Raw genomic sequence first — 48380 nt, forward strand, 5'->3', positions numbered from 1 at the left:
TTTTGCGGTACAGGCCGATAGATTGGCTCCGGTGCCTCGTAGGTAACTGTTATTTTTTCAGCAGGAACTTTCAAGATCCTGAGCAAATCCTGTTTTGAACACTCAGAAACAGTAATTATGTGGGCAGCTCTGGCTACAATCCCAGGCATTTCCTGCAAAAATACTTTTAGATAGCCTTTGCCAACCGTTTCCGGATAAATGTATGGTATCAGGTCATGGATGGTTACCACCATGGGACAACTATTGCCTTTGGGCAATCCAATTCCATTCTGCGGCACATGATATAAATCTATTTTTTCATCGGTAATACGTGCCGGAATATGCACTTCTTCCCAGAATTTATCCTTGTTTTTTTCAATGGAGTTAAAAATGGAATCACTGGCTATGTCCAGGTCCCGATATTCGTCCCCGGGCCAGAAAAAACGCCAGTTGAATTCCTGCCGATTTATTAAATATAGAGAGCGCAAGAGCTGGTAAGTATAAGTACCAATTCCCGTTCCCCGGTACCAGATGGCCGCACGGGCATCGATTCCGATCTTCACGGCTGTCACCTACCTCCTGGTTTTAGACAAATTTAGAGAGGATAACGGGCTGCCCTGGCAGCCCGTTAACTGCTATGATGTTTATGTTTTTTCATGCCATAGTGGGGTGGACAATGATGCATGGTCATCATCTGCATCATCATATACATATACATCATCTGCATCATACACATCATTGGGCACATCGAATGACCGTGCATCATCGGATGCATCATTGCATGGGACATCATGGGATGGTACATCATTGGATGATGCATCATAGGCATCATCGGCATCATCGGCATGCATTTATATTCGTCAGCCATACCCTGGCGACACATAGGCCTTCCTCCTCTCAACATGCTGGTGTTGTAATATATGACAACAGCGGTGTTAAGGTGAAATTCTGGCGAATAAATTTATAGTAACCAGCAGGGGGAGGCGATGTTATGTCCATCCGCTTTGGTACAGATGGTTGGCGCGGTGAAATCGGAATAGATTTTATCCTTGCCAATGTGCACCAGGCCATTATTGCTGTCGGAAACTTTTTTTTTCAAAAATACCGGCAAGGTGTGCTCTTGCTAATCGGTTATGATACCCGCTTCCAGGCCCAGCGTTTTGCACACTATTGTGCAGAACAGCTCTCCTGGCTTGGCCATCGGGTTTTATTAGCAAATAAGCCCATAACTACTCCTGTCCTTTCCCATGCTATCCGCCATCTACAGGCGGCAGGAGGGATTATGCTTACCGCCAGCCATAATCCACCCCAGTGGCTGGGAATAAAAATCAAGAATGAGTATGGCTCCTCAGCTCCAGCTAGCGACACAGCCTGGATTGAAACATTGATCGGAAAGGAAACCAAACCTTTCGCCAAAGGTTGCTGGCAAATAAAGGATTTTGATGAAGTATATCTGCAGGCTATACACAACAGGGTCGGAGCAGTTTTTATGAATCAGCCCGGACAAAAAGTGATTGTGGACTGTCTTTATGGTTCCGGCCAGGGCTATTTTCCCCGTTTGCTGGCAAATTATGGCTGGCAGGTAAAAGAAATTCATGCTGAAATTAATCCTGCTTTCGGTGGCTTGAATCCTGAACCCATTGCCGCCAACTTACGTGACTTACAAAAAGCTGTGCTACAGCAACAAACTGTGGGCCTTGCTCTTGATGGAGATGGCGATCGTCTCGGTGTTGTCATCGAAAGCGGAGAAATAATAACCGCTCAGGATATTTTTCTGCTGCTTCTCTATCATCTGGTAGAAAATAAACAAAAGTGCGGCAAAGTGATTAAAACTTTTTCTACTACTGCCAAAGTAGACCTGCTGGCCCGGCTATATAACCTGGAATTAATAGTAACACCTATTGGTTTTAAACACATTGCACCTCTATTGATTCAAGAGGAAAAAGTGGTGATTGGTGGCGAAGAAAGCGGCGGCTTTGGTTTTCCCGATTTCTTACCTGAACGGGATGGAATTTTTTCCGGTCTCAACCTGCTGGAATTGCAACTAATCAGCAGGGAAAGCTTACCTAATCTGCTAAACCAGTTAAAGCAAAAGCTTGGCCCCTGGCACTACCAGCGGCTTGATCTGGTTTGCAGTCCCGAACAACTGGAATGCTGGCATCATAAACTCAATACTATCCCCGCTAAAATCGGGGAAAAAATTAAGCGCCAGGAAAAAATGGATGGCATTAAGGTCCATTTTTCCAGCGGCGCCTGGCTGCTTTTTCGCTTCTCAGGTACTGAACCAGTTTTACGCCTCTATTGTGAAGGGGAAAACCCTGCCGAAGTCGATTATCTGCTTTCAGCAGCTCAGGATTGGCTTAACGATTAAGAAAAACTATCTGGTTAGTCTTAGGATTCCAATACATCAACCAGTAGCCCCAGCCATTTTTACCAGCTTCCCCCAGAGCAGGTTCAAAGGTACGATAAGGTGAAAATGCCCCCGTTTGGCTTAACGGGGGCTGTTCTCTTTTGCCCCAGATACCATGAGCCAGGTATTTGACTTCCCCCCGTTCATCCCAGATTACCCCAATTATTTGCCGGGGATGAGCCGCAGGATCAGGCAAAGGTAGCCAGACCGGCGGACTGGGCATTTTCCGGCTATAGGCAATGATTTTTCCTGGTCGTTTTGGTTTACTGCTCCTGTCCTCCTGACTGATAATAATTTGCTTAATCCTGGCTGGCCGGTCAAGATTAAGGTTGCCGATAATAAAATAACCACTCCAGCCCCACTCCTGCATGCGCTCTAGCCTGATTATCTTATCCTCATCTGTGATCACCCAGGCCCAGTAGCTATTTTTGTTGTTTCCCTGCTGGGCAGGATGACTCCATAACTGTATTTGATACCAGGACTGGTTTTCCATTTCCGACCACAAGGCCATACCCCATTGTTGATTTTCCTCGTGATAGAGCAAAAACTGTTGCATGTTTATCTATCCCCTCGGCACCCAGAGAACTGACCCGGCCAAGAGCTGACAACCAGGGTTGCGCTGTTTCAGAATTTCCTCCCCTACTCCGTAATGGCGGGCAATGGTTTCCCAGCTGTCTCCTTCTTTCACAAAATACATAGTCACTTTTGCTCTCCCTTTTGCCATTGCAATGGGTTTAGGTGCCTGCTTATTAGGAGTATAAATCTTGTTGACACTTATCTCTTTGTTTTCTTTAACTTCTTCTTTAACTTCCCAGATAGGAATCGTCCCTGTTCCTATTTGCTCACTGCATACCGGTTTTACTTCAACCCAATCCTTTAGCCAGGGAGCCATTTCGGTTAATTCCTCAACCCCTGTCTCTATGGATTCCTCGGCTGCAATCTGTTCTTCCGGCCATTTTAATTCCAGTGCCAGTTCAACCGACCACTCGATTCCTTCAGCTGCCAACCAGGCTTCATGGCTTTTTAACTCCATTTCCACATCCGGCTCTTTTTCATTTTCAGGCAAATCAAACTGAACTTGCCATGAGCCTGCTGTTTGTATACTGACAGTAAAAGGTTTTACCTCTGTCTCCTTGTCAAACATGAGGCCATCAGTATCATCGATTTCATCATTTTTTTCCCGTGGGCATTCCCCTTCTATTACAACCTCGACAATCCCGGCTACTGTCCATTTGTCTTCATCCCGGAAAATCTCTTTTATCTCCGGTTTTACCGCCATGGCCGTAATCCGTTCTAATGGAGTAGCATCATCCGATAATTGATAAATCCCCTGACAAACTACCTTCTCCATATCAACCCTCCTCAAATTTGTGCAGCTTTTTTCATTTCCTTCAGGAAGTTAAGCCGCTCTTTTTCCTGTTTCAAAACCGTTTTTATTCTTTTAATAAATTCTCTTTCCGTCCTGGGCAGTTGCTCAATATAGTAAGAAAACCCTAGCTGCCAGAAATCCTGCGGATATTGCCAGAAAGCCACCAGAATTTTTTGTTCTGCTTCTGTAAGGCCATTTAGTTCAGCATAATAGTTGAGAATTTTTTCAGCCGATCTGATTTTCCAGTGATTTTTCTTCATTACTCTGATAACCAAACTCCCAAAATCATGTAAGTGAAGATCATACAGGCAATAGTCAAAATCTATAATATGAGCTTTTCCCTGGTACAAGAGCAAATTATGATGAGCAAAATCATGATGGCAAAAAGTTCCTTTTGTTTTTTCCTTCTGACAATAAAGATAGTAGTCCGTTTCTTCCAGGCGGGAAATGGCCTCTTCCCCCTGAGCGATATAATATGCCAGATAATGCTTATACAACCGGTCAAACTCACTAAGTCTGTCTTTTTTTTGTAACTGTTGCTGAAAGTTCCTTAAATCATGTAATCGATTTTTAAAATAAGCTGGCCAGCGTCCCAAGTGAATCCGGCCAGGATAAGGATTATGAGGGTAAAAACCCTGTCCTGCCAAACGCAATGCAACCAAGAGATCGACAGCGGCCTTAATATGTTCCCATTTTTCATAACTTGCTTTTTTACCATTTAACCAGGGAACTGCAAACCAAATCCCACGCTGGTGGTCAGGTACCCAGCCCTTTCCCTCGATGGTCTGCTGAATAGGGGGGAAATATTCAAATCCTTTTTTCCTCAAGTGTTCACTGACCTGCCAGATAAAGCTAAACTCTTCTGGTGGATATTCAACCCATTTTATGCCCCAGATACCATGACGCTCGGTATGACAGCGCCAGATTCGCCGTATTTTTTCTACTCTGGTAACTTTGAAGCCATAGGCTTGAATTACATACTCAGGAATCACTGGCAATCCCCCCATTTAACAGCCACCACCTCTGATGCACCGCCGGGATTTTGACCGGCTGGGCTGGTAATACTGGGATATAATAAGAATTGCCAAAGAAATTGAATTTCTTAGTACCATCCTTTAAAATCAAACTGATTTGAAAAGTTGAAAAGGGCTGAAGAGATGCCGTACCTGCTGCATAATTAGAGGCCAGTGGTTTAACCCTTTCAGTATTAATTTTTAGTTCCTGAACAGACCAGGTAGAGGGCCATTCCGCCTGCCAGCCGTCCTGGTAAAAAATTAGCTGGAGTTTCTCTGATTTTCTTCCCCAGAAGATTACAGACCAGTACATAATGACCACCTCAAAAATAACGCCTGTATTCCGAATTTCTAACCAGTTTTACCATTTCTTTTACTTCCTGGTCTTTATCTTTGGGGCATATTAAAATCACATCATTTGTTGCAATCACGATCAGGTCTTTGATACCGATAGTGGCCAGCAGCTGGTTTTCTGTAACTAGAATACAGTTACTGGTATCAAGACCCAGGTGTTGCCCCATTACCACATTTCCTTCATCACTAACGGGTAAAACACGGCCTAGAACACTCCAGCTCCCCAGGTCATCCCAGCCAAAATCAGCGGTTAAAACCAGCAAGTTATCAGTTTTTTCCATCACCCCGTAATCAATTGATACTTTAGGCAGAGGTCGATAAACTTTTTTAATAATCTCTGTCTGCTGAGGAGTACCCCAATATGGAATTACCTGATTGAGAGCTTGATGTACCTGAGGCAGGTAGCGTTCCAGGGACCGCCACATAACCTCTGCTCGAAAAATAAATATTCCAGCATTCCAGAAAAAATTTCCCTGTTCCAGATATTTAATGGCAGTATCTAAGTCCGGTTTTTCCCGAAAACTCTTTACCTGCCAGACCCCCTCTCTCTGTTCCAGCCCCAGTTCTATATAGCCATAAGCAGTTTTCGGTTCACTGGGTTTTATGCCGATAGTGATTATCCAGTCGCCTTTTCTAGCCCACTCTATACCTTCCTGGACAGTTTGAAGAAACTTTTCCTCATCCGCTACAAAGTGATCAGATGGCAGCACCACCATTACTGCCTCAGGATTCACCCGGTAAATATAACTTACCGCCAGGCCTATACAGGATGCTGTATCCCGCCGAACTGGTTCCACCAGCAAATTGCTGAACAGGCACTGGGGCAATTGATTGATTACTGTTTGTACATAGTGTTTGTTGGTAACTACCAGAATCTGATTGCGATTAAGAATTCGGTTGACGCGATTAAAGGTAGTTTGCAATAGACTGTTATTGCCGAACAGGGGCAAAAATTGTTTAGGAAATCGCGAACGGCTTTTGGGCCAAAACCTTGTACCCGTCCCGCCAGCCATTATCACAGCATAAGTATCCATTTCTCTCCTCCTCCTTAGCCGAGGTATTCCATTATATGCCTTCCTCGGGCCAGGAGTGACAAAAGCCCAGGTACTCAGGATAGAACTAAACCGATTTCCCTTTCCCTGATAATTTGCTGTAAAAACTCCCGCTTGAGCCGGTCCAGTTCAGCTTCTTCCTGTAACTTAAGCATAAAATTGCTTTCATCCAGCACTACTTCGGTCTGATATTTCCGGAAAAGCCGGTACTTACGCATGGGAAAAGCCAGATATGATACCAGTACTTTCCATTCCTCTCCTTGTAAGGGACGATAGGCATCATAAATATCCAGTAACAATTTTCCAACATACAGATCCCATTTATATTTGGGTAAATAACGGCTTAACAATCGTGCTAAATCAAAAACCTGCAATTCTCTTTTGATGGGCTCCTCTTTGACAATAAACATGCCTGTTTCCTTGACGCGTAAAAGGGCACTTTCCCCATAAGCACCATGGGCGAAAACTCCCTCTTTTTGCGCATTATCCCTCAGACTTTCCAGATTAATCTGTTCCCACAATTGAGAACAAACTTGCAAGTCCCCGAGAAATTCCCCGCTATTACGGACTGCTCCCCAGTCCTGAAGTCTTTTCCCCCGTTGAACTAGCTGGTCTTTAAATTCTCCCCAGAAAATGCCTTCATCTTCAGTACAAGTTAAGCCACGCGCTGCCTGGTGAAACTGGGCCAGGGTTTTTACTGCCAGATCCAGCTGAGGTAGCTTGTCAAAATCACACTCTCTGCCATCACGCCAATCGGTTAGATACCAGTAGTCTTTTCCCCACTGGACATAGGGCTCTCCATATTTAGTCAAAATAAAACGATTTATTCGCCTAAAGCCCTGTTTAGCCAGATGTTCAGTGGCCCTGCGCACAAACTTAATTCCCGCCAGTTCCCCGCTATATTTTTTTAAATGTTTTGGTCCTTTTTCGGTCATTATCTTATACCCTGTTTCGGATTTTTTAATTTTCTTAAGCTGACGCAAATTGTATTCATGTAAGACTTCATGAACAATCAGTTCTTCATCCTTTTCCTCCCAGTACATCCGATCACCCCCAAAGTCCATTAACCAATTTTTCAATAAATATTTCTCTTTTTTCCTCAAAATGAGCCAGCGATTCATAGCGAGCAAAACCCAGAGCTATTTTCCTTGGAATAATCAATGCTGCCTGCAACAATGAAATCTCTTCATCTCGTATATTTCTGCATTCTATGTAGTCAGACCAGATCTCCAGCAGCACTTCATCCTGCCACTGCCACATCCAGCCATTCAATTCCAGCCAGCGGGCAATCTCCAGTGGCGGGATACAGCAACATATCCCGGCATAGTTGTTAAATATAGCTCCTCTGTCGCCAATACTCCAGGAAATTTGACGATAATCATCTATTCCAGGACAATTTTGGGCCAGCAGTTTTTGCCAGTAATTTTTAATTTCCTGCCTGTTAGCAATTTCTGCAGCCCTGGCTACCTTTTCAGCCAGAGCTGTAACTCCTTTAGCTTTCTCCCACCAGGGCTGAGGTATTTTTAACTTTTCCTGACAAGTCCCCTCGGCAGCATGCATAACTTTTTCATGCCACTCAGCCAGAGTCTTCGTCATTTTTCTGCGCTGCTCTGCTTTTTGCCAGTCAGCCGGAACAATTTCTTGCCAGTCGGTTAAAAAAAATATATCCCCACTCTCACTTTTTCCCCAAAAACTGCCAAAACGATCCTGCCAGGGCTTAATGAGCCAGTTCGGCCTTAAGGTACCGGTGGACTCCAATATTTTGAGCAAGTCATACTGGTTAACCAGTAAATATTTTTTACCCTTATCTGTCAGCAACTTATAACCTGCTTCTCTCTTTTCCCAATCGACTATTTCCAGATCATAATCGCTCCCGATTGCTGACAATTCCTTTTCCAGCACTGGCTGTCCCTCCCTTTACCCTCATACCTGTCCCTTTTCTCATGTTTATGCCAGAGGCAAAAAAAATAGCCCTGATTCCGCAGAATCAAGGCTTTTCCAGTTGAAATTTGTTATGCAAGGCCAGTACCGCCAGTTTGACATCACTGGCTCTAATAATGCAGGAAATTTTTATCTCAGAAGTGGCAATCATTTCTATATTAATGCCTTCCTCAGCCAGTGCTTCAAACATTTTGGCTGCCACCCCGGGATTGGAAACCATTCCTGCTCCGACTATGGATACTTTTGCTACATCTTCATCGTAAGTGTAGCCTTTAGCGCCTAGCAAGGAACAGGCCTGCTCCACTGCAGCCAGGGCCCGGGACAAGTCATCATGGGCACAGGTAAAGGAAATGTCATTGGTGTCATTCCTGGTCGCACTCTGGATGATCATATCTACATTGACATTTTGTTCTGCCAGTAACTGAAATAGAGTTCTGGCAACCCCCGGCCGGTCTGGCACATCAAAAATAGCTATTTTGGCTACATTTAAATCATGGGCTATACCGCTTACAACCCTTTCCTTTTCCATGGTACTCTCCCTCCTGACTATTGTCCCGGGCTCATGATTAAAGCTGGAACGGACATGAATTGGCACATCATAGTTTTTAGCAAACTCCACTGCCCGAGGCTGCAATACTACCGCCCCCAAACTGGCCAGTTCCAGCATTTCATCGTAGGAAATATCCGCCAGCTTTTTGGCCTGGGGTACAACTCTGGGGTCAGCAGTATAAACCCCGTCAACATCAGTAAAAATTTCGCAGACATCTGCTTTTAAAGCAGCCGCTAGAGCCACCGCGGTCGTATCTGAACCACCCCGGCCAAGAGTGGTTATCTCGCCATCCTCATTTAACCCTTGAAAACCAGCAACCACTACAATTTTGTTATTAGCCAGTTCTTCCCGAATTCTCTGGGTCAAAACCTTTTTAATTCTGGCTTTATTAAAAACATTATCAGTTCTAATCCCTGCCTGGGGACCAGTTAAAGAGATAGCTGCTACCCCCTCCGCCTGTATTGCCATGGCCAGCAGGGCAATGCTGATTTGTTCCCCGGTGCTCAGCAGCATATCCTGTTCCCTGGGATCTGGGTCCAGGGTAATTTGTTTCATCAGGTTCAATAATTCATCGGTTGTATCTCCCATCGCCGATACAACTACAACCACCTGATTACCTTCCCGGAAACATTCCACGGCCCGGCGGCCTACTCTTTTAATTCTTTCTGCATTCGCTACAGAACTTCCGCCAAATTTCTGGACGACCAACGCCACCCCGAACACCTCTCCTATCTAAATTTCTAAGTTTCAATCCATACCCCTCTGTTTGCAGGACTTAACAAATAAGCATCTGAACTAATCCCCTTCTTTTTTAATGCTTCCTTCACCGCTTCTGCCACTTGCTGCTTGAGTTCCGGCGCAACCAGGGCCAGAATTGTGGGCCCTGCCCCACTCAAGGCTGTACCATAAGCTCCAGCTTCCTGAGCAGCGGCCAGGGCTTCATTCAGCCCCGGGATTAATGGCATGCGGTAGGGCTGATGCAACCGGTCGGTCATAGCCACCGCCAGTTTATCCCAGGCTTTTTGAGCAAAAGCGCCCACCAGCAATGCCACCCGATTGACATTAAATACCGCATCCGCAAATGAAACCGTCCGCGGTAATACCTGTCTGCTCACTTTAGTCGCCAGCAAATATCTGGGGACAACTGCTATCGCTGCCAGTTCCTCAGCAGGCACTTCCCATCTCTGCCATTCCACTCTATTTTCAGTTTTAACGGCGACTACGCAACCACCCAGTAACGCCGGTGCCACATTATCCGGATGCCCCTCCAGTGTCGTTGCAATTTCCAGCAAATCCTGCCTGGTAAAAGGTTCACCTAACAGCAAATTCCCCGCTACCAGACCAGCCACCAGCGCTGCTGCACTGCTTCCCAGTCCTGCCCCACCAGGTATCTTGTTCAAGAAAAAGACGTTCAAGCCTGGCATTTTCTGCTCGCATCTTACGAAGATTTCCTGACAGGCTTGCAAAAACAGATTATTTTCCGGTTTCTTTAATTCTTCCGCGCCCCAGCCTTCAATTTCCAGTCTAAATTCATTTTTCGCATTTAATTCAACCCTGATTTCATTGTATAAATTCAAAGCCAGGCCAATGCAATCAAAACCCGGTCCCAGATTAGCAGTCGTAGCCGGCACGCGGATTGTGAACACTAAACTTCCTCTCCTTCCACTCTGATAACATTGGCAATCTCTTCTACTGTAGTCATGGCACCTATAGTCCGCAAAGCCTGTCGCACATTCCCCTCTTTGGTATAATGGGTTACCAGTACCAGCTCAGCCTTATCACCGATGGTTTCTTTTTGAATGACTGTACGCAAGCTTACTTCTTCCTGGCCAAATACACTGGCGATAGCCGCTAGTACCCCTGGTTTATCCAGGACACGCAGCCGAATGTAATATTTCCCTTCCATCTCCTGGATCGGAATAATTTCCTTTTGTTCATAACAGGTGCAGGAGATCCTGCCGCGGTTGCCCAGATTGATATTGCGGGCTGCATCCATAATATCCGCAACTACCGCACTGGCCGTAGGCAACTCTCCCGCTCCCCGGCCATAGAACATGGTATCGCCTACTGCATCACCACGAACGAAAATAGCGTTAAAGGCATCATTAACCGCAGCTAAAGGATGGTACTGGGGAACCAGGGCCGGATGTACCCTTACTTCTACCCGACCTTCATGCTCTTTGGCTACACCCAGCAATTTTATCACATACCCCATTTCCCGCGCGTAGGTAATATCCTTGGCAGAAATCCGGGTAATACCCTCGACATATACCTGGTCAAAGGTAATTCTGGTATGGAAGGCTATAGAAGCAAGTATCGCCAATTTACGGGCTGCATCAAATCCCCCTACATCAGCAGTGGGATCAGCCTCAGCATATCCCATCGCCTGGGCTTCTCGTAATACTTCTTCATAATCTGAACCTTCCTGGGTCATCTTGGTCAACATATAGTTGGTAGTACCATTGATAATTCCCATAACTTGACTGATATTATTGGCAGCCAGGCACTGTTTTAGTGGTCTAATAATGGGTATACCACCACCAACACTGGCTTCAAACAACAAATCAACCCTGGCAGCATCGGCTTCAGCAAAAAGTTCCTGACCATGCTGAGCAATTAAATCCTTATTGGCAGTTATTACACTTTTGCCGTTTCGCAATGCCTGTAATACCAGCTCTCTGGCTAGCTCAGTACCACCCATGACTTCAACAATAATATCAATCCCAGGATCATTTACCAGCTGCCAGGGATCAGCTGTAAATAAATCCTGAGGCGCCGATATTTGTCTGGGTTTCTTGAGATCACGCACGGCAATACCGGCAATTTCCAGGCCAATTCCTACCCGCTGTATCAGTTTTTCCTGGTTGGTTGTTAAAATCCGGTAGACTCCACGACCGACAGTGCCAAAGCCAATTATTCCGATTTTTACTGCTCTTTTTCGCAAAATAACCCCTCCCCTTAGTTCTGTCCTACCACTTCTACACTGCGGACACCTGCAATGTTTTCAATAGTGCGCACCAGGCCATCTACATCCTGCATCATTTCCGCCGTCTCAAGACTAATGGTTACATTGGCCATTCCCTGTAGTGGTAGATTCTGGTTTATGGTCAAAATGTTCCCTCTTACGCTGGCAATAGTGTTTAACACATTCGACAAAATACCGGCTTTGTGTTCCAGCAATAATGCCAGAGTGACAATTTTACCGCGACTGGCTTCATAGAATGGAAAAATCCCATCCTTATACTTGTAAAATGCACTTCGGCTCAGGCCAACCTTTTCTACAGCTTCATGAACAGTACTGGCCTCACCCCGGGCCAGAATCGCTTTCGCCTGGGCAGTTTTTCTAATCGCTTCCGGCAAAATGTCCTCATGAACTAGATAAAACTTTTTCTCTCTACCCACTCTCCTCGTCCTCCCTTTCTGTCTTTCTCTCACGGAATGATGAACCTATATGAAAGACATTATATACAAAGATATAAATTATGCCAACTAATTGAGTGATGGTTATAAAGAAATATCTTTACTCTATACTGTTTTTCAGCTTATTTCTCCGTTTTTTATACAGGAAAACTTTTTTTACGACTGGCATAGATTATTAATACCGCGGCAATGGGGGCGTTCGGTAAGATACCGGATGACTTTTTTATTTAGGGACAAGGAGGGAGTCGCATGTGTGGAATCTCTGGCTGGATTGACTGGGAGGCCGATTTAACCCAATCAGCAAATATATTGCAGCGTATGGGTAATACCCTGACTGCCCGTGGTCCGGATGAAGAAGGCTATTATTTCTCTTATTCTGCAGCACTGGTACACAAACGCCTGGTGGTAATCGACCCGACAGGTGGCAAACAGCCCATGCAACGCCTGGAAAAAGGTCAACACTTTGTGCTGGTCTATAATGGCGAATTGTATAATACTGAAGAAATTCGCTCAGAGTTGCTTGCTGCTGGTTATCGCTTTTTCTCCTATTCCGATACCGAGGTTCTTTTGCTGGCTTTTATTCACTGGGGTGCTGCCTGCCTTGACAAACTCAATGGTATTTTTGCCTTTGCAGTCTGGAATGAAACCACGCGAACTCTTTTTCTGGCCCGGGATCATCTGGGGGTAAAACCTTTATTCTACTACCCCCTCGCATCTGGATTGCTATTCGCTTCGGAACCCAAAAGTATCCTTGCTCACCCGGCAGTAAAACCAGTGCTTACAGCAGAAGGACTGGCGGAGATTTTTCTGATCGGCCCTGCCCGTACCCCGGGTTATGGTGTTTTCAAAGGTATGTATGAATTAAAACCAGGACATTATCTGGTTTATAGCCCTCAAGGTCTTGAAGTTCAACCTTACTGGCAGCTAACCAGCTTCCCCCATCAGGACAATCTGCTGGAAACTTCAGCACGGGTCCGTTCTTTATTTATCGATGCAGTACAAAGACAGTTGATTTCTGATGTACCAAGATGTACGCTTTTATCCGGGGGCCTGGATTCTACCGCTATCACAGCCATTGCCGCCCGTACTCTCACCCAGAAAGGGGAGGAATTGCAGACTTTTTCAATTGATTATTGTGGTAATGACCAGTATTTTCAACCTTCTAGCTTTGTTCCCGATGATGATAACCGCTGGATTAAAATTGCCAGTGAACACTATAATACCAGCCACCACCGGGTTTTACTGCACTCAGAAGATCTCTATAATGCTCTTATACCAGCATTAACAGCACGAGACTACCCCGGCATGGCAGATATTGATTCATCATTACTGCTGTTTTCCCAGGAGATTAAAAAGCGAGCCACTGTTGGTCTCTCAGGCGAATGCGCTGATGAAGTTTTCGGTGGCTACCCCTGGTTTCATCGCCCCGATGCTATCCAGGCTAATACATTTCCCTGGTCATTGAACCTGGATTTAAGAACAAAACTGCTAAAACCTGGCCTGCTCCCCAAATTAAAACCCTACCAGTATGTAAATGAGCGCTATCAAGCGGCCCTGGCTGAAGTTCCGCGTCTGGCAGGTGAAAGCCCTGAGGCTGCACGTTTGCGCGAGATAGCTTACTTGAGCCTGACCCGCTTTATGCCCACTTTACTGGACCGCAAAGACCGAATGACAATGGCTGCCAGTTTGGAAGTGCGGGTGCCCTTTTGTGATCATCGTCTGGTGCAGTATGCCTGGAATATACCCTGGGAGCTCAAAAATTATGGCGGTCAGGCCAAGGGTATTCTCCGTCTTGCTTTAAAAGATTTATTGCCTGAATCAATTTTAAACAGAAAGAAAAGTCCCTACCCCAAAACCCATAATCCCGGATACTATCAACTGGTCAGAACAGATCTCTCTCAGATCCTGGCCAGGAAAACAAGTCCACTCAGAGAAATTGTTGATCTGGATTATCTCTCCTTTTTACTGGAACAGGATCCGGGGCGTTTTAGTTACCCCTGGTTCGGTCAGTTAATGAATTTGCCTCAGCTGTTTGCCTATTTGATTCAAATTAACTACTGGCTGGAACATTACCGGATTCAGCTGGAAGTATGAAAAAACAGGGTCGGCCCAGCAAGCCGACCCTGTTTTTATACAATAATACAAATCAGGCCACCACTACCATCATTGACCACCCTCTGCAAAGTTTCCTGGAGTTTGACTCGGGCACTTTCCGGCATCCTTTGCACCTTATTTTGTATTCCCTCCCTGACTAGATCATGCAATGTCTTGCCAAAGATTTCTGATTGCCAGATTTTTCTGGGGTCAGTTTCATATTCTTTCATCATGGATTGTACCAGATCCTCACATTGTTTTTCGGTTCCTATAATGGGGGTTATTTCAGTGGCAATATCCGCTCTGATAATATGCAAGGAAGGAGCGCTGGCTTTCAGCTTGACGCCAAATCGATTGCCCTGCCTGATCAATTCCGGTTCCTGCAGATTCATTTCATCCAGACGCGGTGTAACCACACCATAACCAGTAGATCTTACTTCTGCTAAAGCTTCCGCTACTTTATCATATTCCCGTTTTGCCACTGCTAGATCCTGCATTAAACGTAAAATATCATGCTCTCCCTCAATTTCAAATCCAGTTACTTCCTTTAACACTTGCAGGAACAAGTCCTCCCGGGCTTCCATGTCCACTGTAGCAGCACCAGTTCCCATATCCATTTCCCTCAGCGCTACTCCAGCCACAAATTCATGTTCCCCCAGTGCCTCCACTGCCCGATCCACGTCTCGCAGGCGCTTTATATAACGCACTGCATCCCGAACAGCGCTTTCAAACTTTTCCCTTAACCAGTGATTGGGGGGTAATTCCTCAATCCAGCGGGGTAAATTAATATTTACTTCATTAACCGGGAACTCAAACAGTAACTCCTGCAGGATATTGATAATCTGCTCCTGATTCAGCTCTGCACAATCTACCGGTAAAACCGGAACATCAAATTTACTGGCAAGTTCCCGGGCCAAATCCTGGGCCTCGGCCCCATGGGGCCTGGTGCTATTTAATAGCACGACAAATGGTTTTCCCAGTTCTTTCAGTTCAGCAATAACCCTTTCCTCTGCCTCCTCGTAGGCATAGCGCGGCAAATCAGTGATAGTGCCATCAGTCGTTACCACTATCCCGATGGTGGAATGGTCAGTAATCACTTTGCGAGTACCGATTTCAGCTGCTTCCTGAAAGGGAATCGCTTCTTCCGACCAGGGAGTATGCACCATTCTGGGCCCTTCGTCCTCCTCATAGCCCAGGGCTCCTGGTACCGTGTAGCCCACACAGTCTACAACCCGCATTTTTACCTTAACACTGCCGCCAATGTTGATTTCGATTGCTTCATCAGGAATAAATTTGGGTTCAGTGGTCATAATTGTCCGTCCAGCCCCCGATTGAGGCAACTCATCCCGGGCCCTTTCCTTGTCATAGACATTTTTGATATTGGGGATGACCATAAGTTCCATGAATCTTTTAATAAAAGTGGATTTACCCGTACGGACAGGACCCACCACCCCCAGGTAAATATCGCCATTGGTTCTTTCGGCGATATCGTGAAAGATGTCTATCCTCTCCATAACCACGCCTCCCTCCTCCTGTTACAATTTTCCTGCCAGTTTAGACAGGCAGGTTTTAACACTAAAAATATATTTGATGTGGACAAAAAAAATGACGACATACAATGATTTAGTCGTCATTTTCCCAGAATCGCCTTGTGTTGCTTTTTTTGCTGGTACATTAATTCATCAGCTGTTCGCAGCATGTCCTCAGGAGTAAAATCATTTTGATATTCTACCAGTCCATAGCTCAGTCCAACTTTATAGTCCACTGCTTGCTTAAAAGCATATTGCAAGCGCTCCATAATCTGCTCTCCTTCTTTTCTGCTTACTTCTGCCAGCAGCAGGGCAAATTCATCACCTCCATAGCGAAAAGCAAAATCCACATCAATGCGAAGCTGTTCCTGGCAAACAGAACCAAAAGTCTTAAGGACCTGGTCACCAGCCAGATGACCAAAGGTGTCATTGTATTGCTTGAAACAATCAAGATCGATCCAGGCCAGTACGAAAGGACGCCCATAGCGGCGAGCCCGCTGCACGAATTCTCGCAACTTCAAATGTAAGTATCTTACATTATAGACACCAGTTAAATCATCTATAATGGCTTTATGATACAATTCGCGATTTAACCTTAACAACTCTTCTTTTTTGTTTTTTTCCCGCCACCAGGCCCACTGGGCCAGTGCTGCCCAGATTGATAACGCCGGCACCAACCAGACAACCCAACCTATTAATTCCATCACAACCAACCTCTCCTATTGTTTGAGCATATTTTCTCTATCTTAATAGATGGTATCATATAACAGTATCAGCTGGCAAGGGATTTTTCGCTACAATTTTCGACAAAAAGCAAAAAAAGTAAACGCCTGCATTATAAAATATGCAGGCGTCTTTACCTCAGTTACGGTTCCACCCTGGTGCGGAATTTGAGAGCACCATTATTGTATTCCATGATTACCGCACTCTTAACCGGGTTATGTTGTGCATCTAAGGTAATGGTTCCGGTTACACCTTTAAAGTCTTTGGTAGCAGCCAGGGCATCCTTGATTTTGACAGGGTCAGGAGTCCCAGCAGTTTTGATAGCTTCAAACAACACTTTGGCAGCATCATAGGCCAGAGCAGCCAGAGCATCCGGTTCCTGACCATACTTGTCCTTGTATTTCTTGACAAACTCCTGTACCACCGGAGAAGTATCCATAGTGGTATAGTGGTTGGTAAAGAAGACATTGGTCAGTGCGCTTTTGCCAGCGATTTCTAACAGCTTGGGGGAATCAAAACCATCTCCGCCAACGATAGGTTGGGTAAGCCCTAGTTCCCGGGCCTGACGGATAATCTTACCTACTTCCTCATAATAAGCAGGGACATAGATTACATCAGGATTCTTAGCCTTGATTTTGGTCAGGGTAGCTTTAAAATCGGTATCCTTGGCGACAAAAGCCTCTTCGGAAACAATTTCACCACCCAGTTTGGTAAATCCACTCTTAAATGCTTCTGCCAGCCCCTTGGAATAGTCACTGGATTGGTCGACATAGATAGCTGCTTTTTTCGCCTTCAGGTCATTGAAAGAGAAGCGGGCTGCTACATCACCCTGGAATGGGTCAATAAAGCAGGTCCTGAAAATCCAGTCTCTGGTTTTGTTGGTTGCTGGATCCACAGTAACCTTGGGGTTAGTTGCCGTAGGGGTAACCAGCGGGATCTGGTTCTGAGTTGCTACTGGTTCTGCTGCCAGCACATTGGAACTGGCAACCGGGCCCATTACCGCCACTACCTTGTCCTGGGTCACCAGTTTGGTCATGGCATTAGTGGCTTCAGCAGCATCGCTCTTGTTATCTGCTGTAATCAGTTCAATCTTTTTGCCATTCACGCCCCCTGCCTGGTTAAATTCTTCCAGTGCCAGCTTAATCCCGTTTACACTGGAATTCCCGAAAGTGGCAATGCCTCCGGTCAGCTCAAAGTTAGCTCCTACCTTAATTACATCTCCGCCCGCAGCACTGTTATCCTGGCTTTTGGCGGTCGGCTGGTTGCTACTGCCGCTGCCACAACCTGCTAAAAGCCCTACCCCCAGCAGAGCCGCCAGAGCAGCAGCCATTGTTTTGCGTACCTTCATTCCTGATCTCTCCTTCCGTACTGCTGTTGTAGATTATGATTTGCAATTCGCTATTATTCTACAACACTATTTGTCTCTCTGTCAAGAACAAAAAAAGAGGCATTTAAGCCTCTTAAGCTCTACTTTTACCAGTGCTGGTTTAAAACCACCTCTTCCATCTCATGGGTTTTACCCCTTTGCATCAGTCTGGCTACTCCTTCCCGGGGGTCTGCTCCAGCAAACAGCACCTGATAGGCCTGTTCCGTGATAGGCATAGAAACCCCAAGGTTCTGAGCCAGACTTCTAGCTACTTTACAGGTGCGCACCCCTTCAACTACCATTTTGATTTCAGCCAGAGCTTCCTCCAGTTTCTTGCCCTGCCCAATCAATATTCCGGCTCTTCTATTGCGGCTATGTAAACTGGTACAGGTGACAATCAAATCACCAACCCCTGCCAGACCAGCAAAGGTTAAAGGTTGAGCACCTAAAGAACTGCCCAGACGAGCTATCTCCGCCAGACCCCTTGTCATCAGTGCAGCCTTGGTGTTGTCCCCAAAACCCAGTCCATCCGAAATACCTGTACAGAGGGCAATGATGTTTTTCAAGGCCCCCCCCAGCTCCACGCCGACAACATCGGGATTGGTATAAACGCGAAAAGCAGGAGACATGAACAAATCCTGCGCAGCTTCAGCTGTTTCCCGTTTGGCTGCCGCTGCCACCACTGCTGTGGGTATTTCCCGCCCTACCTCTTCGGCATGACTGGGCCCTGATAAAACCACAATTTTATCCCGAAACACATCCGGCAATTCAGAAGCAATTACCTGACTTAAACGCAAGAAAGAGCCTTCTTCTAGACCTTTGGCGGTATTGACTATTAATCTATGTTGTTGTGGTTTTAAAAAACCGGCGACCCTTTTAATAGTTTCCCTGACCGCATGACTGGGCACGCCCAGGACAACCGCTTCCGCATCAGCCAGGGCCAGTTCTAAGTCCGCCGTCAACCGCAATTGAGGTGGCAAACTAACACCGGGCAGATAGCTGCGATTCTCCCGATATTCCAGCATCTCCTCTATTTGCTGCTGACGACGGGCCCACATAGTTACCTCTTTCCCATTCCGGCTTAATAGAACCGCCAGGGCTGTAGCCCAGCTGCCGGCCCCAATAACCGCTACCCTCATGGTGCTAATCCCTCCTCTTTCCACTGCGACCAATCCGGTTTTCTGTCCCTGTACGCAAACGCTGGATATTGCTCCTATGCCGCCAGATAACAATACTGGCGCCAATTATACCAAAGATGCGAACTGCCCAGGATGGCTCAAACATCAAGAGCAGGAACGGGGTACAGGCTGCTGCTATTAATGAGGCCAGTGAAACATAGCCACTTATGTAAAGAATAGCACCCCAGATCCCTAAAGCCAGCAAGGTAATAGACGGATTAAGGGCAAAAAGTACCCCACCACCTGTGGCTACAGCTTTACCTCCTTTGAACTGTAAAAACACCGGATAGGTATGGCCCAGAACTGCTGCAATCCCCAGTGCTACTCCCCAGGCCGGTCCTCCCCAGAGTTTGCCCAGCCAGGCAGCTACTGCCCCCTTGGCAAAATCACCTGCAAAAGCTATAAGCCCGGCTTTCCAGCCCAGTGTTCGCCAGGTATTGGTAGCTCCGACATTCCCACTGCCATAGTTGCGGATATCGATTCCGGCCACAGCTCTGGCCACCACATAGCCAAAAGCAACAGACCCTAGAACATATGAAGCGATAACCAGGATAATTCCTAACCACCAGTTCATTCTTTTTCCTCCTGCCGGTTACGGGGAATAATCCGTATGGGAGTACCCTCAAAGCCGAAAGTCTGACGTAACTGATTCTCAATATATCTCTGATAGGAGAAATGCAATAATTCACTGTCATTTACAAATAACACAAATGTAGGCGGTTTAACAGCTACCTGGGTAGCATAAAGGATTTTCAACCTTCTACCCCGGTCTGAAGGCGGTGGATTCAGATAAGTGGCTTCTCTGATCAGGTTATTCAAAATACTGGTAGCAATTCGCATATTTTGTTGATCTGCTACAAATTTTACCAGTTCCAAAATCTTGGCCACTCTTTTCTTGGTTCTGGCAGAAACATAGATGACCGGAGCATATTGCATAAAACCAAGACCTTCTCTCAATTTCTCCGTATAACGCAAAGCCGTTTTATCATCTTTTTCCACCAGGTCCCATTTGTTTACCACCAGGATGCAACCTTTGCCACTTTCATGGGCATAACCGGCAATTTTCTTGTCCTGCTCTGTCAATCCCTCTACCGCATCTATTACCATCAGGACTATATCACTTCGATCCACTGCCCGCAAGGATCGAATTACAGAATAGCGTTCCACTACATCTGCGATTTTGCCTTTGCGTCTCATACCGGCAGTATCGATGATAATGTATTTTTGGCCATCCCGTTCCAGGGCAGTATCAATAGCATCGCGTGTAGTCCCAGGCACATCGGAAACTATAACCCGTTCTGTCCCCAGCAAAGCATTAACCAGAGAAGATTTGCCCACATTGGGTCGGCCTATGACAGCTATTTTTATTACATCATCATCTTCTTCCTCCCCTTCTGTCGGTGAAAAGTGTTTCACCACTTCATCCAGTAAATCCCCAATATTATAGCCGTGGGCTGCCGAGATCAGAATAGGTTCCCCTAAACCAAGGGCATAAAACTCATTGTACTGTTCAGTGTGATCAAAATTGTCCACCTTGTTCACTACCAGTACCACTGGTTTATTGGCCCGGCGCAGCATATTGGCTACTTCTTCGTCATTGATGGTCAGACCTTCCTTTCCATCAACTACAAATAAAATAACGTCTGCCTCCTCCATGGCCAGCTGGGCCTGGTGTTTCATCTGATTGGCAATTTCATTTTCGATCCCGGAAAATTCAATACCACCAGTATCAATTACAGTAAAAGCATGGTCTAACCAAACCGCATCCCCATAAATCCTGTCTCGCGTAACTCCAGGTATATCTTCAACAATAGCCAACCGGCCACCCACCAGCCGGTTGAACAATGTGGATTTGCCTACATTTGGCCTCCCCACTATGGCTACAATTGGTTTACTCACCTGTCAACCACCTCTTTATCATAACTACTAAATCTTCCCCGTTACTACTGATAACTTCAACCTTCACTCCAGCTTTATCTGCAATTTCATCTACAGTCATTCCATCCAGGGTAACCATCTCTCCACGTCGAAAGATAATATCAGGCAGAAAAACCACATCCACATTTTGCGATTCAGATAAAGCTGCTAATATATCTTCCCCGGTTAACAATCCGGTAACCGTCACTGTTGGGCCAAAAAAACGGTTCGGGACAGCCAGAACCTCAAATTTTGCCCCGGTAATTGCCTCCGCCTCTGCGGCAACCTGCTGCAGTACCCTTGCAAAAGAAACCCCCGTGATCCACAAAGCTTTCCTGCTCTTACCCTGTTTTTTGGGCAGTTCCTCTTTTGAGTCCTCCCAGTTATCAAGAAATGTCCTGACCAGGCCAACCCCGTTTTCCAACTGGGGAAAATCCTCATAACGTTCATTCTCAGGAATGGATCGCCCTGCCATTAAATAAAACTCATCGGCTGCATAAACTAGATAGCAATCAAACTCCTGCCGGTTCTTTTCCTGCCAGCGCTCTACCTGGTCAATTAAGTTTGCGGCCTCTTGAGAGGTAAAGGTTCTTAATTTTGCTAATCCATTGCGATGGGCTGTCAGCCCGACAGGAACAACCGCAATAGACTGAACCTGGGGATATAAACTTACCAGATCAGCAACAGTCTTGTCCAGCTCTTCCCTGTCATTGTAATCAGGTACACAAACAATCTGGGTATGAAGCTCGATTCCGGCAGCTGCTAATCGCTGCAATTGTTGTAATATCTGCCCCGCTTTCCTGTTACCCATCAATTCCTGTCGCAATTCCGGGTTAGTCGTGTGTACTGAAACATAAAGCGGACTTAAATGTAGTTTTTCAATGCGTTGTAAATCTTCTTCTCTTAAATTGGTTAAGGTAATAAAATTCCCATGCAATACCGAAAGACGGTAATCATCATCTTTAACATATAAACTTTCCCGCATCCCTGGCGGCATTTGCTCCACAAAACAAAATTTACAACGATTGGCGCAACGTTTAATCCCATCGAAAACTGCGCTTTCCAGCTCTATACCCAGGTCTTCATCCCATTGTTTTTGTACAGAAAGAGTAAAAATTGCCCCACTTCGTTCAATAGTTAAGCTCAACTTTTCCTCGGCCAGAGCGAATTGCATATCGATTAAATCCCTGACCGCCTCACCATTAACTGCTAAGATCCGATCGCCTGGTTTAAGCCCTATCCGTTCTCCAAAACTTTCAGTCTGGACACTGGCAATAACAGCTGCTTGTGTCATATTCCACCTCAACACTATAAATCACTCTATTCATTATTAACCATCGCAGCCAGGAAGTCAAGGGAAATGCCAGTTATGCCCCAGGCCAGCCAGAAACTTCTTACTACGCGGCAAGCTAAAACCCGGTCAACAGTAATATTTGCTCCGTTTTTTAGAACCCATTTTTTTGTTTCTGTAATCGGTACCAGCTTTTTTACCTGCTCAACCTTGTTGACAATTTGCCAGTAAAAAGTTTGTATCCCTCTTATAACTATTGGTCTACCCAATCTTTCCCAGTGCAATCTCCGGGAAGTATAACCACCTACTACCATTAACCAGTTGACATATGGTAAGGCATCCACCAGTAAATATTCCTCCCTGGTTATGCCTGCTGCCTGAGCAGCCAGATGGATTAAGTCATTCAATTGGTGGCCAAGATTGCGTTTGCCCAAAACATATATTTCCCTTTGTTTATCATCAATCCCAAAGAAAAAAAGGCGCCCGTGGTCATGTTCCCAGGTCCCATCAAATAAAGGCAGTTCCAGCAACTCCTTTTCTCCGGGGACCCTGGTGTTGTCCAGCAGCCCCAGATGCAGGGCAGCTGCTACAACTGATGAATGGGCGCCACCATAACAGTTATAGATTATCTTCACTCTCTTTTTTCCCCACCCTTATTCTCTTTCTTTTTTAACCCCAGGGCACTGGCCAGTTCCCGGGAAGCGAAGTTCCGCAATCTATCCCAGGTAGCTGCCCCAGAGCCGGTCGCTAACAGCAGAAAACCGATACCAGCTGCAATCACCAGTACAATCGCCAGAAAAGCCCCCGTCCAGGAGCCGCGGTTTTCATCACTCAAGCTTAGAGATTTATCAGGGGCAGCTGCACCCGGAGGCGCTGCTCCTGGACCGGTAGTAGTACTTACCCCAACGACCCGGGGTACAGCATCAGCAAACAATTTTACGCCTTCCTGAGCCTGAATTCGGCTATTAGTATGAGATCCAACTTCGATCAAGATTGCCCGTGGCGATAGGTCCTGGTTGTAGTTTCCTTTGGCAATAAAAATGCCTTCTACTAGACCGGGACGGTGTTTATCGAGATATGCTTTAATATTTTTGGCAAAGGTCAGGTTTTCCCCTTTGCGAGGATTTCTGCGTCCCACGACTAGCTTGATCTGCGTAACGTTTTTGCCGTTTATTTTAGCCTGATAAACATCGGGCGGAACAGCATCCCGATGCACATCCACCAGTGCGACAGGGTTTAGCTTTAACAATTCTGTAGCAGTTCTGCGCGAGCGATGATAGGCATTAGCATCATGGGGATCATGTTTGCGCAGACTTTGAACTACATTAAGGCCAATTTGTTTCATTGCAGCTGCATAGGCTTTCCCGACTTTGTAAATCCCGCCATTGCCATATATACTGGACCGACCATCGGTTGGTACATACGATTCATCACTATGACTGTGATAAATAGCTATCAACGGTTTTTTACCACCACCCGCTTGAGCTGGCAAGCTCATCGGTTCATCCCAGGCTGGATTATAAGCCAGCTTTTCCTGCCCAATGTATTTTAATTTAACAACATCACCCTCGATCTTCTCTACTCTGTAATGCTTATTGTCATCCGCAATGTATTCATCTCCGACAAAAACTGGCAGGGCAGTCATATGAATGGTTTTCCCCTGCTCATCTTTAAAGATGTAATATCCTGATTCCCGCTCTGTCTCATCACTGCCACTCAATAAATTTAATGGTTGAAAGACTGGAACTTTGCTGTTCATAGCTAGCCATTGTCCTAAAGTCCCATTGTCCCGGGCATAAATCAAACCTAAAGTCAGAAGAAGGGATACCAAACCACCAATTGCCAACAGCCTATTATTTTTGTTGCTCATCTTTTTCTCCCCCTTTCTTCTGGTCAGCCCCCAGCATACTGGCCATTTCCGGGGTCTTAAGTCCTGCTATCAACTCAGGATCTCGGTTTTCCCGGGCCGGTCCTCCTTGCAGCCGTTCCCTGGTTTCACCTATCAATTCTGCCAGCAAAGCGGCCAGTACGCCGGCCAGTATATACGTATCAAAAGCACCTGCCCCACCAAAACTGACAAATCCGCTTCTACCCTTAGCATAATACCAGACCAGCTGGAAAACATCTGCCAGCATTAACCCCAGTATGGCAGAGATAAAAGCTGAACGCCGGGAGCGTCCTACAACATAGGCTAATACACCCGCTACCAGGGGATAAAAGTAAATAGGATCCATAAACATTGTCTCCGGCTCTGTACCCCCTAAAAATACCGTAGAGAAACTGATTGCAATGGCAACTGCCACAGCTGCTATTAAGGCTCTAAAGATTTCCTTGCCTGTACCAGCTTTTCCCAGTACATAAATTGACAACCCCAGTGGTACCAGCGCTCCACCTACATTCACATCTACTCCTACTAGTCCTCTTGCTACCGGAATTGTAATAAAACTACCAATGATCATTAAGCCGATGACCACCAGTGCCTGTCGGTCAGTGAGCCGCATTCTGTCCAGAATCCGGTGCGCCAGACCAAAATAAATTAACAAAGAAACAATTACTAGAACCAGGGTACCAATCGGCAATCTAGCCACAATATCATCTCCTTTCCTTACTCGTACCATAACATAATTTGCCCTTATTCAGCCTCAGTTATACAGCAATAAAAAAAGTGGGTACTATTACCCACCTAAAAACTTTTTATATCCACCAGCCAGACTCCTGGCTTCCTTATAGCCCTGCATCACCAGAAACATCACTGCATATATCGACTGAACCCCGCCATTACAATACACCACCAGTGGCCGCTCTCTATCCGGAAACAATTCCTGAAACCGATCTGGTAAATCCTTTAACAAGCATTGTTTAGAGCCCGGTAAACCGTTTTGGGCATGTTCTTCTGGTTGTCGTAAATCCAGAAAGTAGGCTTGTTTCAGCCATTCCTGGTTTTTTATTTTATCCGCCAGTACATCAGCTTTGATTAAATAAAAATCCTTAGGCATGGAACGAAGAAATTGCTTTGCATCCATACACATCACCAGCTCTTAACTTCTGCCATTCAGCAGTTTTTCCTGTAATCACTTTGGCGGCAGCTTTTAAATGGGCTGGGCTGGAAACGCCAGTTAGCAAACAGATTATTTTAAGCTGCCGCTGCCATTCCTTGATTTCATTTGCTAAACCTTCAAGACCATTATCCAGATATGTTTTCAAAAAATGCCCGGCTACTCCAACCGCTTCTGCTCCAAGAGCCAGGGCTTTGGCCCAGTCCAGGGGGGTTAGGATACCTCCACTGGCCCAAAGGTGACCCTGGTTCCCACAAACCGCCAAACACTCCAGCAGCGCCCATGCTGTAGGCAGCCCCCAGCTCAGCTGTAACCGAACAGGCAATTGGGCCCGTCTGGCTTCAATAGCAAGGAAGTCCGTTCCTCCGCTGCCGCCAACATCAAAATACTCCACTCCAACTTCCTTCAGTCTTAAAACCGTTTCCCGACTCAGCCCACAGCCTGTCTCTTTGACGATCACAGGCACCCATGATTTTTTTACCAGCTGCTCGATATTGTTTAGCCATTGGGTAAACTTCCTGTCCCCTTCTGGCATCATCAATTCCTGAGTAGCATTCAGATGGACTTGCACACCCTGGGCTCCAATCATCTCAATAGCCTTAAGGGCTAAATCCCAGGATACACCAGCCCCCACATTGGCAAAAACCAGTCCCTCTGGGTTTTCGGTTCTGATTACCTGATAGGTTTTGACCAGTTCCTCATTATATAGAGCGGCATGCTGACTGCCCACTGCCAGGCCGATACCTGTTTCAGCAGCAACCAGTGCTAAATCTCTATTTATTTTTTCACTAGCCGGATGACCGCCAGTAATAGCAGTTATAAACAATGGAGCCTTGCAAATTTTATCAAGAAAACACCAGGTAGTATCAATTTCATCCCAGTCATTAACCGGTAGAGCCTGATGAATCAGATGAACATCTTCAAAACCGGTATAATGCGGGTTATATTCTTCCTTAAACAACTGGATATGTTCCAGTTTGCGCTGTGAACGCTGGTTGTTCAAATCCCGGACCTCCATTGATTATATTTTCCAGAATGGTACGATCGGCAGGAGCAAGTTCCAAATCAAGCGCAGCTTTAGGACTAAACCAACCAATAGCCTGTCCTTCCATGCCTTGTGGCTCTCCTGCCTGCAACTGGCAATGATAGACCAGTAGTAAAACAACCCTATCTTCATAACGGTGCCAGACTACCGTAGCCAGACCTAATATGTGAATATCAATATTCAGCTCTTCTTTAATCTCTCTTTTTAACCCTTCCTCCGGCGCCTCATCAATTTCCAGTTTACCGCCGGGAAATTCCCACATTCCAGCCAGGTGGCTGCCTGGCCGTCTCTGGGCCAGCAGAAGTTCGCCTTCCCGCCAGATGGCCGCTGCCGTTACCACTATTCTCTCCAACCCCCGTACCTCCTTATAAGTTCATGGCAAGATAAAGACCAGCAAATCCACAAATCAGTCCAAAGCTAAAAGAAAGGAAAATATATGAAAAGGCAATCGAATATTTACCTTGTTTTAATAAAGAAATAAATTCATAATTAAGAGTGGAATAAGTAGTAAAACTGCCTAAAAAACCAGTACCAAAAGCAAGCACCACAGTTAATGGCAAATAATTTTTATAACCCAGAACAAGCCCCAGGGCAAAAGAACCTGAGAGGTTAATAACCATCGTGCCCAGGGGCAAGTCTCCCTGCCACCAGCGATTAACCCACTTGCCCAGCCAGTAACGGGAAAGCGCCCCTAAGGCCCCGCCAATTGCTACTAACAGCCACATTTTCATTCCTTTACTCCTTCTCCCTTAAGGTCTGGCCCGTAGTAGTTTCTGCTATAAACCAGCCCAGAAACCCAGCAGCTGCTGCCAGAAAAGCAGTCATCAAAAGATAAGAAAATGCTGTTAAGTAATTGTGCTTTAAAAGTAAAGCAACATTTTCCAGCATAAAAGTGGAAAAAGTAGTGAAAGCACCAAAAAAACCAGTTGCAATCCCAAGACGCCAGTGAGCAGCTAACCCCCAGCTAGTTAAAGATTTTTGCAAGAAGAACGCCAGGCCAAAGGAACCCAGCAGATTTACAATTAAAGTCGCTGTGGGTATACCGATGATAGAAAAGCCCTGTGCCAGCTGGTTAACACTATAGCGAGCAACAGCACCTAGTAGCCCTCCCAAAGCTATCGCCAGTAGGTCTTTCACAATTGCCACCTCCTAGCGAATAACGCTAACTGGACAGGGTGCCTGATAAAGCAAGCGATGACTGACACTCCCCAGGACCATGCCTTTTATATTGCTCAATCCCCGGCCACCAACTACGATATGATCAAATCCCTCAGTTCGAGCATATTTGCTCAGCATTTCTGCCGCATCCCCTTCCAGGACACAGGTGGAAATTTTAATCCCCTTTTGGTTAGCCATGTTTTCTGCCTGGGCCAGGGTTTTGCTGGCTTTCTCTTTTAAAAAAGCATTATATTGTTCAGGGGAAAGGCCAGCAAACAAAGCCAGATCCCGACTAAATCCTACAACACAAACGGCAGTTAGTTTTATTTCTGGCTTTAGCACTGCTAATTCCAGGGCAAATTCCAGAGCCTTAAAACTATGGCTCGAACCATCCAAACCTACTAATATTTTCGATAACATCTCTATCTCCTCCCTGAAGTTATTGTATTATTATCTTTTCCCAAAGTCAAAAGGTCCGGCTTACTGGCCGGACCTTTGATTGCAACTGCCGCAGGCTCCACTGCAGCTACCAATCTGGATTAATACTTTGGCACAACGGGGACACTTCATTTCATTACCCTTTAGTTTAAAACCACACTGTGGACAGGTGTTAGAGATAATATTACATTCATGAGCCATAAATTACGCCTCCTCTCTCTGCGGGAGAAACTTTCCTAACAGAATGGCTAAAACCAGCATACTGCCGAAGAGCAGGTACCCTCCGGCCAGGCCCATTAGATTAAACAGCTGCGCCGTAAGACCTCCAATCAAAAAGGCAATAACTAGAACAGCCGGCCAGATAATCAAGCCTTCCTGTTTGCCCCTTTCCTTAAAAATAACCAGTGCAGAAGCAATACAGGGAACAAAAATTGTAATCGTAATTAAACCAGCTAACTTCTGTAGTGCGGTTAATTCCATGGAAGCAAAACCGGCAGCACCAAAATCTCGACGAACAAAGCCCATGATAAATGCTGTTGCCGCTTCCTTAGGCAAACTTAACCAGCCAACCGTTAAGGGACGCAACCAATCTTGCAACATTTCCAGTGCCCCGGTAATTTGCATAATGCTAATAATAAAGGCGCCAATTGCAAACAAAGGGGTAGCTTCTTTCAGAAAGTGACTGGACTTGGTTGCTGTCTTCTTTAATACATTACTCAGCCGCGGTAAGCGCATGGGAGGTAAGTCGATTAACAGATCAGTAGATCTACCCGGTAATAGCTTATTCAATAAAGTACCTACCAGAGCCAGAAGGGAAAAGATAGCCAGCACATATAATATTACAAATTTTGCACCTAATCCTGAAAGCAGTGCTACGATAACCCCCATCTGGGCAGAACAGGGAATAGCCATAGCAAGGAGGAAAGTCGCAATTCGTCTCTCCCGATCAGAACCAAGCACTCTGGTGACGATAGTGGCCATGGTGACACAGCCAAACCCCAGAATCATCGGGATAACCGCCCGTCCATTCAGACCAATGCTGGTCATAACCCGGTCGAGCAAAGTGGCGATCCGCGGTAGATAGCCACTGTCTTCAAAGATGGATAAGACCAGATAAAAGCCCACCACCAGTGGCAAAAGCAACCCAAAAATATAAGTGACTGTCATGGTCAAAATACCAAATTCACCGATTAAGATGGTACCCAGAGCTGAGTGTTCAGGGATAATACTACCAATTACCTGTCTAATCCAGGGTTCATAGAAACCCTGCATAATGGTTTCCTCTGTAACCCCTACAACATCCTGCGCAATAATTACACCGATAATTTCATACATTCCCCAGAGGGCCAATAGCAAAATGGGAATCCCTGTCAGCGGGCGGATACTCCAGCGTCCCAATCTGGTTGACCAGCTAATACCCTGGCTTGTTTCCCGCTGTACTTTTTCCACCAGCCGGTTAACCCGTTCTCTTCTTCTCCGGTATATTTCCTCCTGCAAATCTCCCGGTGACAGGCCATTTCTCTCCGCTACAATTGGGTCTCCTTCCAGAATTAAAAGAGCTTCTCCCTGGTGCCCCACTTTGGCTGTCATCCATTCCAGTTTATCCTGCAGCCAGGGGTCTATATATCCAGGTCTAGCCTGATTTAGTCCTTCCTGCAATTCTTTGAAGCCTTTTTTCTCAACAGCTACTGTAGGAAATACCGGGACGCCCAGCTCCCTGGATAATAGATCGATATCAATTTCCATACCATTTTTTCGGGCTTCATCAACCATATTCAAAGCCACAATCACAGGTACACCGGTATCTATGATTTGCTGGGTTAAAAACAGGTCTCTTTCCAGGTGAACAGCATCTACAACATTAATCACCAGATCTGCATCTAAAATAATGTCCCGCGCTATCCTTTCTTCATCATTAAAGGAGGAAATACCATAAACACCAGGAGTATCAATTACCACATCTTGACCATACCGACCATGGCTAATTTCCAGGGTTGTCCCCGGGTAATTAGAAACATCCACATACATTCCAGTAAAAGCATTGAAAAAAACCGATTTACCTACATTAGGATTTCCCGCCAGAACTATTTTCCTGGCTCCAGGCGGGATATCCAGTGCCAGGTTACAATGATGGCAATGCATAGAAATTCCCTCTTTCCTTAAAGAATCTCAACCAGAATTTTTTGCGCCAGTTGCCTGCCTACAGCTATCTCCTGTTTTTTGCGGCCGAGAATAATCGGTCCAGCCGGAATAATTTCTTCAACTGACACTATTTCCCCTTCACTAATCCCAAAGCGTAATGCCTGGGCCCGAACTACCGGATTATTAATACTATGTATTCTTACCTTCTGTCCTTTTTTCACCATATCCAGTGGTGCCAAATGGGCCACCTCCATTCACCTCGTTGAGAATGATATTCATTTACTCTATAATTATGATAGTTCATTTGTACTAAATTGTCAAGAGGTCACTAAAAAAGCATTGCCTTTTATATAAGGCAATGCTTGCATCAATCAAATTATGCCTCAGGAACAACTCCCTGAGCCTCTTTTAAGGATAAACTGATACGCTTCTCATCAGATTTTACGTCAATAACCTTTACTAAGACTTCCTGACCTGGCTGTACCACTTCGTCAGCTTTGGCCACCCTCCTATCCGCCAGCTGAGAAAGGTGAATCAAACCATCTACTCCCGGTTCTAACTCTACAAAGGCCCCAAAAGGAACTAACCGCACCACTTTCCCTTTTACAATGGAGCCAACGGTGTATTTTTTCTCTACTGTTTCCCAGGGACTGGGTAAAACCTGACGCCGACTTAAAGATATCTTTTCATTGGCCTGATCTATATCCAGTATTTTTACCTCAATTTCTTCCCCTTCTCTGATCACTTCAGCAGGGTGATCTACATGATGCCAGGCTAATTCAGAAATATGCAGTAAACCATCTATTCCTCCCAGATCTACGAAAGCTCCAAAAGAAGTAATACGGCGTACCTTTCCTTTCACGATTTGTCCAGGAGCAAGAGTAGCCAGTGCATTCGTCTTCTTCTGCAGCTGTTCTTCCTCAATCACTGCTTTCCGGCTGACCACTACTCTGGCTTTCTGCCGGTTAAATTCAATTATTTTGACAGCAACTTCCTGACCAACATATTTTTCTAGATTTTCCACATAACGAACATCAACATGAGAGGCCGGCAAAAATGCTCTTACTCCCAGATCTACCAGTAACCCGCCTTTAATTACTTCAGCCACCCGACCGGTTACTTTTTGTCCGGTTTTGTAGGCTTCTTCCAGGGTATTCATAGCCTTCATGGCATCAGCTTTTTGTTTAGAACAGACGATCCGCCCTTCCATATCTTCAACCTTTAGTACTACTACCTCAATTTCATCCCCAGGTTTTACATATTCTCTGGCGGATTCCACCGGACAACAGGTCAGTTCCCTTAAGGGAACGACAGCTTCTGATTTGGCTCCTATATCCACCAGGACTTCATCGTCACTTACAGACACCACAGTGCCTTTTAACTTTTGCCCCCGGCTAACCCTTTGGAATTCCAGAGCCTCATTGAGCAGCTGCTCCATATCCTGGGGATTTTGTTCTGTCTGTTCGTTCTGACGTATATCGGTCATTTTCTTGACAACCTCCTCTATGATCCAGTCAGGTGTAGAAGCACCTGCAGTTATACCGACCTTATCTACACCTTTAAACCAGTCGGTTTGAATCTCAGCAGCAGTTTCAATCGCATAGGTGGTGGCGCCTGATTCCCGGCAGATGGCTGCTAGTTTTTGAGTATTGGCACTATGAGCACCACCTACAACCAGCATAACTTCCACCTGGCTTGCTAATTCCCGTGCCGCCTGTTGTCTTTCTTCCGTAGCGTGGCAGATGGTGTTAAAAACCCTTACTTCCCGGCCAAAAGTCAGCAATTCTTTAACTACCGCCTGCAATCTGGCTAAAGGCTGTGTGGTTTGAGCCAGAACGCCAATTTTTTTCCCTGGCTTAATCAGTTGAAGATCTTCCGGTTGCTGAACTACAATCCCTTTGCCTTCGGTCCAACCGATGATGCCCTTAACTTCCGGATGTTCGGCTTCTCCTACCACGATAACAGTATATCCATCTGCTTGTAAAGAACGAGCAATTTCCTGGGCCTTTTTGACAAAAGGGCAGGTAGCATCAACTAGCTTTATCTTCAACTCTTCAGCCTTATTTAGAATCTCCGGGCCCACTCCATGGGAACGGATAATCACCACTTCACCAGCAGCAGAATCCAAATTTTCGATAACTTTTATTCCCTGTTCTTCCAGTTTGGCAACAGCCTGCCGGTTATGAATTAACGGTCCATAAGTGTATATTTGACTGCCAGTTTCCCGGGCTGCTGCTTCAGCCACCTGGATGGCTCGTTTCACTCCGAAACAGTAACCGGCAGCGCGGGCTAAGATAATTTCCAACCTGTTCACCCCTGGTTCTGTAAGTATAATTGTTTGTCCATTACCTCAAATTATTCTATTTTCGTCAGAAAAGTCCTGCATTTGCTTAAAAAAAATGTTATTTTTCCCTTAACCTCTTAATTTCAGCCATTATCTGCTGGGCAAATGCCTCCAGTTCCTCTTTGCTTACCTTGCTGCCTGCTGGCCAGGGCGGTTTAATCACCTGACCCACGCGAACAGTAATGGGAGCCAGTAAACGCTGGGTGTTGATTAAGGCCACTGGCAATACAGGAGCCCCTGTCTTAGCAGCCAACATAGCCACTCCCAGTTTGGGCTGTTGTAAATTGCCATCTTTACTGCGCGTACCTTCCGGAAAAATGCCAAAACAGTCCCCCTTCTCCAGGACATCCAGAGCCGCTCTGATCGCTCCCCGGTCACCTGTACCTCTCTTTACAGGAAAAGCGCCCAGATGCCGAATAATCCAGCTAAGTACCGGGACCTGAAACAATTCTTCCTTGGCCAAATAGCTTACCTTCCGATCAAAGGCACAGCCTACTACGACCGGATCCAGATTGCTGACATGGTTAGCAGCAATAATTACTGGTCCCTCTACCGGTAGATTCTTTTCCCCTTCCACTTTCCAGCACCTAACAAACCGTAAATAAGACCGACAAAGCATTCGGGCAAATTGATAAAAATCCACCTTATGTATTCCCTCCCAAACGTTTTAACAATTCATTAACCACTTCTTCGATGGTCATTCCGGTAGTATCAATAATCTGGGCATCTTCTGCCGGTTTAAGGGGAGCAATCTCCCGTCCGCTATCCATTTTGTCCCTTAAAGCCATTTCCTCTAAGAGACTCTCAAAGCTCTGGGTATAACCTTTGCTTTTTAACTCCAAATAGCGGCGGCGGGCCCGCTCTTCCAGAGAGGCAGTCAGAAAGAACTTGTGCTCTGCCTCAGGCAATACCACCGTGCCGATATCCCGACCATCCATTACTACCGGCCACTTTTCTCCCAGTGCCCGTTGCCAAATCGTTAGCTTTTCCCGCACAGCCGGAATACGAGCAACCTGAGATACCGCCTGACTTACCTGAGGCGTTCGGATGGCGTCACTGACATCCTCCCCATCTAAAATCACCCGCAATCCTTCAGTTGCTGGGATCAGGTCCACCTCTGTTTCTGTTAGCATATCAGCGATTTCCTTTTCATCTCCCGGATCCAACCCCTGTTTTAAAACCTTCAGGGTAACTGCCCGGTACATTGCCCCTGTATCTACATATAGATAACCCAGTTGCCGGGCCAGCAAACGGGCAATGGTGCTCTTGCCGGCACCAGCAGGTCCATCAATGGCAATTTGTTGTAGTTTGCTCATCACTCAAACCCCTCTTTCTTCTCTCAGCTATTATAACAAAAACCTGCAGTCAAAGAAAAGAAAAAAGGGGCATTTTGCCCCTACCAGCGCCTTTCTGCTCCACCACCGCCCGATGAGCCGCCGCCAAATCCTCCTCCGCCCCGGCGACCTCCGCCAAAAATAGCCGCATAGAAAAACAAATCCATCAACAAGCGGGTAATCCGGGCGCGGTTGAACAGTACATCCAGTAACAACAAGCCAGCGATAATATAAGCGATAGTAATGTTCTTCCTACTCTCCTTTTGCTCCGGTTCAACAGGCTGTACCAGGTTTTTTACCTGATATTCACGAGCAACTTCCTCTACCAGACGACGGTAGCCATTTTCAATACCCCGATTATAATCGCCCTGCCGGAAGTATGGCAAAACTGATTCATCTAAAATGCGTCCCGCTTTCCCGTCGGGGATGGCCCCCTCCAGCCCATAACCAACTTCGATTCTGACTTCCCTTTCATTGGGAGCGATGAGGAACAGCACGCCATTATTGTGTTCCTTACTGCCAATCCCCAGTCTTCTGAATTCTTCGACTGCTATCTGGCTGATAGGTTTACCTTCCAGAGATGGCAGAGTCATCACAACTACTTGAGCCCCAGGAGTGGCCTGTTCTAAAGCAGCTCCTAGTTGATTGATGCGCCGGGCCACCTCTGGAGATAGAATCTCAGCCCGATCCTGAACATAAATGTCCGCCGACCAGGCAGTGTTAAATATTGCGATTAGAAAAGAAAAGAGTAATATCCAAACGGGGAGTACACGGCGCCAGCTTATCCGCATGCCATTTGCCCCCTTTAACTTTTACCAGAGCCAAAATCCACTTTAGGTGCCTGCTCAGCTCCTGGCTGAGCCTGGAAAAATTCTTTGGCATTAAAGCCAAATACTCCTGCTACCAAATTGGTTGGAAAACTTTTCAGATAGGTATTGTAGGCCTGGACAGCTTTATTATAATCCTGGCGGGCCACGGCGATACGATTTTCGGTACCTGCCAGCTCATCCATTAATTGCCGGAAGTTAGCATCTGCCTTAAGGTTAGGATAATTCTCAACTACCACCAGCAAACGGCTTAATGCGCTATCCAGCTGAGCATTAGCTGTTGCTGCTTCCGCCGGTGTTCTGGCCCCGGCCAGGCGGGATCTGGCCTCAGCAATATTGCCCAGTACCTCTTTTTCATGAGCAGCATAACCTTTAACTGTTTCTACCAGATTGGGAATCAGATCTGCCCGCCGCTGCAGCTGGTTTTGCACTTGAGCCCAGCTGCTTTCCACTTGCTGTTCCATCGTTACCAGGTTATTATAAGTACTGCTCAGACTCATACCCAGAACCAGTACAATCCCCAGTATTACCAGAACAGGAATCCACGCCTTTTTCATAAACAATCCCCCTTTTTAAAGTAAAATAAAGAGACCTTTACCCCTTGTGGAGCAAAGGTCTTGCTGCTAAGGCCAAAACCGGGGTCTAACCCGAGTTGACGATTCTGGCTCCCTGTAGTCAGGGCGCTACTCCCCATTTGCTAATTATATTATATTGATTTTTCTCCTCTCAGTCAAGATTGGCTCCTAATCTTTGCAAACTGGAAACAAAGTCAGGATAGGAAACTGGAATTGCTTCACAACCCGAAACAGTAGTAGTCCCATGCGCTACCAGACCAGCAATTAGCAAAGTCATTGCCATTCTATGATCATGGTAGCTTTCTACCCGGGCTCCCTCTAGTTTAGCCCCGCCTTCAATTATCAAGCCATCGGGCATTTCTTCGATGGTAGCTCCCAGTTTGCTCAGTTCCCGGCTTATAGCAGCCAGACGGTCCGATTCCTTGACCCTGAGCTCTGCGGCATCCCGGATTATGGTCCGACCACGGGCCACCGCTGCCGCCAGAGCCAGTACAGGAATTTCATCAATCAATCTGGGAATAAGCTCCCCTCCTATTTCTACACCCTGTAACTCCGCCGATTCTACCAGCAGGTCTGCCACCGGTTCATCGCCAAATCGGCGATAATTCATCAGTTGAATTCTGGCCCCCATTGCCTGTAAAACATCAAGAATACCGGTACGAGTAGGATTGACACCCACCTGTTTTAAATAAAGGCTGCTATTGGGAATGATACTGGCAGCTACCAGCCAGAAGGCTGCGGAAGAGATATCACCCGGTACCTGTACTGGAACAGCCTGCAATTTCTGTCCGCCCTCAACCCAGAGCCGGTTTCCTTCCTGCCCTATTTCAACACCAAAAGTGCGTAACATTCTTTCCGTGTGATCCCGGCTGACAGCAGGCTCCTGTACCTCTGTTTTCCCTTCAGCCCGCAGCCCAGCCAGCAACAGAGCAGATTTCACCTGCGCACTGGCCACAGCGGAAAGGTGCTGACAGCCAACCAGTTTACCGCCCTGGATGGCCAGGGGAGCCAGCTTACCCTGACTTCGGCCCTGAATCTGGGCTCCCATCTTTTGTAATGGCTCAGTTACCCGGCCCATAGGTCGCCGCCGAATCGAAGCGTCTCCTGTCAGGACGCTGAAGAAATCCGTGCCGGCCAGAATGCCCAGCAGTAGCCGCATGGTAGTACCGCTATTGCCCACATCCAGTACATCAGACGGCTCTTTTAATCCCTGCCAGCCACGCCCATGAACCTTCAGGGCACCTGGTCCAGTTTCCTCGATCTCAACTCCCATCTGGCGCAAACAGGACACTGAGCTGAGACAGTCAGCCCCGGGCAAAAAGCCGCTGATTTCAACAGTGCCTTCTGTTAATGCTCCCAGCAACACTGCCCGATGGGAAATGGACTTATCTCCCGGAATCATCAACTCGCCTTTGATCCCTGCACTGGGTCCTTGAACTCGAATTTGCTCTACCATATCCTTCATCCTTATCCCATATTTTGCCGGTAAACCCTGGCTTGTTCCAGAAGCATACTCAACCGTGTCTCGTCGGTATTACTCAAGGCATCTTTAACTGTTGTTAAAAAGACCTGTAAATCATCAATAGCTGCCAGAATTTCTTCCCTATTGGTCAAAAATATATCCAGCCACATTGGCACCGGACTACCAGCAATTCTGGTCGTATCCCGTAATCCTGGCCCGGCCCATCGTAATGCCTCCTGCCCCAGAGCACATACTACATTGTGCAATAATCCCCCTGCTACCAAATGGGGTAAGTGGCTTAGGCGGGCTGTGATGCGATCATGGTCCCTGGCGGTAATCAGGCGCTCTTTAGCGCCAACGGCCTGTACCATCTCCCTGACCAGCTCCAGGTGTTCCGGACCACAGTTCTCTCCTGGACAGAGAAACCAGGTTGCCCCCTGAAAAAGTCTGGCAGAAGCTGCTGCTATTCCCTTTTTTTCTGAACCGGCCATGGGATGACCGCCAATCCATGCTGTTCCCCGGGGTAAGCAAGCTGCAATCTTCCGTTCCAGTTCCCCTTTAGTAGAACAAAGGTCGGTTAACACCGCGCCCCGGGCCAGGCTGGCTGCCACCGATTCCACCAGTTGCATAGCTGTTCTGACTGGCACTGCCAAGACCACCAGATCAGCAACAGCTACAACTTCAGCCAGTTCCTCCCCAATCTCAATCCCAGGTATTAACCGGGTAGCTTTTTTTCTTACTTCCGGGTCAATATCCCAACCCCTGAGCTGCCAGCTGGTATTTTGACTTAAAGCACTAGCCAATGAGCCGCCCATTAGGCCCAGTCCAATAATGGCTATCTTGCGTACTACTGTCATCGCCTTCACCCCAGCTCTTTTCCCAGTGCTATAGCCAGTTTTCTTACTTGTTCCACCAGATGGGCAAAATTTTCCGGAGTCAGGGACTGGGGTCCGTCGGAGACAGCCTCACTCGGATTAGGATGCATTTCAATCATTAACCCATCAGCACCTGCTGCCAGTCCTGCCAGCGCCATTGGAGTTACCAGTTTCCATTTACCTGTACCATGGCTGGGATCCACCAGAATGGGCAAATGGGAAAGTTGACGAGCAAGAGCTACCGCATTCAAATCCAGGGTATTACGGGTAGAAGTCTCAAAGGTACGGATACCGCGTTCACAGAGAATAACCTGGAAGTTGCCGGCAGATAAAATATATTCCGCTGCCAGCAGCCATTCTTCAACGGTAGCACTCATCCCCCGTTTTAATATAACCGGCTTACCAGCCCTGGCTACCTCCTTCAGAAGCAGGAAGTTTTGCATATTGCGGGCTCCGATCTGCAGAATATCGGCATATTCGGCCACCAGCTCCAGAGAGCGAGGATCCACCACTTCCGTAGCCACCGGCAGGCCGGTTTCCGCTCGCGCTCGGGCCAGTAATTTTAATCCCTCTTCTTCCATGCCCTGGAAGGAGTAGGGGCTAGTACGAGGTTTATAAGCTCCCCCTCGCAAAATACTGGCTCCGGCGGCTTTGGCCAGTCGAGCTGCCGTTAAAATCTGCTCCTCCCCTTCCACCGCACAGGGGCCGGCAATAATCTGCACTTTTCCTCCGCCAATCTGGACATCCCCTACCGTTACTACCGTATCCTGGGGATGAAAATCCCGGCTGGCCAGTTTATAAGGCCGTAAAATTGGTACAACTCGTTCTACCTGGGGTAAAGCCTCCAGAGCCAGACTGGCTGCCAGTTCCCGGTCCCCGATGATGCCCAGGATGGTTCGTTCAATCCCCTGGGACAGATGTACCCTTAGTCCTGCTCGTTCGATCATTTCAATAACCTGATTTTTTTCCTGCTCTCCTGCCTGGGCAGTTAACACAACGATCATCACTACCATCCTCCCATCCTGCTATTTAGTAACAATTAGCTATTAATTACTTCCCTTAAAGCCTGGATAAAGCCTTGATTTTCCTCCGGCAATCCTACTGTGACCCGCAACCAGGTTCCCAGTCCTACATCCCGCACTATATAGCCTTTGCGCAAGAGTTGCTGAAATACTTCAGCAGCCGGACGCCCTACATTAATCAGAACAAAATTGGTATAGGAAGGTACGTATTCCAATCCCAGCTTCTCCAGGGCCGTGTAGAAAAACTGTAATCCCTGGGCATTTAACTCCCGTACCCTTTCCAGGTGGACCTGATCTGCCAGAGCTGCCCGGGCAGCCGCCTGGGCCAGAGCATTCACATTAAAAGGCGGCCTAACCCGTTCCAGGTTTTGCACGATTTCCGGTTTGGTTAAAGCATAACCCACCCGCAATCCTGCCAGTCCATAGATTTTGGAGAAGGTGCGCAAAACAATCACATCCCTGCCCTGGCGCAAATAGTCCAGGCCATCGGGATACTCTTCATTATTGACATATTCATAATAAGCTTCATCGAAAACTACCAGCACTCCTGCCGGAACCCTGGCCATAAAGGCAGCTACTTCCTCTCTGGTCACCATAGTACCGGTGGGATTATTGGGATTGCAGAGAAAAATCATCCTGGTTTTTTCAGTAATCGCCTGAGCCATAGCGGGTAGGTCATGTCGCCAATCAGCCGTCAAAGGTATTTCAACCGGCACTCCCTCCATCATCCTGACCACAGGCTCATAGCGGGGAAATGACGGTTTGGCCATAATCACTTCATCCCCAGCTTCCACATAAGCCAGAGCCAGCAGCTGAATCAGTTCATCGGAACCATTGCCTAAAGCGATCTGTTCAATGGATACCTGCCAGTGTTTAGCCAGGGCCTCCTTCAGATAATAACCATTTCCATCCGGATATAAATTGGTTTTGCCGGCTTGATCCACCATGGCTGCAATAGCCTTTGGTGAAGGCCCGACCGGATTTTCGTTGGAAGCCAGTTTGGCGACCCGGGTAAGTCCTAGCTCCCGCTGAACTTCTTCAATTGGTTTTCCCGGCACATAGACTTTAATTTTTTCTAGAGATTTCCTTGCCTGCACCACACTCTCTTCCCCCCTCTGTAGAAATTTGGCAAAAAGGGCACCCCTGATAGGAGTGCCCGCTGATGGACGGAATGTCCCCATCTGCGTTATTGTTTTCCTCCTACCTGCCTTCCTACCAGTTCTAGTAAAATCTTTACAGTCTACCATCCTACCCAGCAACTACATTGAAACTTACTTTGCTTCATCTTACCATAATCCCATAAATTTTGTAAAGACTAAATTGCTATTTCCCGTCCAATAGCCTGCGCAATCTTCTGCAAATCCTGCATCAGTTTATGAAAGTTAGCCGGAGTAAGAGACTGAGGACCATCACAGAGAGCTTCTGCTGGATTGGGGTGAACCTCAATCAGCAAACCATCTGCTCCTGCTGCAATCGCTCCTTTAGCCATAGCCGCTACCAGCTGCCAGCGGCCGGTAGCATGGCTGGGATCTACAATTACGGGTAAATGGGAAACTTCTTTTACTACCGCAACTGCACTTAGATCCAGCGTATTGCGGGTTGCTGTCTCAAAAGTGCGGATTCCCCGTTCACAGAGGATGATCTGGTCATTCCCCTGGCTCATTATATACTCGGCAGCCAGTAACCATTCTTCAATAGTAGCTGCCAGGCCTCGTTTCAATAAGATCGGCTTCCCAATTCTACCAGCTTCTTTTAAAAGGGCGAAATTTTGCATATTCCGGCTGCCAATTTGCAAAATATCCGCATATTCAGCTACCAACTCCAGATCCCGGGTGTCCATGACCTCGGTCACTACAGGCAAACCGGTCTCCCTTCTGGTTTCAGCCAGCAACTTCAGGCCTTCTTCCATCAAGCCCTGAAAAGCATAGGGAGATGTTCTTGGTTTAAAGGCACCGCCCCTTAAAACCCTGGCCCCGCCTTCTTTAACGGCATAAGCAGCAGCCAGCAGCTGTTCCTTGCTTTCCACGGCACAGGGCCCAGCCATCACTATTATTTCCCTATCCCCGACTTTCAGTTCCTCATTTATGGTTACAACGGTGGCCTGGTCCAAATGCTGTCTTGCCACCAATTTTAATGGAGTCATTTCAACTTCCCTCCTCATCTCCCAGGGCAGCCTTTAACTCACCAATATAAGCTGTCAATTCCCTGAGGGCCCGGGGAGATGTTCCATCTTCTATTAACTTTTTCATCACAGCACTACCAATAACAACCCCATCACAATAGGGCTGAATTTTTTTTATCTGTTCAGGTTTATTAAAACCAAAACCTACAACTACAGGCAGGCCAGAATTTTCCTTGGCGGCCACAAGAAAGTCCGTTAATCTATTCGACAAATGCGTTCGAATTCCTGTAGTGCCGGTTACAGAAATGCAGTAAAGAAAGGGTTCTTTCAGTTTCCGCATCTCCTGCATCCTGGCCACCGGCGTTGTGGGTGCTGCCATAGGAATCTGGGCTAGGCCGTAGGGCTTGAGTATGGGTTCCAACCAGTGGCGTTCTTCCAGAGGAATATCTGGCACAATCACACCACCAATCCCTGCTTCTACCAGCCTTTCTCCTGCCTGGTCTAACTGTAAAAGTGGATTGGCGTAAGTCATAAGCAAGAACGGCACTGTTCTTAGCTCCACTGGTAAGTTTTTTAAACAATCCAGTACTTTTTCCGCAGTTGTTCCAGCCTGTAATGACAGTTTGGCTGCTTCCTGAATAACCGGCCCATCAGCACTGGGATCGGAAAAAGGCAGCCCCACTTCGATCAAATCAGCGCCACCTTCCAGTACAGCTGCCAGAATTTCAGGAAAGAGCTCCATGCGGGGATAACCAGCCGTGAGATAGATGATTAAATTTTTCTTAGCTCTAAGCATCTACCTCACCTCCTAGTTGCTGGAGTGTATGGACATCTTTATCGCCTCGACCGGAAAGACAAATAACCATAATTCTATCAGGTCCAAGTTCCCGGGCCAACGGCAGTGCACCTGCAATAGCATGAGCACTTTCCAGTGCGGGTAAGATTCCTTCCGTCCGACATAGCAATTCCGCAGCCTGTAATGCTTCCTGATCGGTGACTGCCAGGTAGCGGGCCCGCCCGGTTTTATGCAGAAAAGCATGTTCTGGACCTACCCCCGGGTAATCCAATCCCGCTGATACAGAATGTGCTTCCAGAATTTGACCATGAGCATCCTGTAATAAAAAGGTCCTGGCTCCATGCAAAACTCCGGGACGACCACAATTTAGTGTTGCCGCATGTTGCCCCGTAGCCAAACCTTTGCCTGCAGCTTCCACTCCATATAAGGCTACCTGAGTGTCCTGTAGAAAAGGATAAAATATGCCCATAGCATTACTGCCCCCACCGACACAGGCCACAATAGCGTCAGGCAACCGCCCTTCTTTGTCCAGTATTTGTCTTTTTGTCTCCTCCCCGATAATTTTTTGAAATTCCCGAACCAGGGTTGGATATGGATGAGGGCCTACCACCGAACCGATGATATAGTGACAGTGTTCAATTCGGGTAACCCATTGCCGCAAAGCCTCATTGGTGGCATCTTTAAGAGTGCAGCTGCCACTTTGCACAGGCACCACTTCAGCCCCTAAGAGCTGCATCCGTAAAACATTCAGCTGCTGTCTTTCTACATCTTTTGCCCCCATATAAACTGTACATTTTAGATTCAACAGGGCCGCCGCAGTAGCTGTCGCTACTCCGTGCTGGCCTGCCCCTGTCTCGGCTATAACCTCTTTTTTCCCCAGTTTTCTGGCCAGCAACGCCTGACCCAGGGTATTATTGATTTTATGACTGCCTGTGTGGTTCAAATCTTCGCGTTTAAGATAAATTTTAGCCCCACCAGCCAGCTTCGTCAAGTTAGCAGCATAATACAGGGGAGACGGTCGCCCAACATAATCCCTTAACAAATAATTTAACTCTTCCCAAAAAGCCTTATCCTCTTTGATCGCAAAGAAAGCATGTTCCAGTTCCTGTAAAGCAGGAATTGCCGTTTCAGCCACAAACCTGCCGCCAAAATTTCCGAAATACCCTGCTCTTGCCATTACCATAGCTAAAACCTCCTTATGATTGCGGCTACCCTGGCCATTTTTTCAGCATCTTTGATTCCAGGCTGGCTTTCCACCCCGGAATTTACATCCACCAAATCGGGTTGAAAGATTTCTAATAATTTGGGGATGTTTTCTGCATTTAAGCCTCCAGCAATCCAAACTGGTTTGGGCAACCGCAGGTTTTGTAAAACCGTCCAGTCAAAATTCTGGCCTGATCCTCCCCGGTTATTGTCCAGCAGTATAGCTTCCACTACCTGTAGAAAAGGTTCCAGTTCCTTTCGCAGTTGACTGCCATCGCGATAAACCACAGACCAGGCCTTGACTGCTGGCCACTTTAAGGCAGAGCAATAGGCCGGGCTCTCCCGCCCGTGAAGCTGCAACAAATCCAGATTCAAATCCCGAGCCAGATTGTAGGCCTCCGTAACAGGCACATCAGCCACTACCCCCACTTTCCAGCAAGAAGAAGGGACTTTTTCCAGAATGGCCCGGGCTTGTTCCAGGCTAACCCTTCTTTTGCTTTCAGCTCCAATGATGACTCCGATGGCGTTAGCACCGAGGTAAACTGCCTTTTCTGCGTCTTCTACCCTGGTAAGACCACAAACTTTGAATTTCAACAAAAAAATCCCTCCCCAAAGGAAAGAGAGGGTGAAAGACTGATTTAGTTCCCTCATCTCTCCTCAACTCTGCTCTCCTGAGCTATGCTAATACTTCCTGAACTCAAAATAGCGACTGCCAGCATGATAGCTAGCCCCCCACCGATTTGAGAGAGGCTGAGCCGCTCTCCCAGAAACCAGAAAGCGGTCAAGGCGGCAACCACCGGTTCCAACATGGAAATTATCACTGTCTCTGTTGCGGAAATACGTTTAAGGCCGGCAAAATAAAGGCCAAAAGGAATAATAGTAGCGAAAAGGGCAATGTAAATAAAAAACGCCACTGTTTCTACAGAGTTTACCTGGGCCAGCAGCCGCCTGGGACTGTTGATTAGCCACCAGGGTAAGCCCCCAGCCAGCAAAGCCCATCCCAGGGTAGTCCAGGGGGTATATTTCTGTAAAACCTGTTTGCCGTAAACGGTATAGAACGCTGCTGTTACAGCAGATGCCAAACCGGTAAGTAATCCATCCAGAGGAATGCCCTCTAAACTTAGTTCCGGGCCCATTATCATTAGTGCGCTCCCGGTAATCGCCAGGATTAAAGCTAAAAGGCCCCGGAAATCCGGTAACTGTTTCTGCCAAACCCAGGCATACAGAGAAACCAGGACAGGGGAAAGATATTGCAGGAAAACGGCCAGGGCCACATTAACCCTGCTTACTGTATAGAGATAAGTGAACTGCACACCGGCCATCCCTAAAATCCCAAGAATAATGATTTTGCCATAATCCTGTCTCTCAATTTTAAGCAACTGTCTCTGCTTGATTGACAGCCAGGCCAATAACAGCCAGGCCGACAAATTCAACCTAATCTGGACCAAAATCAGGGGATCTACCTGTTTATTAAAGAAATACTTGGCAACTGTTCCTGAAAAGCCCCATAAACCAGCAGCCAGTACTACCATGAAAGCCCCTTTTAAATGTTGATTCGTAATCATTCCCTCCTGCAATCCAGTATTTTTCTGATCACTTCCCCTGGTTCTTGACTGCGCATTAAACGGGTTCCGATTAATAATCCATCTGCACCAGCCGACAGCAATACCTTAGCATCTTCGGCCGTATTGATACCACTGGCGGCAATTACTTTTCTACCCTGGCAGAAAGGAAGCAAGTGCAGGCTACGTTTGAGATCCACCTCTAAAGTAAACAGATCCCGGTTATTAATCAAAATAATTTCTCCATCGGTCTGCTGAACCAGTCCCCAATCCCTTTCATCAAAAATTTCCAGGACCGGCTCAATTCCGACTTGACGACAGCAGGCAACCAGCCTTTGCAAGGTACTCAGATCCAGCAAACGAACTATCAGCAACAGTGCATCAGCTCCGGCCTTTCTGGCTGCATAAACCTGAGCCGGATAAAGGATAAAATCCTTGGCCAGAATCGGAAGCCTTACATGTTTTTTTATTTCAGTTAACAGCTCCAGGTCTCCTTGAAAGAATTCCGGTTCAGTGACAACGGAGATCGCTGCTGCTCCGTTTTGTTCATAAGCCTTTGCCCGTTCAACTGCCTCCTGGCGTAAACCAAGGGGGCCGGCACTGGGGGATGCCAGTTTAATTTCTGCCAGCAGAGCCGGTTTTGTAGCAAAAATTGCTGAGAAGGGGCGTGATTCAGGCAAATCCCTTATACCTTCTTGCCTATAAATGGCGCTTGCTTTTCCCCATCTGGCTTCCACATTGGTTAGGATCTTTTTTAAAAAAGGCGCCTGTTTCACATAGCCACCTCCCTGACCCCAATCTCAGCCAGATAGTTAGCCACTCTGCCTTGTAATATCGCCTCACGGGCTATCCTTACACCCTCTCTCAGGTCACTGATCGTTCCAGCAACCCAGAGGGCCAGCGCAGCATTGGCCACTGTAGCTTCCAGAAGCGGACCTGCCTGGGGTCGGAAAAAGAGGTCCAGTAACATTCTGGCATTTTGCCGCTGGTCCCCACCCTTCAAATCCTGCAACTGACAACCAGCTATTCCTATTTCCTCCGGCATCACGGACTTAATGGTTATTTGTCCATCCTGGACCAGAGCCAGCAAATTTTCCCCAGTGGGTGAGAATTCATCCAATCCGTCTGCTCCGTGGACAACCACTCCTCGCTTCCTTCCCAGCTCTACCATTACTTCAGCAAAGGGTTTAACCCAGCTGGTTGCAAAAACCCCAATCACCTGAGCCTGAGGATGTGCCGGGTTACAAAGAGGGCCCAGCAAGTTAAAAACTGTTCTTACCCCCATTTCCTTTCGCACAGGCATCACTGTCGCCAGAGCTGGATGATAAAAGGGAGCGAACAAAAAGACAAATCCCTGTTCTTCTAAAATCCTGGCTGCCCGTTCCGGTTGATTGGGCAAAGGCAAACCCAGTTCCTCTACCAGATCGGCACTGCCACAGCGACTACTTACGGAACGGTTACCGTGTTTGGCTACTGGTATCCCCAGGGCCGCTGCCACCAGCGCTGCTGCTGTCGATAAATTAAAGGTACCGGCTCCATCCCCGCCAGTGCCACAGGTATCAATGACCAGGGGTAAATTGTGTTTCACCGGGCGAGCAAAACGCAACATGGCCCTAGCCAGAGCCGCCACTTCCTCCGGCCGTTCCCCGCGCAAACGCAGCGCAGCCAGCACAGCCGCAATTTGAGCCGGCAAAGCCTGCCCGGTAAGAATCAAGCTCATAAGCTCTTCAGCTTCCAGTGCGGTCAATATCTGTCCCTGTAAAATTTTCTCCAATAAATCCTTGACTCTACTCAACTCTCCTCAACTCCTTATCCTAATAACTCATCTTCAGAAAATTGCGTAATAAGTCCTTGCCTACTTCGGTGAGAATGGATTCAGGATGAAACTGTACTCCTTCTACTAAAAACTCCTTATGTCTAATCCCCATGATCTCTCCCTGGGCTGTTTCTGCGGTAATCTCCAGACAATCAGGCAAAGTCTCTTTTTCCACAATCAGAGAATGATAACGGGTGGCTATAAACGGGTTGGGCAATCCGGCAAAAACCCCCTTGCCATCGTGATATATTTCAGAAGTCTTACCATGCATCAGTCGCTCTGCCCTGACCACCTTACCTCCAAAAACCTGGCCGATGGACTGATGTCCCAGACAGACTCCCAGGATGGGGATTTTACCAGCAAAATATTTAATCACATCCAGGGAAATTCCGGCTTCATTGGGAGTACATGGTCCAGGACTGATGACAATATGTTGCGGCGAGAGATCTTCTATTTCTTCAACCGTAATTGCATCATTGCGAAATACCCTGATTTCCTCCCCCAGTTCCCCCAGGTATTGAACCAGATTGTAAGTAAAAGAATCGTAATTATCAATCATTAAAATCATTCAATTTTTACCTCCCAGCCAAGTGCTTTAAACATTGCATTGCCTTTATGAATTGTTTCCCAGTATTCACGCTCGGGATCAGAATCAGCCACAATCCCTGCTCCTACACGAACCTGGGCCTGATTTTTCTGCATAACAATAGTTCTGATCGCAATACAGGTATCAATATCGCCGGCAGAACTAAAATAGCCAATTGCTCCAGCATAAAGCCCCCTGCCATCGGCTTCCAGCTCATTAATTATTTCCAGGGCTCTTACCTTTGGAGCACCACTTACTGTTCCTGCCGGAAAACAGGACCAGAAGGCATCCACACTATCATACTCATCCCCCAGTTCACCATGTACAGAAGAAACCAGGTGCATGACATGAGAATATTTTTCGATTTTATAAAAATCTTTCAACCTTACAGTCCCGGAACGGGCCACTTTGCCGATATCATTTCGACCCAGATCAACCAGCATTAAATGTTCTGCCCGTTCCTTCTCATCCCCTAATAATTCTGCTGCAATCTTGCTGTCTTCTACATCAGTCCGTCCGCGTGGTCGCGTCCCGGCGATCGGGCGCGTTTCAATCCATCCATCTTTTACCCTTACCAGCATTTCCGGTGATGATCCTATAATCTGGTAATCACCCATTTGTAAATAATAGTGGTAAGGGGAAGGATTAAAATTGCGTAGATCTCTGTACACATCTAAAGGCTGACGAGTAGTTAACCCGTAAAAAGGCTGAGATAGAACTACTTGAAAGATATCTCCTGCGCTAATATAGTCTTTAGCTTTTTCCACCATATTTAGAAAATCCGCTTTTGCATATAAAGCTTTAGCTGGCTGGATTGTGGGATTCTGCTTGTCCTTAGACAGAGCAACTGCCTGAATCTGTTTAAGTTGTTTGATGATTTCCTCAACCTCGCGGTTTAAACCCGGGCTGTTAACAATTACTTTGCATTGTTTTTCCTGTCTATCAAGAATAATCACGTTTCTGGGTCTTAGCAAGATCGCGCCAGGAAATTGAAAAATGTCCTTTTTCCGCCCACACTCGTTCAGCCGGTGCTCTTTTTCCCGATAGGCCATATCGAAGGAAATACAGCCCACAAATCCATTATAAAATGGTTCAAGTTCTTTTAACAGGGGAAATTTATTCTTTTTTAATAATTTCGATAATTCTTCCCTATCATCTGCAAAGATATACTCTTCACCATCCCAGCCGATGATAGTATAACGTGCCAGTTTCTGGGGTCCTTCAGAACTCTCCAGCAAAAAACCAGTTCCTGAACCAACTAATTGTTCAAAAATGAGAGATGGGTCCTGTAACCAGTGATCTTGCGCCGCAATTATTCTGTAAGCAGGCAAATCCCACTGAGATTCCTGAACTGGGTACAAAAAAATCTCCTCCTTTCGAGGAGATGAAGATAGCCAAAAAAGCCCATACCAAAAAGGCTGGGCTTTCTTTCTAACCCTTTCCCTTCTCGGCTCTCCTCATCTCTCCTCAACTCATCCATGCTCAATGATATTTAGTTGTATATATATTACCATCGTACAAGTTTTTAAGTCAATATGCTTACGAAAAAATATAAAAATCACCCCTGAACATATCGTTCAGGGGTGAATCGTCCGGCAGCGACCTACTCTCCCAGGACCCTGCGGTCCAAGTACCATCGGCGCTGGTGGGCTTAACTGCCGTGTTCGGTATGGGTACGGGTGTTGCCCCACCGCCATTACCACCGGACTATTCTTTTAAGGGATAAGTTACTGCTCCCTCAAAACCGCACAGAGTTCTTTTGAGGTTAAGACCTCGACCTATTAGTACCGGTCCGCTCAAAGCCTTGCGGCTCTTACACTCCCGGCCTATC

The 48380-nt window shown here is 46.8% G+C and carries 51 protein-coding genes and 1 rRNA gene; 2 read left to right on the plus strand and 50 right to left on the minus strand.

From position 1 onward, the window contains the following. A partial coding sequence (locus JDF658_RS14865; RefSeq protein ID WP_242946663.1) for a glycosyltransferase occupies nucleotides 1–542 on the minus strand: 542 nt, incomplete at its 3' end. Between the two features lie 65 nt (nucleotides 543–607). Next, nucleotides 608–862 carry a hypothetical protein gene (locus tag JDF658_RS11320; RefSeq protein ID WP_078666222.1) on the minus strand — a complete coding sequence of 85 codons (255 nt, stop codon included), beginning with the start codon at nucleotides 860–862 and terminating at the stop codon, nucleotides 608–610. A 108-nt stretch (nucleotides 863–970) separates the two neighbouring features. On the opposite strand from JDF658_RS11320, the gene JDF658_RS11325 reads away from it, so the two are divergent. After that, nucleotides 971–2350, plus strand: a complete 1380-nt coding sequence (locus tag JDF658_RS11325; RefSeq protein ID WP_079907711.1) for a hypothetical protein — start codon at nucleotides 971–973, stop codon at nucleotides 2348–2350. On the opposite strand, the gene JDF658_RS11330 is transcribed toward JDF658_RS11325, so the two are convergent. From JDF658_RS11330 to JDF658_RS11380, 11 genes are all read right to left on the minus strand, one after another. Continuing rightward, a complete protein-coding gene (locus JDF658_RS11330) occupies nucleotides 2340–2945 on the minus strand; it encodes a hypothetical protein (RefSeq protein ID WP_079907713.1) in 606 nt (201 codons plus the stop codon). The genes JDF658_RS11325 and JDF658_RS11330 overlap by 11 nt on opposite strands. A gap of 6 nt (nucleotides 2946–2951) precedes the next feature. Next, the gene (locus JDF658_RS11335; RefSeq protein WP_079907714.1) at nucleotides 2952–3740 is read right to left on the minus strand and encodes a LysM peptidoglycan-binding domain-containing protein; all 789 of its coding nucleotides are present in this window, start codon (nucleotides 3738–3740) and stop codon (nucleotides 2952–2954) included. 11 nt (nucleotides 3741–3751) lie between these two features. Then, entirely contained in the window at nucleotides 3752–4765 is a 1014-nt protein-coding gene (locus JDF658_RS11340) for a CotS family spore coat protein (protein WP_079907715.1), read from the minus strand. Then, a complete protein-coding gene (locus JDF658_RS11345) occupies nucleotides 4740–5084 on the minus strand; it encodes a hypothetical protein (protein WP_079907717.1) in 345 nt (114 codons plus the stop codon). The genes JDF658_RS11340 and JDF658_RS11345 overlap by 26 nt, the downstream gene beginning before the upstream one ends. Before the next feature lie 10 nt (nucleotides 5085–5094). Beyond that, the gene (locus JDF658_RS11350) at nucleotides 5095–6159 is read right to left on the minus strand and encodes a mannose-1-phosphate guanylyltransferase (protein WP_079907718.1); all 1065 of its coding nucleotides are present in this window, start codon (nucleotides 6157–6159) and stop codon (nucleotides 5095–5097) included. A 74-nt stretch (nucleotides 6160–6233) separates the two neighbouring features. Beyond that, entirely contained in the window at nucleotides 6234–7220 is a 987-nt protein-coding gene (locus JDF658_RS11355; protein ID WP_079907720.1) for a hypothetical protein, read from the minus strand. Nucleotides 7221–7224: 4 nt separating this feature from the next. Beyond that, nucleotides 7225–8079, minus strand: a complete 855-nt coding sequence (locus JDF658_RS11360; RefSeq protein WP_079907721.1) for a hypothetical protein — start codon at nucleotides 8077–8079, stop codon at nucleotides 7225–7227. An 85-nt stretch (nucleotides 8080–8164) separates the two neighbouring features. After that, nucleotides 8165–9382, minus strand: a complete 1218-nt coding sequence (locus tag JDF658_RS11365; protein WP_079907723.1) for an aspartate kinase — start codon at nucleotides 9380–9382, stop codon at nucleotides 8165–8167. 26 nt (nucleotides 9383–9408) lie between these two features. Further along, complete coding sequence (thrB, locus tag JDF658_RS11370; RefSeq protein ID WP_079907724.1) at nucleotides 9409–10314, minus strand: homoserine kinase; 906 nt, start codon at nucleotides 10312–10314, stop codon at nucleotides 9409–9411. Next, nucleotides 10314–11612: a homoserine dehydrogenase gene (locus JDF658_RS11375; RefSeq protein WP_079907726.1), complete on the minus strand. Its 1299-nt coding sequence runs from the start codon at nucleotides 11610–11612 to the stop codon at nucleotides 10314–10316. The genes thrB and JDF658_RS11375 overlap by 1 nt, the downstream gene beginning before the upstream one ends. Nucleotides 11613–11626: 14 nt before the next feature. Next, nucleotides 11627–12070: an ACT domain-containing protein gene (locus JDF658_RS11380; protein ID WP_078666210.1), complete on the minus strand. Its 444-nt coding sequence runs from the start codon at nucleotides 12068–12070 to the stop codon at nucleotides 11627–11629. A gap of 267 nt (nucleotides 12071–12337) precedes the next feature. On the opposite strand from JDF658_RS11380, the gene asnB reads away from it, so the two are divergent. Next, entirely contained in the window at nucleotides 12338–14182 is a 1845-nt protein-coding gene (gene asnB / locus JDF658_RS11385) for an asparagine synthase (glutamine-hydrolyzing) (protein WP_078666209.1), read from the plus strand. Between the two features lie 35 nt (nucleotides 14183–14217). Here the strand turns inward: asnB and spoIVA are convergent, their stop codons facing one another. From spoIVA to rrf, 37 genes are all read right to left on the minus strand, one after another. Next, on the minus strand, nucleotides 14218–15696 hold the full coding sequence (gene spoIVA, locus JDF658_RS11390) for a stage IV sporulation protein A (protein ID WP_078666225.1): 1479 nt from the start codon (nucleotides 15694–15696) through the stop codon (nucleotides 14218–14220). A 116-nt stretch (nucleotides 15697–15812) separates the two neighbouring features. Continuing rightward, on the minus strand, nucleotides 15813–16415 hold the full coding sequence (locus JDF658_RS11395) for a GGDEF domain-containing protein (protein ID WP_242946668.1): 603 nt from the start codon (nucleotides 16413–16415) through the stop codon (nucleotides 15813–15815). A 161-nt stretch (nucleotides 16416–16576) separates the two neighbouring features. Beyond that, a complete protein-coding gene (locus JDF658_RS11400) occupies nucleotides 16577–17782 on the minus strand; it encodes an ABC transporter substrate-binding protein (RefSeq protein ID WP_079907729.1) in 1206 nt (401 codons plus the stop codon). A gap of 125 nt (nucleotides 17783–17907) precedes the next feature. Further along, entirely contained in the window at nucleotides 17908–18939 is a 1032-nt protein-coding gene (locus JDF658_RS11405; RefSeq protein ID WP_078666206.1) for an NAD(P)H-dependent glycerol-3-phosphate dehydrogenase, read from the minus strand. Between the two features lie 4 nt (nucleotides 18940–18943). Further along, nucleotides 18944–19552, minus strand: a complete 609-nt coding sequence (plsY, locus tag JDF658_RS11410; protein ID WP_078666205.1) for a glycerol-3-phosphate 1-O-acyltransferase PlsY — start codon at nucleotides 19550–19552, stop codon at nucleotides 18944–18946. Further along, the gene (gene der / locus JDF658_RS11415) at nucleotides 19549–20877 is read right to left on the minus strand and encodes a ribosome biogenesis GTPase Der (protein ID WP_078666204.1); all 1329 of its coding nucleotides are present in this window, start codon (nucleotides 20875–20877) and stop codon (nucleotides 19549–19551) included. The genes plsY and der overlap by 4 nt, the downstream gene beginning before the upstream one ends. Continuing rightward, nucleotides 20870–22189 (minus strand): DUF512 domain-containing protein, encoded by a 1320-nt coding sequence (locus tag JDF658_RS11420; protein WP_079907730.1) that lies wholly within the window; start codon nucleotides 22187–22189, stop codon nucleotides 20870–20872. The genes der and JDF658_RS11420 overlap by 8 nt, the downstream gene beginning before the upstream one ends. 26 nt (nucleotides 22190–22215) lie before the next feature. After that, on the minus strand, nucleotides 22216–22821 hold the full coding sequence (locus JDF658_RS11425) for a DUF3189 family protein (protein ID WP_078666202.1): 606 nt from the start codon (nucleotides 22819–22821) through the stop codon (nucleotides 22216–22218). Then, the gene (spoIIP, locus tag JDF658_RS11430) at nucleotides 22818–24056 is read right to left on the minus strand and encodes a stage II sporulation protein P (protein WP_078666201.1); all 1239 of its coding nucleotides are present in this window, start codon (nucleotides 24054–24056) and stop codon (nucleotides 22818–22820) included. Before spoIIP ends, JDF658_RS11425 begins: the two co-directional genes overlap by 4 nt. Further along, nucleotides 24040–24774, minus strand: coding sequence for a DUF1614 domain-containing protein (locus JDF658_RS11435; RefSeq protein WP_078666200.1), 735 nt, complete (start codon nucleotides 24772–24774; stop codon nucleotides 24040–24042). The genes spoIIP and JDF658_RS11435 overlap by 17 nt, the downstream gene beginning before the upstream one ends. Before the next feature lie 87 nt (nucleotides 24775–24861). Then, the gene (locus tag JDF658_RS11440; protein WP_159071858.1) at nucleotides 24862–25209 is read right to left on the minus strand and encodes a rhodanese-like domain-containing protein; all 348 of its coding nucleotides are present in this window, start codon (nucleotides 25207–25209) and stop codon (nucleotides 24862–24864) included. Further along, on the minus strand, nucleotides 25175–26245 hold the full coding sequence (gene fni / locus JDF658_RS11445) for a type 2 isopentenyl-diphosphate Delta-isomerase (RefSeq protein ID WP_200805680.1): 1071 nt from the start codon (nucleotides 26243–26245) through the stop codon (nucleotides 25175–25177). Before fni ends, JDF658_RS11440 begins: the two co-directional genes overlap by 35 nt. Continuing rightward, the gene (locus tag JDF658_RS11450; RefSeq protein WP_078666255.1) at nucleotides 26196–26639 is read right to left on the minus strand and encodes a (deoxy)nucleoside triphosphate pyrophosphohydrolase; all 444 of its coding nucleotides are present in this window, start codon (nucleotides 26637–26639) and stop codon (nucleotides 26196–26198) included. The genes fni and JDF658_RS11450 overlap by 50 nt, the downstream gene beginning before the upstream one ends. A 13-nt stretch (nucleotides 26640–26652) precedes the next feature. Next, complete coding sequence (gene crcB, locus JDF658_RS11455) at nucleotides 26653–27018, minus strand: fluoride efflux transporter CrcB (protein WP_242946664.1); 366 nt, start codon at nucleotides 27016–27018, stop codon at nucleotides 26653–26655. A gap of 4 nt (nucleotides 27019–27022) precedes the next feature. Further along, entirely contained in the window at nucleotides 27023–27424 is a 402-nt protein-coding gene (gene crcB / locus JDF658_RS11460; protein ID WP_078666256.1) for a fluoride efflux transporter CrcB, read from the minus strand. Nucleotides 27425–27436: 12 nt separating this feature from the next. Beyond that, nucleotides 27437–27865, minus strand: a complete 429-nt coding sequence (locus JDF658_RS11465) for a universal stress protein (RefSeq protein WP_078666257.1) — start codon at nucleotides 27863–27865, stop codon at nucleotides 27437–27439. Nucleotides 27866–28087: 222 nt separating this feature from the next. After that, the gene (feoB, locus tag JDF658_RS11470; protein WP_079907734.1) at nucleotides 28088–30025 is read right to left on the minus strand and encodes a ferrous iron transport protein B; all 1938 of its coding nucleotides are present in this window, start codon (nucleotides 30023–30025) and stop codon (nucleotides 28088–28090) included. A gap of 17 nt (nucleotides 30026–30042) precedes the next feature. Then, nucleotides 30043–30264, minus strand: a complete 222-nt coding sequence (locus JDF658_RS11475; RefSeq protein WP_307167151.1) for a ferrous iron transport protein A — start codon at nucleotides 30262–30264, stop codon at nucleotides 30043–30045. A 137-nt stretch (nucleotides 30265–30401) separates the two neighbouring features. Continuing rightward, complete coding sequence (locus JDF658_RS11480) at nucleotides 30402–32330, minus strand: bifunctional 4-hydroxy-3-methylbut-2-enyl diphosphate reductase/30S ribosomal protein S1 (RefSeq protein ID WP_159071857.1); 1929 nt, start codon at nucleotides 32328–32330, stop codon at nucleotides 30402–30404. 97 nt (nucleotides 32331–32427) lie between these two features. Then, nucleotides 32428–33012: a 1-acyl-sn-glycerol-3-phosphate acyltransferase gene (locus JDF658_RS11485; protein WP_242946665.1), complete on the minus strand. Its 585-nt coding sequence runs from the start codon at nucleotides 33010–33012 to the stop codon at nucleotides 32428–32430. A 1-nt stretch (nucleotide 33013) separates the two neighbouring features. After that, nucleotides 33014–33685, minus strand: coding sequence for a (d)CMP kinase (cmk, locus tag JDF658_RS11490; protein WP_078666261.1), 672 nt, complete (start codon nucleotides 33683–33685; stop codon nucleotides 33014–33016). A gap of 80 nt (nucleotides 33686–33765) precedes the next feature. Continuing rightward, nucleotides 33766–34494, minus strand: coding sequence for a YgcG family protein (locus JDF658_RS11495; protein WP_078666262.1), 729 nt, complete (start codon nucleotides 34492–34494; stop codon nucleotides 33766–33768). A 14-nt stretch (nucleotides 34495–34508) separates the two neighbouring features. Then, nucleotides 34509–35087: a LemA family protein gene (locus JDF658_RS11500; RefSeq protein WP_079907736.1), complete on the minus strand. Its 579-nt coding sequence runs from the start codon at nucleotides 35085–35087 to the stop codon at nucleotides 34509–34511. 169 nt (nucleotides 35088–35256) lie between these two features. Further along, on the minus strand, nucleotides 35257–36561 hold the full coding sequence (gene aroA, locus JDF658_RS11505) for a 3-phosphoshikimate 1-carboxyvinyltransferase (RefSeq protein ID WP_079907737.1): 1305 nt from the start codon (nucleotides 36559–36561) through the stop codon (nucleotides 35257–35259). Nucleotides 36562–36572: 11 nt separating this feature from the next. Further along, entirely contained in the window at nucleotides 36573–37424 is an 852-nt protein-coding gene (locus tag JDF658_RS11510; RefSeq protein WP_079907738.1) for a prephenate dehydrogenase/arogenate dehydrogenase family protein, read from the minus strand. Between the two features lie 5 nt (nucleotides 37425–37429). After that, a complete protein-coding gene (gene aroF / locus JDF658_RS11515) occupies nucleotides 37430–38446 on the minus strand; it encodes a 3-deoxy-7-phosphoheptulonate synthase (protein WP_078666265.1) in 1017 nt (338 codons plus the stop codon). A gap of 35 nt (nucleotides 38447–38481) precedes the next feature. Further along, nucleotides 38482–39564, minus strand: a complete 1083-nt coding sequence (hisC, locus tag JDF658_RS11520) for a histidinol-phosphate transaminase (RefSeq protein ID WP_242946666.1) — start codon at nucleotides 39562–39564, stop codon at nucleotides 38482–38484. A gap of 215 nt (nucleotides 39565–39779) precedes the next feature. After that, complete coding sequence (gene aroF / locus JDF658_RS11525) at nucleotides 39780–40607, minus strand: 3-deoxy-7-phosphoheptulonate synthase (RefSeq protein WP_242946667.1); 828 nt, start codon at nucleotides 40605–40607, stop codon at nucleotides 39780–39782. Nucleotide 40608: 1 nt separating this feature from the next. After that, nucleotides 40609–41382: a tryptophan synthase subunit alpha gene (gene trpA, locus JDF658_RS11530; RefSeq protein ID WP_078666268.1), complete on the minus strand. Its 774-nt coding sequence runs from the start codon at nucleotides 41380–41382 to the stop codon at nucleotides 40609–40611. Further along, nucleotides 41375–42565 (minus strand): tryptophan synthase subunit beta, encoded by a 1191-nt coding sequence (gene trpB, locus JDF658_RS11535; RefSeq protein ID WP_200805681.1) that lies wholly within the window; start codon nucleotides 42563–42565, stop codon nucleotides 41375–41377. The genes trpA and trpB overlap by 8 nt, the downstream gene beginning before the upstream one ends. Before the next feature lie 2 nt (nucleotides 42566–42567). Further along, a complete protein-coding gene (locus JDF658_RS11540) occupies nucleotides 42568–43182 on the minus strand; it encodes a phosphoribosylanthranilate isomerase (RefSeq protein WP_159071856.1) in 615 nt (204 codons plus the stop codon). 50 nt (nucleotides 43183–43232) lie between these two features. Next, nucleotides 43233–44150: a DMT family transporter gene (locus JDF658_RS11545; RefSeq protein WP_079907744.1), complete on the minus strand. Its 918-nt coding sequence runs from the start codon at nucleotides 44148–44150 to the stop codon at nucleotides 43233–43235. Next, the gene (locus JDF658_RS11550; protein ID WP_078666271.1) at nucleotides 44147–44923 is read right to left on the minus strand and encodes an indole-3-glycerol-phosphate synthase; all 777 of its coding nucleotides are present in this window, start codon (nucleotides 44921–44923) and stop codon (nucleotides 44147–44149) included. The genes JDF658_RS11545 and JDF658_RS11550 overlap by 4 nt, the downstream gene beginning before the upstream one ends. Then, complete coding sequence (trpD, locus tag JDF658_RS11555) at nucleotides 44920–45942, minus strand: anthranilate phosphoribosyltransferase (RefSeq protein WP_079907746.1); 1023 nt, start codon at nucleotides 45940–45942, stop codon at nucleotides 44920–44922. The genes JDF658_RS11550 and trpD overlap by 4 nt, the downstream gene beginning before the upstream one ends. 19 nt (nucleotides 45943–45961) lie before the next feature. Further along, nucleotides 45962–46531, minus strand: a complete 570-nt coding sequence (gene pabA, locus JDF658_RS11560) for an aminodeoxychorismate/anthranilate synthase component II (RefSeq protein ID WP_078666273.1) — start codon at nucleotides 46529–46531, stop codon at nucleotides 45962–45964. After that, entirely contained in the window at nucleotides 46528–47910 is a 1383-nt protein-coding gene (locus JDF658_RS11565; protein WP_078666274.1) for an anthranilate synthase component I family protein, read from the minus strand. Before JDF658_RS11565 ends, pabA begins: the two co-directional genes overlap by 4 nt. Nucleotides 47911–48139: 229 nt before the next feature. Continuing rightward, nucleotides 48140–48256 (minus strand): 5S ribosomal RNA (gene rrf / locus JDF658_RS11570). Nucleotides 48257–48380 lie beyond the last annotated feature (124 nt).

The organism is Carboxydocella sp. JDF658, from assembly GCF_002049395.1.
GTDB lineage: Bacteria > Bacillota.

Bases quoted from the DNA above. Each gene is read 5' to 3' on its own strand.
- feoB (WP_079907734.1), bottom strand. From the start codon at position 30,025: ATGCATTGCCATCATTGTAACCTGGCACTGGATATCCCGCCTGGAGCC.
- JDF658_RS11325 (WP_079907711.1), top strand. From the start codon at position 971: ATGTCCATCCGCTTTGGTACAGATGGTTGGCGCGGTGAAATCGGAATA.
- asnB (WP_078666209.1), top strand. From the start codon at position 12,338: ATGTGTGGAATCTCTGGCTGGATTGACTGGGAGGCCGATTTAACCCAA.
- JDF658_RS11500 (WP_079907736.1), bottom strand. From the start codon at position 35,087: ATGAAAAAGGCGTGGATTCCTGTTCTGGTAATACTGGGGATTGTACTG.
- JDF658_RS11420 (WP_079907730.1), bottom strand. From the start codon at position 22,189: ATGACACAAGCAGCTGTTATTGCCAGTGTCCAGACTGAAAGTTTTGGA.
- aroF (WP_242946667.1), bottom strand. From the start codon at position 40,607: ATGACTCCATTAAAATTGGTGGCAAGACAGCATTTGGACCAGGCCACC.
- trpB (WP_200805681.1), bottom strand. From the start codon at position 42,565: ATGGTAATGGCAAGAGCAGGGTATTTCGGAAATTTTGGCGGCAGGTTT.
- JDF658_RS11405 (WP_078666206.1), bottom strand. From the start codon at position 18,939: ATGAGGGTAGCGGTTATTGGGGCCGGCAGCTGGGCTACAGCCCTGGCG.
- JDF658_RS11465 (WP_078666257.1), bottom strand. From the start codon at position 27,865: ATGTTATCGAAAATATTAGTAGGTTTGGATGGTTCGAGCCATAGTTTT.
- aroF (WP_078666265.1), bottom strand. From the start codon at position 38,446: ATGATCGTTGTGTTAACTGCCCAGGCAGGAGAGCAGGAAAAAAATCAG.
- JDF658_RS11440 (WP_159071858.1), bottom strand. From the start codon at position 25,209: ATGGATGCAAAGCAATTTCTTCGTTCCATGCCTAAGGATTTTTATTTA.
- cmk (WP_078666261.1), bottom strand. From the start codon at position 33,685: ATGAGCAAACTACAACAAATTGCCATTGATGGACCTGCTGGTGCCGGC.
- JDF658_RS11320 (WP_078666222.1), bottom strand. From the start codon at position 862: ATGTGTCGCCAGGGTATGGCTGACGAATATAAATGCATGCCGATGATG.
- JDF658_RS11330 (WP_079907713.1), bottom strand. From the start codon at position 2,945: ATGCAACAGTTTTTGCTCTATCACGAGGAAAATCAACAATGGGGTATG.
- trpA (WP_078666268.1), bottom strand. From the start codon at position 41,382: ATGCTTAGAGCTAAGAAAAATTTAATCATCTATCTCACGGCTGGTTAT.
- pabA (WP_078666273.1), bottom strand. From the start codon at position 46,531: ATGATTTTAATGATTGATAATTACGATTCTTTTACTTACAATCTGGTT.
- JDF658_RS11495 (WP_078666262.1), bottom strand. From the start codon at position 34,494: ATGCGGATAAGCTGGCGCCGTGTACTCCCCGTTTGGATATTACTCTTT.
- crcB (WP_242946664.1), bottom strand. From the start codon at position 27,018: ATGAAAATGTGGCTGTTAGTAGCAATTGGCGGGGCCTTAGGGGCGCTT.
- JDF658_RS11355 (WP_079907720.1), bottom strand. From the start codon at position 7,220: ATGTACTGGGAGGAAAAGGATGAAGAACTGATTGTTCATGAAGTCTTA.
- JDF658_RS11400 (WP_079907729.1), bottom strand. From the start codon at position 17,782: ATGAAGGTACGCAAAACAATGGCTGCTGCTCTGGCGGCTCTGCTGGGG.
- JDF658_RS11340 (WP_079907715.1), bottom strand. From the start codon at position 4,765: ATGGGGGGATTGCCAGTGATTCCTGAGTATGTAATTCAAGCCTATGGC.
- spoIVA (WP_078666225.1), bottom strand. From the start codon at position 15,696: ATGGAGAGGATAGACATCTTTCACGATATCGCCGAAAGAACCAATGGC.
- JDF658_RS11345 (WP_079907717.1), bottom strand. From the start codon at position 5,084: ATGTACTGGTCTGTAATCTTCTGGGGAAGAAAATCAGAGAAACTCCAG.
- JDF658_RS11350 (WP_079907718.1), bottom strand. From the start codon at position 6,159: ATGGATACTTATGCTGTGATAATGGCTGGCGGGACGGGTACAAGGTTT.
- JDF658_RS11395 (WP_242946668.1), bottom strand. From the start codon at position 16,415: ATGGAATTAATAGGTTGGGTTGTCTGGTTGGTGCCGGCGTTATCAATC.
- JDF658_RS11545 (WP_079907744.1), bottom strand. From the start codon at position 44,150: ATGATTACGAATCAACATTTAAAAGGGGCTTTCATGGTAGTACTGGCT.
- JDF658_RS11510 (WP_079907738.1), bottom strand. From the start codon at position 37,424: ATGACAGTAGTACGCAAGATAGCCATTATTGGACTGGGCCTAATGGGC.
- plsY (WP_078666205.1), bottom strand. From the start codon at position 19,552: ATGAACTGGTGGTTAGGAATTATCCTGGTTATCGCTTCATATGTTCTA.
- JDF658_RS11335 (WP_079907714.1), bottom strand. From the start codon at position 3,740: ATGGAGAAGGTAGTTTGTCAGGGGATTTATCAATTATCGGATGATGCT.
- spoIIP (WP_078666201.1), bottom strand. From the start codon at position 24,056: ATGAGCAACAAAAATAATAGGCTGTTGGCAATTGGTGGTTTGGTATCC.
- aroA (WP_079907737.1), bottom strand. From the start codon at position 36,561: ATGGTAGAGCAAATTCGAGTTCAAGGACCCAGTGCAGGGATCAAAGGC.